Below are 57,671 nucleotides of genomic sequence, written 5' to 3' on the forward strand. Positions count from 1 at the left end.
AAGGCAGCTCAGATACCCGATAATCGGGTATCTGAGGAGAATAAAGGGAATATTGGAATAGAAAACAGCCGAAATCCGGTGTTTGGGCATCAACTGTTAGGTAAAGAGTTATTTTGCAAAGGTCTCAGCACTTAAAATATTTGATTTCCACAGCAATATATGCACCAGCTTAATTTTATTTAATAACAATGATAATAAAAAATAAGAGCTGAACTATATAGCAAAAGTTAAATTGAATGCCTATGGAACACAAAATGCCTGTCTGAAATCTTTTTCAGACAGGCATTGCTCTACGTAATAACAAGTATTCACTTCATATTATCAAGGATCTAATCATAAAGCTTGGCGTATATTCACAGCATTATCCGCCATTGCCTTTACCACTTTAAATCCATTCAATTATAAAAAATGCCCCAACTTACCGGCTTTCGTACTCAAATAAAGCTCATTTTCCTCATTCTCGCCCACACGCAGCGGCACGCGTTCCACAACCCGGATGCCGGCATTTTCCAACACGGCCACTTTCTGAGGATTATTGGTCAGCAAACGGATACTCTTCACGCCCAAATGCCTGAATATGTCCCTGGCCAAAGTAAAGTCCCGCGCATCCACAGGCAAGCCTAGGGCCACATTTGCTTCAACCGTATCCATTCCTTGATCCTGAAGCTGATACGCGCGGATTTTATTAATCAAACCGATACCCCGCCCTTCCTGCCTCAAATACACAATCACGCCCCGCCCTTCTTGCTGTACAGCCTGCATAGCTGCCTGCAATTGCGGTCCGCAATCACATTTTTGCGAAAACAACGCATCTCCGGTCAAACATTCAGAATGCACCCTCGACAACACCGCTTCCCCATCGCCCACGTCCCCCATTACTAAGGCCACATGCTCTTGACCGCCGGCCTCTTCAAAGCCATGCATCATAAACACCCCCCATTCCGTAGGCAGGCGGCAAGAGGCTACAAATTTTAATCCCTGCATCACATATCCCCGTTATCTTCTATTTCATTATCCATATTAAGTAAAACACTCAAAGGTTCAACCAATGCCAAAGCAAGGCCCACCCACTCTGCTTGAGCTGCATCATCAAATGCAGATTTCTGCTCAGCCTCCACATGCAGCACACCCAACACCCGGCCGCTCGGCAAACAAATCGGTAACGACATCTGGCTCGGGCCGCGCATATTATGCAGGCCTTTCAGCTCCCCTTGCTCCAGCCAATGCTCGACATTATCCACCACATTCAGCCAACCCGTCTGCGCCGAACGGGCAAACAAATAATGCCAGCCGTTTTCCTCATCGACAGACACCTTCTGCTCGATCACTTCACCTTGTTGCGCCAAGCGTACAAGATAAGTTAACTCATCCGGAGCCAGAGCATACACGACCGCACTTTTCACCACTGTACGCTCAAACACAGAATCCAGAGCCATGAAAACCTGTTTCAGAGCCACTTCATTCTGCTCATTTTCCAAAATATGCTCCGCAAGCACCACATCATCGTTCGCATACCATAAAAGCGCCCGTTCAATCGCCGCATTACCCGAAGCCATGACAAGCCGAACCGCAACCTGTGCCACACACACATCATCCTCAGGCAGCTTCAAACCTTGCGTTTGCAGATAATCCCGAACCGATAAATCAGACATAACATTCCTTCCTAAAGCGGACAACCAACCAGCGGGAATCTGTCAACACATCCCAATCATTCCAAAAAATGCTTGAAACATCGAAAATAATTTGGCCTATCCACCATTAAAAAAGCCGCCCGCATCAGCACAGACGGCAATACTGCTCCGATAAATCAGTGCTGATTATAACTTTTTCAATGCCTGTCTGAAAAATTTTTCAGACAGGCATTTCCATTTTCTTAACTTATGCGTATAATCAGCACTTCACTTTTTTTTGCGGACGTGGCGAAATTGGTAGACGCACCAGATTTAGGTTCTGGCGCCGAGAGGTGTGAGAGTTCGAGTCTCTCCGTCCGCACCAAACAAATAGCGCAAGCCTTTAATTTATAAGGCTTGCGCTTTTTAATTCCACAATTCTGTGACAATCTCACAAACCCATATCTTTTTCCAAATTATGCATAATTATGCATTGGGTGCATAATTATGCATAATTCAATATTCAGATAAACAGCCGGGCAATTAACATGAATGATCCCCTATACTTCCACCGCCCCGATTATGCCGCCAAACTCGTTAACAGCCTCAAAGATGGAATCATGCATGCTTTTACCTTGTTTGCGCCACGCCGCATGGGGAAAACCAAATTTCTATTAAATGATATTGCACCGGCTGCAGAGGAAGCCGGTTTCAATGTTTTCTATTTCTCCTTTATGGACGATAACCGTGACAACTTAACCCAGCGCTTTCAGGCAGCCTTATACCACTTCGCACAAAATATCAACAAAATCAGTAGCGCCAAAACTTTTATCAGCAGTGTAAGTAAAATTGATATTTTAGGCGTAGGAATTGAGCGTGATACCGAAACCAAAGCCATCCCGCCCATTAGTGACATTATCAGCGCAATCGCTGCGGTAGGCCGCCCTTCATTATTATTACTTGACGAAGTGCAGGAGCTGGCGCGCATTAAGGGCACGGAAGGTATTATTCGCGCTTTACGCACAGGCTTGGATATCAACCAAAACCAGGTCAAAACCATTTTCACAGGCAGCAGCACTCATGATTTAAAAGCGATGTTCAACAACAGCAGAGCACCGTTTTTCCACTTTGCCCATGCGCTGGATTTCCCTTTGCTCAGCCGCGCTTTTACTGATTTCCTGGCTGACATTTATCATGAGCGGACAGGGAATGCTGCCGACAAAAATGCTTTTTATGAAATATTTGAAAAACTAAACCACACCCCAATGTACATGAGGGCAATTGTGCAAGACATGATTGTGAACCCTGATTTAAGTCTGCACACCGCCGCTGTAGAGCGGTTGGAACAGCTTAACAGCCAAGACGGGCAAATCAAAGAATGGCAGCAAATGAGGCCGCTGGAGCAAATCATACTTGCAGACATTGCCCAAAACAACAATGTAAGCCCATACAGCAACCAACGGCGCAAAGAATATGCTTTGATGCTGGGTGTAACCAACATAAGCAGCAGCAGCGTACAAAGCGCACTGAAGCGTATGGAACGCCACAACTGGATAAGCCGCGATATGTCCGGTTCATTGCAGATAAACAGCCCTTTATTGCAGATTTGGATAATGGCACAAGATAAGCGTTAAAGGTTATTACCAAGCAACTGACACGATGGATGCCTGTCTGAAAACCACTTTTTCAGACAGGCATCTTTATTATTTCAAACACTTAGATTTGATCCAAGCATCGCCCAATGTTACTGAATCTAAACTCAAGTCAAGCCCGGGTATGGCGGGCGCACTATTTTTAAGTTAATTCACCATATATGGTCTAATTTCATCACTCCTAAAAAAATGCCTGTCTGAAAACTTTCAGACAGGCATTTTTACCTAACAAAGCGATACGGGTTATTTATCCAACACTTCACCTTGTGCACGTTGCTTCTCAATGGATTTATTAATGTACCATTGTTGGGCGATACTTAAAATATTGTTCACCACCCAGTAAAGCACCAAGCCGGATGGGAAGAAGAAGAACATCACTGAGAAAATAATCGGCATCATCTTCATCATTTTCGCCTGCATCGGATCGGTTGGCGGCGGATTGAGTGTGGTTTGGAACCACATAGTCGCAGCCATCAGTAACGGCAGGATAAAATAAGGATCCGTGCGGCTAAGATCGGTAATCCAACCAATCCAAGGCGCTTGACGCAACTCAACCGATGCAAACACTGCCCAATACAATCCAATAAATACAGGGATTTGCAGAAGCATAGGCAAACAACCACCGAGCGGATTGATTTTTTCATCGCGATACATCTGCATCATGGCTTGTTGCAAAGCCATACGGTCGTCACCGTATTTCTGTTTCAAGGCTTCCAGCTTAGGCGCAACAGCACGCATTTTTGCCATTGAGCGGTAAGAAGCATTGGTCAACGGATACAAAGCAGCTTTCACAATCACGGTTAGCAATACAATCGCCCAGCCCCAGTTACCCACCAAGCCGTGCAATTTTTCCAGTAACCAGAATAAACCGGTAGCAGGGTAATAAACGCGGCCATAGTCTTTTGCTAGCTCAAGTTTATCGGCAATCTTACTAATGGTTGATGTCGTTTGCGGGCCGGCATACAGGCTCATCGGGAAGCTGTATTTCATGCCGTTCTGCATTTCAGGCAAGTTGACCACCACACCCGAAGAATAAAGGTTATCATTGCGGCGCTTGATATCAAGCTGGCAGCCTGCGGTACACACAGACGCACCATCTTTAGGCTGCAAAATCCAAGTAGCCATAAAATAGTGTTGGATCATGCCCACCCAGCCGGTGTTGGTGCGGCGGACATATTCGGCTTTATCGGTGCCCGAATTGAAATCGTCATCCAAATCGCTGAAATCAACTTTTTCAAAGTCACCCTGCGGCGTGTACACAACCGGACCGGTATAAGTATGGGTAAAGAAGCCCGAGCCTTCAGGGGCTTTGTTGTCACGCACCACTTTATAAACCGCATGAGCTTTAAAAGGCTTACCGCTCAAATTGGTTACATCAAAACGTACGTCAACTAAATAGCTGTCTTTTTTAAACGTATAAACTTTATCAATCCGCAAACCGTCACGAGCCGGCGCACTCAAACGCACTTCTGCTTTGTCGCCGTTTAACGTGTATTGTTTCTGCGCCGCGGTAAAAGCCAACCCCTTCAATAAGCTTTGACCACTAGCATCTTGCAGATCAGATTGTGCAATGTAAGTATTTTCTTTATTGTCACTAAACAATACGAAATCTTTATTTTCATTGCCGGTAGCGTTGTATTTCAAGAGAGTAAGACCGCGCAAATCGCCACTTTTCTCATCAATAACAGCCTTAACCGTGTCTGTTGTTACGGTAATCGGCTGCACAGGAGAAAGCGTAAGCTCTGTTGACGGCGCTTTTTGCTGTTGTTGCTGCTGCACCACAGCCTGAGGCTGTTTGGGCGTAGGGAAAAGCTGCTCCCACCCAAGTAAAATCAGCAAAGCAATCGCAAAAAACATGGTTAGTCTTTTGGCGTCCATCGTGTGTTAAGTCCTAAAAATTATTTAAGGGTTATGATTAATTCAAACTTGAAAGGATAACAGATAAATGAATTTCGCGCGTGATTGTTTAACAAAATGCAGCTGAATGTTAACTAAAGGATTGGCAAAATATTTAAGGAACAGGGTCATGCCCGTGCCCGCCCCAAGGATGACAGCGCGCTACTCGCTTTAAAGCCAGCCATCCGCCCTTTAATGCGCCGTATTTGTTAATAGCCTCCACAGCATATTGCGAGCAAGTCGGCGTATAGCGGCAACGCGGCGAGATCATAGGGCTGATGCAATATTGGTAAAACTTAATCAACCCCAAAAACAGTTTAGCCAACATCGTCTTTATGACTTTCTGGGGAGCATCAATTGCGCTAACTCTTTGCGCACTTCCACTGCATGGCTTCTATCAAACCGCTGGCGAACCCGCACCACAAAATCATAAGGTGCCAATTCGCTTTTATGGCAACGGAACCACTCCCTAATCACACGCTTCATATAATTGCGCTCGTTTGCACGCTTGGCAGCTTTCTTACCTACCACCAAGCCTAAGCGAGCGTACCCATAAACGTTTGTATCCGATTGCAACACTTGCAAGAATGCCCTACTGCGTTGCTTTCTTAAAGCAAAAACGGAAGAAAATTCTTCCGTTTTCAATAAGCGGTATCGCTTTCCAAAGCGCTGTTCCACAGCGGCACCAAGCTTAAACAGCCAAGCGTTTGCGGCCTTTGGCACGACGCGCAGCCAACACAGCGCGACCACCGCGGGTTTTAGAACGAACCAGGAAACCGTGGGTGCGTTTACGCTTGGTAACTGAAGGTTGATAAGTGCGTTTCATGTCGATTCCTAAAATTAATCTGAAATATTAAACGAAAGATTACACACCAAATCAATTTTTTTGTCAATATATATCGGCATATACCTCACCATGCTTGTCTGAAAATTTATATAGCCTGCCCATGCAAATCCCCCATACGCTGATAGCAGTTATCCACAAAATTCGGTATAATCTTGCGAATCTTTAACAAACGCACAAACTGCCGCCCCGCCCGCAGCCACTCTGGATTAGCCGATGACTCTTGCCGAATTCTGGCCCCTGTGCCTCGACCGTCTTCACCATACTTTAACGCCGCAACAATTCGATACTTGGATTGCGCCGTTAACCGTGGGCGAAGAAAAAGGCCAATGGGTGGTTTATGGTAAAAATCAATTTTCGGTCAATATGCTGAAAAAGCAATTTGCCCAATCTATCGAGCGCGTTCGTGCAGAAATTGCACCCGGTTCACCCAGCCTGCTTTTTAAAACCGGCAAAGGGCAAAGCTTTACACGCGCCGGCCGGGCTGTTAGCTCTGATATTCAATCCTGCCTGTCGGAAAACACCCGAAAAACCGAAGCTTCTCCGCTCGCCTCGCAAAAAAGCCTGTCTGAAAATGCCGCTAAGCCTCAAACAAGTCAAAAAAATACAGCCAAAACCAGCGCGGCCGAAATTTTGGCCGAGCGTATAAAAAATTTGCCCACAACAAACAAAAAAGCCAAAACGGAAGAGTCCAAAAAAACCAAAGCAAAAACAGAAGCCGAAAAAGAAAAAGCCGAGCAATTTTACGCCCAAACCAATTTATCCCATGATTACACGTTCGACACCTTGGTTGAAGGCAAAGGTAACCGAATTGCTGCTGCCGCTGCACAATCTATCGTTGAAAATCCCGGCAAGAGCTATAACCCTTTTTTCCTCTACGGCAGCACAGGCTTGGGCAAGACCCACTTGGTTCAAGCCATTGGCAACGAATTATTGAAAAACAAACCGGATGCAAAAGTGCGCTACATGCATTCCGACGACTACATCCGCAGCTTTATGAATGCCGTGCGCAGCAACAGCTACGAAACATTCAAACAGCAATACAAACAATACGACCTCTTAATAATTGACGACATCCAGTTCATCAAAGGCAAAGAGCGCACGATGGAAGAGTTTTTTTATCTTTACAACCACTTCCACAACGAAAAGAAACAACTTATCCTCACCTGCGATGTGCTGCCCACCAAAATCGAGGATATGGACGACCGCCTAAAGTCGCGTTTTTCATGGGGCTTAACTTTAGAGCTTGAACCACCCGAATTAGAAATGCGAGTGGCCATTTTGCAGAAAAAAGCAGAAACCGCCGGCGTAGAGCTGGATGAACAAGCTGCTTTTTTCATTGCCAAACATATCCGCTCCAATGTGCGCGAATTGGAAGGCGCTTTCAAGCGTGTCGAAGCCCGCAGCCGCTTCTTGAAGAAAAAAATCGACATTGATCTGGCAGCGGAAGCTTTGCAAGACATCGTAGCCAGCGCCTACAAAATTATTACCGCCGATCTGATTATGGATACCGTAGCCAAACACTACCGCATCAAAATCAGCGACCTGCTCGGCGCCAAGCGCACGCGCAACATCGCACGCCCGCGCCAAGTTGCCATGAGCCTCACCAAAGAATTAACCAACCTCAGCCTGCCCGCCATCGGCGATGCATTCGGCGGCCGCGACCACACCACAGTGATGCATGCCGTTAAAACCGTAGCCAAATTGCGCAACGAAGACCCCGAGCTGGCACAAGACTATGAAAAATTATTGATTTTAATCCAGAATTGATTATTCAAAAGGTATAAACCATGTTGATTTTACAAGCCGAACGCGACGCCCTGCTCAAACCGCTCCAAGCCGTAACCGGCATCGTAGAGCGCCGCCACACCCTGCCGATTTTGTCTAATGTATTGTTAGAAAACGTACACGGGCAAACCAATATTCTGGCAACCGACTTAGAAATCCAAATCAACACCACCGGCCCGCAAAGCGACGCCGGTGAATTCCGCATCACCACCAACGCAAAAAAACTGCAAGACATTCTGCGCGCCTTGCCCGAAGGCTCATTGGTTGCACTGGATTGGGCGCAAAACCGCCTCACCCTAAAAGCAGGCAAATCGCGCTTCAACCTGCAAACCCTGCCGGCCGAAGATTTCCCGCTGATGAGCGTGGGTGAAGATGTGAACACCGCATTCAGCCTGCCGCAGGAAGCCTTGAAAAACATGCTTTCGCAAGTGCAATACAGCATGGCCGTGCAAGACATCCGCTATTATCTCAACGGCTTGCTAATGCAAACCGAAGGCGACCAATTGCGCCTGGTTGCTACCGACGGCCACCGCCTCGCTTACTCCAGCACCACCATTGATGCCGACTTGCCGAGTGCCGAAGTGATTCTGCCACGCAAAACCGTGCTCGAATTATTCAAATTGCTCAACAACCCGAGCGAACCCGTGAGCATTGAATTGCTCAACAACCAAGTGCGCTTCCGCTGCAATGACACCGTAATCGTCAGCAAAGTGGTCGATGGCAAATTCCCCGATTTCAACCGCGTTATCCCGCTTGATAACGACAAAATCTTCCTCGTAGGCCGCACCCAGCTTTTAGGCGCACTGGAGCGCGCCGCCATTCTGGCAAATGAAAAATTCCGTGGCGCCCGCCTACACCTGAAGCCCGGTTTGCTGAGCGTAGTATGCAGCAACAATGAGCAAGAAGAAGCACGCGAAGAACTTGAAATCGCTTATCAAGGCGGCGAATTGGAAGTTGGCTTCAACATCGGCTACTTAATGGACGTATTGCGCAATGTGCATGCCGAAGATATGCAGCTGGCCTTCGGCGATGCCAACCGCTCCACCCTATTCACCATCCCCAACAATCCGAATTTCAAATACATCGTAATGCCGATGCGGATTTAATCAAGCACACAAATGCCTGTCTGAAAATGTTTTCAGACAGGCATTTTCATAAGCCTTAACCAACATACTCCGGCTTACCCTAAATATCCTTTATTTCCCAAGCCAACTCATTCTACATAACACATCCAATCCGCAGATGCCTGTCTGAAAACTTTTCAGACAGGCATCTGCATTTCAAACCTTTCTCCACCAAGCAACACCCCTGCGAAATATGCTACAATCGCGCGTTAACTTCTACGAAATTTTCAGGAATAAACATGAGCTTAAAATGCGGCATCGTCGGCCTGCCCAACGTCGGCAAATCCACCTTGTTCAACGCCTTAACCCAGTCCGGCATCGAAGCGGCAAACTATCCTTTCTGCACCATCGAACCGAATGTCGGCATTGTTGAAGTGCCCGATCCGCGCATGGCCGAGCTGGCTAAAATTGTGAACCCGCAAAAAATGCAGCCCGCCATTGTTGAGTTTGTCGACATCGCAGGTTTGGTAGCAGGCGCGAGCAAAGGCGAAGGCTTGGGCAACCAGTTTCTTGCCAACATCCGCGAAACCGATGCCATTGTGAACGTAGTACGCTGCTTCGACGACGACAATATCGTACACGTTTCAGGCAAAGTCGATCCGATTGCCGACATCGAAACCATCGGCACCGAGCTGGCACTGGCCGACCTTGCCAGCGTAGAAAAAGCCATCACCCGCGAAGGCAAACGCGCCAAATCAGGCGATAAAGACGCGCAAAAACTCGTTGCCCTGTGCGAAAAACTGCTGCCCCATCTCAATGAAGGCAAACCCGTGCGCTCATTCGGCCTCGATGCCGAAGAACTCGCTATGCTTCGCCCCCTGTTCCTGCTCACCGCCAAACCTGCCATGTATGTGGGCAACGTTGCAGAAGACGGTTTTGAAAACAACCCGCACTTAGACCGCCTGAAAGAATTGGCAGCCAAAGAGAATGCGCCTGTAGTTGCCGTCTGCGCCGCATTAGAAAGCGAAATTGCCGAACTCGAAGACGAAGAAAAAGCCGAATTCCTCGCCGAAATGGGCTTGGAAGAACCCGGCCTCAACCGCCTGATCCGTGTCGGCTACGACTTGCTCGGCCTGCAAACCTACTTCACCGCCGGCGTAAAAGAAGTCCGCGCTTGGACCATCCACAAAGGCGACACCGCCCCGCAAGCTGCCGGCGTGATCCACACCGATTTCGAACGCGGCTTCATCCGCGCCCAAGTGATTTCTTATGACGATTTCGTTACCTTGAGCGGCGAAGCCAAAGCCAAAGAAGCCGGCAAAATGCGGGTGGAAGGAAAAGAATACGTGGTTCAAGATGGCGACGTGATGCACTTCTTGTTTAATGTTTAATGCCTGTCTGAAAATATAGAAAATGTGAATTTCGTAGGCTGGGCTTTAGCCCAGCCTACATAAATAACGGAAATAAAATGAGCTCAGTTATCCAAGACCTCCAATCCCGCGGCTTAATCGCGCAAACCACTGATGCCGAAGCCTTAGACGCTTTATTAAACAAACAAAAAATCGCTTTATATTGCGGTTTCGACCCCACTGCCGACAGCCTGCATATCGGCCATTTGCTGCCGGTGCTAGCTTTGCGCCGTTTCCAACTGGCCGGGCATACGCCGGTGGCTTTGGTGGGCGGTGCGACGGGCATGATCGGCGATCCGAGCTTCAAGGCGGTTGAGCGCAGTTTGAATACGGCTGAAACCGTGGCGGGCTGGGTAGAGAAAATCCGCAACCAGCTCAAGCCGTTTTTGAGTTTTGAGGGCGACAATGCCGCGGTTATGGCGAACAATTACGATTGGTTCGGCGGCATGAACTGCTTGGATTTCCTGCGCGACATCGGCAAGCATTTCTCTGTTAATGCGATGTTGAACAAGGAATCGGTGAAGCAGCGTATCGAGCGCGACGATGTAGGCATTTCGTTTACCGAATTTGCCTACGCGCTACTGCAAGGCTATGACTTTGCCGAGTTGAACAAACGCTACGGTACGGTGCTGCAAATCGGCGGTTCCGACCAATGGGGCAATATCACCGGCGGTATCGACTTGTGCCGCCGCCTCAACAAGGTAACGGCTTACGGCCTGACTTTGCCGCTGGTAACCAAATCGGACGGCACGAAATTCGGAAAAACCGAAGGCGGTGCGGTATGGCTGGATGCGCAAAAAACCTCGCCTTACCAGTTTTACCAATTCTGGCTGAAAGTGGCCGATGCGGATGTGTATAAATTCCTGAAATACTTTACGTTCTTGTCGGTTGAAGAAATTGATGCCATCGAAGCGAAAGACAAAGCCAGCGGCGTGAAGCCGGAAGCGCAACGTATTCTGGCGGAAGAAATGACCCGCTTGATTCACGGAGAAGAAGCTTTGGAAGCTGCGCAACGCATTTCCGCCAGCCTGTTTTCCGGCGACGAAAGCAGCCTGACCGAGAGCGACTACGCCCAGCTCGCTTTAGACGGCCTGCCTGCGTTTGAGGTATCAGGCCGTCTGAATGTGGTGGATGCGTTGGTTCTGGCAGGTTTGGCAAAGTCCAATAAAGAAGCGCGCGGTTTTCTAAACAGCGGCGCGGTGTTGCTGAACGGCATGGCAGCGGAATTGAATAATCCCGAACATGCGCCGGAAAAACCGGATGATGCTTATCTGATTGATGATAAGTTCAAACGTTTCGGCAAATATACGATTCTCCGCCGCGGCAAGCGAAACCATGCTTTGCTGGTTTGGAAGTGATTGATTGCACGTTTTGTTTTTCAGACAGGCATGGAAATGTAGCGATAAAACCGCTGCAAATCGATACAGCTATAATTTGAATGGTTAACCATAATTTACCCGATTTTAATATGACGTAAAAATATGCAACAACCCTTCTAATGCCAACTTGCCGTGTTACTATGTTTCTTCATTTTCAATACAATAAAACAAGGATACGCTATGAGCCAAAATCAAAACGACAGCACTTTCGACGTTACCCCTGCCGCAGAAATGGAAGCCGAAGAGCGTGAATTGGTGATTGAAAACTCAGTAGAAGAATTGCAAGAACATGCCGACCATCCTCTAACTGATGCGGAAATCGAAGCAAAACGTTTGCATCTTAATGACATCAAACCTAAACCCGAACAATAAGATAATGAAAGCGACCTTTTATAGGTCGCTTTGTTTTTCTTTATTTCTGCGCTGGTTGCCGTATTCTGCAAAGCGGCGAAACTTGTCTGTTTCAAGACACAGGCGCCTGAAGGCGGCTGACGGTGGCGGCGGTAAAACTTCCTTGGCCGTTTGCGTTTCAACACACAGCCGCCTAAAGGCGGCTGACGGCGCGGGTAGCTAATCCGCGCCGAATTGCATTGTTTCAACACACAGCCGCCTAAAGGCGGCTGAATCCAATTGTGCGGGTGTGCCGTTAATTTCAGATGTTTCAACACACAGCCGCCTAAAGGCGGCTGATTTCAGACAAAGAGTACATGTACGTATTAAGCCGTGTTTCAACACACAGCCGCCTAAAGGCGACTGATCGCGAAAAGCGTGGCACTGCGAAAAAAACAAAAGTTTCAACACACAGCCGCCTAAAGGCGGCTGACAAATTACGGCGACATAACAAAACTAGTCGGAAGTTTCAACACACAGCCGCCTAAAGGCGGCTGACGCTGATCTATATTTCCCTGAATATCCGGATCTGCGTTTCAACACACAGCCGCCTAAAGGCGGCTGACGAGTACGGCACTGGGAAAGGGTTCGATTTCAGTGTTTCAACACACAGCCGCCTAAAGGCGGCTGACTTCAACACTCGGCGGATTTTTTTTGATGCTGGCTGGTTTCAACACACAGCCGCCTAAAGGCGGCTGATTGGCTTGCCCTGTTTTCCCTCGGGCTTGGCGGTTGTTTCAACACACAGCCGCCTAAAGGCGGCTGACGAAGCAAAACACAGACACCGACGACCGCAGCATGTTTCAACACACAGCCGCCTAAAGGCGGCTGATTCCGCAAGAGGAGCTTACCGGCGCTTATTTGATGTTTCAACACACAGCCGCCTAAAGGCGGCTGATAGGCGGCGTATCTTCCCAAAGCTGGGAATCTTTTGTTTCAACACACAGCCGCCTAAAGGCGGCTGATTATAAAACGTGCAATACACGTTTGCCGCATCGTAGTTTCAACACACAGCCGCCTAAAGGCGGCTGATGCCCCCAACCAATTTATTCACGCGCTCACTGCGGTTTCAACACACAGCCGCCTAAAGGCGGCTGACGTTTGCATCAACGCCCATGTTGATGCTTTCGATTGTTTCAACACACAGCCGCCTAAAGGCGGCTGACTCATCTTCATCGCATGGCGCACCATCCTCAATCATGTTTCAACACACAGCCGCCTAAAGGCGGCTGATTGATTGCTGTTTAATATTTTTGATGTTGGTTGTAGTTTCAACACACAGCCGCCTAAAGGCGGCTGAGCATTCTTGCTTGTGACAAAATGGGCGAAGTTCAGGTTTCAACACACAGCCGCCTAAAGGCGGCTGAGGTAGTAAGGATGGGTAAAAAATATTCGGGTGAAGTTTCAACACACAGCCGCCTAAAGGCGGCTGACAGTTTGTAGCCTATGCTGGATTAAGTCCCCAAAAGTTTCAACACACAGCCGCCTAAAGGCGGCTGAGCGTATAACCGCCGTGCCTTAATTCTGCAAGCTTTTGTTTCAACACACAGCCGCCTAAAGGCGGCTGAGAAAAGTGGGTAGCAAAATCACAAGAGGCAAGCCGTTTCAACACACAGCCGCCTAAAGGCGGCTGAAGCCTTCTCGGAAACCTTTATCCATCAAGGCTTGCTTAGCCCTGATTCGCTAAAGCTCCCCGAAAATGCGAAAAGCGAGTATAACACAGCCTGATTCCGCCACACCCGCTTTCCTAATTTCCTGATTGTTAAAGAACAATCCCGCATCGCCAACCTCCCCGCATTTTCATGAGAACCATACGTTAGCGATTCACACGATCAGCGTATCCTGAAACACATCTACCGCCTCCTTCGCACCATGATGCTCCACCTTGCGCCGCCATTTGCTGCCCAGATGGTAAAAACGCAGGCTGTCTGTTTCAGGCTGGTAAGTGTCCAATAGCTTGGCTTTCAGTTTTACCCACTGATCAGGCGTAACGTCGCACTCGAATACCGAATATTGCACGCGCACGCCGTAATCCAAACAATGTTTGGCGATGCGCCGCAGCCTCGCCTGCCCTGCCGCGTCTTCCAGCGAAATATCATAAGTAATCAACATCAACACACTATTTCCCCTTATCCATTTTTCAGACAGGCATTTTCAGACGGCCTCAAAGATTACCCGAAAGGCCGTCTGAAAATGCCTGTCTGAAAAACTCAACGCATCAAAAACGGCGGATATTCCGCCAAATCCCCGCGCAGATGCCGCGCCAGCAGCATCGCCTGAATATGCGGCAGCAGGCCGATTTCCACTTCCTCCTGCAAAAACGGATGCACAATCTTTTCCTGCTTTTTGCTTTGCAGCGTTTGAAACAGCAACTTGCGCACTTCCGGCTTAATATTCACCGCACCGCCCGCCTCCGTTACAAAATCCTGCGGCTTGATTTGCCCGCGGTTAATCAGGCTCAACACCATCCTGTCCACCCACCACGCGCGGAACTCTTCCAAAATATCCTGCGCCAAACTGTCGCGCCCCGGCCGATCAGCATGCAGAAAACCCACCTGCGGATCCAAGCCCACGCCCTGCAACGCCCCGCTGATGTCCTTGCCCAGCACCGCATACAGAAAAGACAGCAGCGCATTCACCCCATCACGCGGCGGGCGACGGTTGCGGCCGTCAAAATCAAAACCGCTTTTCTCCGCAAGCAAATGCCGGAACACCCCGAAATAACGCGCCGCCGCATCGCCCTCAATCCCGCGAACCTTGTCCAAACACTCCGCCCGCTTCAACTGCTGCAAAGAAAAATTCAACGCCGTTACCGCCGCCAGCACCTCCGCATGCTCGCCATGATTGCGCAAACGCCGCTGCAACACCCGCTTGGCCGACTGAATCTTCGCCGCAATAATATGCCGCGCAATCGGCACAGGATTCTGCTCCGACAGCCGATACTGCGCCCGCCGCAACAACACATTACCACTCTGACGCCCCTGCAAACGCCCCAAAAACCGTCCGTTTTCGGTAAAAAACGCCAAATTCACATTGTTTTCACCGCAAAACCCCATCAAAAAAGGCGACACCAACACGTTACCGAAACAAAAAATATGCCCAATCGCATGCACCGGCAACTGCGCCACCTTCTTGCGCTCCTGCTCCACCACCAGCGTTTCCCGCTCCTTATGCAGATAACTGCCTTGAGTGGTGATATAGAGCGTGTTTTGCAGTTTGCGCATGGTTTGAAAAACTCCTTGAATTTTGACCGCGCTTTAAAGTGCCATCTAAATGATGATTTAGGCTTCAGACGGTATCGTAGTAATCATAGGTTGAGTTGGAAATCCAGTACTTTTATTAATTTAATGATTTTAATAGGTTTTTATCCAACCAACTAACAATCCATTTAATTTATTTTTAATCAATTTTTATATTGCAATTTTTCGCAATACATTTCCCAAATGGAGTTAATGGCTTAATTAATTCATCAAGATTAGAAACATCTATTTTCATAAACTCAATAAACTCAATAAAATTTGGGAAATCAATTTTTATATTTTCTTCTTTATAATCATTTATTCCTAAACCCTTTCCAAAAACTTGTAATGTACTAATTCTATAAGACTTATCAGAAAAAATCATATTATTCAAAGCAAGTAAATCAATATCCACAGGAGAAGAAATATTATTCATAAAGAATTTTGATATATTATTTATATATCCTTTATAAATATCTTCTGCCTTTTTCCGTAAATCAACCTGCAAATCTAGTGAGGCAACTTTACTATCAATTAATTGGTAAACATCGAAAATATTACTAGAAAATTGACCCTCACTATAGTTAACCAAAACATATGGGACATCTCTAAGATATCTAATGAAACACAAGAAAAATATCTGATCCTTGTTTAAGTATTTTACATATGAGATAGCCTGATTAATCAAATAGTCATTGCTATTACTATTTAGCTTATCCATTAATAAATTTGCCAATAAATCATTTAATGAAATATCATTTTTTGTTCCAACTTGGTTAACTATCTCACTAATTAAACTTTGTACTTCAGAAGAAGCAAATCTTTTCTCCATTTCTTCATCAATACGACCACTTAAAGCCTCATCGACAGTTGAACTTAGCTTTTCATGGAATTGAAATGCGAAATCTGCAATGGCTTTATATGATTCAGATTTTGCATCTGCTATCAAGCTAGGTAACTTAGCAGAAAATAGTGTCTCAAATAGATTTTTAATTTCAGAAAATGAAAGCCCAATATTTACACTACCAGTAATCTCCCCTTGGTTTTGCAAAGATACAGAATTTTCACCCTGAAATAATGTTAAATTTTTTCCCAAAACCATTTTTCAATCCTTTTTGTTTATTTGATTAATGTTTATATTGCCGTTAATTTTTCCAGAATTCTGAATACTTTGTATATTATCTCCATTTAAATTAGCACTTATGTTATTTTTCACAAATCTATCTCTAATGTAACTAGCTCCAAATAATAACGACAAAGCACCAAATATCATGGACCAGCTACTAGGATTCAATCCCAGAAAAGACTTATCAAAAATATTTGTAATAAAAGCCAAAAGCAACCAAACAATAACGAAAAATATTTTCACATACTCTCCTAAAAATACCAATAAATCAAAAGCATTTGCCAAACAACCCTTCCACATACCCCACCGACCGATCCCTCTCCATCAACTTCGGCTGACAAACCTCAATCAACGAACAGGCTTTACAGCGTTTGCCGTATTCCGGCGGCGGGGTGATACCGCTTTCCAAAAGCCCGCGCACTTGTGCGATGGTATCCAGCGTTTCTGCCCTGAGGCCGTCTGAAAACACAATCGATACGCGGTGGCGGGTTTGCATGTACCACAATGCGCCTTCTGCCACCGTTTGCCCGGTCATTTCTTCCAAACACAGCGCTTGAGCACAAAGCTGGATTTCGTCGAACGGTTCGGGCTTGGGTTTGCCACGCTTGTATTCGACAGGTTTCAGACGGCCTGTCTGAATATCGCGCTCGACCATATCCAACACGCCGTGCACGCCTAAGTTTTCTGCCGACACATGCACGCTGCGCTCGAAGCGCACGCCCTTGCGCATTTCCGGCTCGCCGCCATCCACCCGCTCATGCAACGCACGACCTTGTGCGGTCAAAAAATTCTCCGCCCATACTTGTTCGTTATGAATCAAAGCACACTGGCGCGGACAAAAGGCGTAGTGTTGCAGGGCGGAGAGTGGGATGCTTGTCATGGTATTTTTCTCACCAATCAGCGCTTATTGTGGTAAAAAATACTCATTCTAAGCGCTTTATATAGATTATTTTCATCATTTTTTAACCTCTAATAATAACTTTTCTCCATCAGCAATTCGTGCCAAGGTTTGGGCAAATGGAAATGAACGGTTCAAAATCCTTTTAACTTCACTGGCCTTAATAGCTTTTGATAAACGGGTAAAGCCCTCCAAACGCTGATAATAGGTTTTATCTTCCCTTCCATAATGCGGTGCTTTTTCCAGCTTGCCTGATGCTTGCCCGAATGCCACGATTCCTTGCCCTGATTCGTAGAGAAATACCCAGTCGCCTTTTTTGAATTTAGCAATTTTCTCTTTATAGCCATCTTCAAATGCCGCCGCCACTTGTTTTTCCAACATAAAATCATGATCATCGATATCATTAACTTTATTGGTATTGAGCAAAAAATATTGGGTTGATTGCTCGGCATCCACCTCCTCCAGTTCCTCATTTGCCTGCTCCTCGAACCGCTTTTTCCACGGAACAATAATTTGCTCTGTAATCAGGCGGTGCAACAGTTCTTGTCGCGACATGTCAAAACTTTCAGCGATTTCCTGCAAGATCAAGTCTTCTTTTACGGAAAGGCGAATACTGAATGTTGTTTTTTCCTGGTTTTTTTCAACAAATTCATTTTCCAAGCTTTGGATGAAATTTTTCATTTGATGCTCCTTTTTTCACAGAGCAAAGATTATACCAATAAAAACATAAAACGTGAACACAATTTCAATTTTAAATGTGTTCATATTTATAATGAACTGAATTTAAATAATTTATTTACAGAATTTCCACTACTCCCACACCCTTGAGGCCGTCTGAATCCACGCTGATGGCGTAATCGCTGAATGCGGCTGCGGGCGTGCCGCTTTCGCCGTGGATGCGCTCGACTTTGACGGCTTCAAACAGTTTATGCGCCGGTTCGTTGCCGAGTGTGCTGTCGTGTTTGAAGACGATGAGTTTACGGGCGGCCATTTCGCCGCGGGCGGCGGAACGGTCGTGCTCAAACATGAGCTTCAAGGCGTTCCACAGTTGTTGCAGGTCTTCATCAGAAAAGCCGGTTTTGGCGGCAAGATTGACGGAAACGAAGCCGTGCACGCGGTAGAGTGCGTAGGGGACGATGTATTTGCGCCCCATAGTGCGCTCTTTTTCGAGGTCTTTTTCGTTGGTAACGGCCATGCGGGTAATAGAGACTTCCAGCGGCACGATGGGGTCGATGGATTGGGCGAAGGCAAGCTGCACGGGGCCGCGCACTTGGCCGCTGTTGACTTCTGTGGTCATCACTGCGCCGAAAGTGCGGATATCGAAGAAGTTTTTGCACATCCATGCAGTGATATCGCGGGCTTTGGCTTCGTCTTTAGGCAGTTTTTTGGCTTCGGGTTCGATGCCGAGGGCTTCATAAGCGCGCTTGTTTTGCAGGTTGAGCACGCTTTTTTCTTTGACATAAATTTCATAGCCGGGTCGGTTTTCATTTGCCATTTCTACAAAGTTGCGGATTTTGCGCTTCAGGCACACATCGGTTACCAAACCTTTGCTGGATTCAGGATCGAGGCGCGGCATATTGCCTGCGTCGGGGTCGCCGTTGGGGTTGCCGTTGCTTACGTCGAAGAAAAACACGAATTCATAGCGGTTTTGGATAGACATTTTCATTCTCCTTCATGTGATTGGGTTTCTGCGGGGTCTTTTTTGGCGAAATAGCTTTGTTTTTGATGGTAATAGCCGATGGCGAAGCGGCCTTGCTCTTCCATGCTCAAATGGCGCGGGAAGGTTTCAGGCAGGCCTGCAATCACGGCGCTCAAATCTTTATCGAGATTTACTGCCATGCCTGCTTTGTCTTTACGCAGGCGGGACAAATGGTGTTTTGCGCCGCTCAATAAACGCGGGAACACGGAAAACGGCACCGCGGAAGCGGAGCCGTAATAGCGGTCGGCAATGCCCGCATTCAATTCACCCAGCGCCTGATATTGAATGCGCTCCAACACGGCGAACAATCTGCCGAGCAAATAAGCCGTGTTGCGGCTTTCGGTATCCAAACTCATGGGAATCTCCTCTTTAATCAAACCTTTTCTGAAACGCCGCTGCAATACGGCTTTAATCATGGCAATGCGCAGGCCGTTGGCATCGCCGTCGGCACGGATACGCGCGATTAATTGCGACAGCAAACTCATGGGATAGGGCGTGCCGCCGATCACGGCGCGGGTCATTTCACCGGCCAACACGGGCGAAATGGTTTCCGCCTTTGGTTTTTCGTAGCGTCCCTCGCTATTTTTAAACTTAATCGCTGTTTCCAGTAACAATTTGAAAATTGAAGGCGGCGTTTTCCACGCACACGGTTCAAGCGCCAAATCTTTCCAATGTTGCGCCAAATGTTCCGCCAGCTTGCCAAACGTGGTATCCAGCCAAAAGCGGATGGAAATCCGTGAAGCATTCGGCGCCAAGCCCAAAATATAAAAGCGGGTGTCGGGCGACAATTCGGGCGCAGCTTCCTGCAAAGGGCGGCCTTTAGCGATTTGCTCCAAAATATTGAATACTTTTTTGCTTTCCTGCTCGTCATCGGGCGGGGTGAAAGCAGCGGCAAAAAACCCTTCCGCCGCCGCGGCTTGCTCAGGCGTAGCGGCTTCCGCCCAAAAAACGGTGCTGGCATCGCCGATGGTCAGGCAATGGTCATCATTTCTTAGCAAATAATTTAATGCTGTCGTATAAGCAAATGCAGCTTGTTCAGAAACTGGTGCATTTGTCCCCTTTTCTTTTCCATACGATTTAAATGAATCTTGATTGAATGCAACAATAGAACAACCAGAACTTTGTCCCCCAGCTAAAGTCAGTGTCCTCCCCTTAATCGCCGGATGCAGCCGCGCAATCGGTGCTTGTTCGCCACTTACCAAACACAAGCCCTGCTCCGCTTCATCGTTTTTCAGACGGCCTGCCCACAATGCCTGCGCCGCTTCACGCTGGTGGATATAGCCGCGCGTACCGTCCAACCTAAACGCCACATTCGCATCGAGCATGTCAGGCCGGCAGGGCGGATGGGCAAATTGTTCGGGCTGCCAGCGCTCCAAATAACGGCGCAAGGCCAGCAAACCCTCGTCTTGCGTGTCTTTCAGGGCTTCCAAATGCAGCTCGCGGAAAGCGGCAAAGGTTTTTTCAGACGGCCTAAACGGCTGCTCCTTGGCAGCGGTTTTGTCTTTATTGGCTTCCACGCCCAGCGCATAAGCAGTTTTGTCCCACAAAAAATTGGGCTTCACGCCCGACGTGCGCTTTTCAGGGCGCGGCACACTCATCAGGCGGGGTTGCGGTTTTTTGTCATCCGTCAGATGCGGCACCACATCCACCAACAGGCCGCCTGAATCCAACACCAGCACCCAGCCGATTTTTTCCTCACTAAAACCATACGACGGCACTTTCGGCTCGCCTGTTCGGTCATCATTCTCCGCTGCCAAACGGCGGTAATAGCGTGCAAGAGAGGCCAAAATCATCTTTTCACCTCCTCTGCATCAAACGGCGGCACCTCAATCACCCCGTTTATCATTTCCGCACGAAAAAAATACGGCGTATTGCCGTGGTCGAAATCAATATCGTGCAGCATCCAGCCCAAATCGCGGTTCAACTCGTTTTCAGACAGGCATGAAACCGGCAAAGGCTCGCCCTCATCCACCCAAGCAAAATGTGCCGGAAACTCACGCACACCCATGCAAGGCTGCTGGAAACACTGCCCTTTTGTGGCACGGCGTTTGAACATCTCGATATGCTTGGCAATGGTTTCGCCCTCGCCCGCCCGCGCAGTCAACACGGCATGCGCTTCAATCACATAAGCCACATCTTTCAACACCGTCGCCGCGCGCTGCTGACGGTCATCCTCAATCAACGCATACAAATCTTCCACACTCTTGCGCCGCATCGCCCCGCTGACCTTGCTCGCCGAAATCTTGCTGCCCAATTCATTACGCCGCACCGACTCAAAGCGAATCGGCTTCAACACATGAATACGGTCAATCACCCAGCGAATAGCCGGCTTCCAATGCACCGCCGCCAAAATCCCCCGCGCCGCCGACGGTGTGATCACATCGTAAGACACCCGCTCCACTTTCATCTCGGGGCGGGTAAAGCAGGCGTAGTCACCCCAGATGTGTAAGCGTATTTTGTTTGCCATACCGGCTCCTTTTACACACAGCCGCCCGAAGGCGGCTGACTTTCACTTTAAACTATCAACTTTAGTTTCAACCCACGCAGCCCGAAGGCTGCGATACATCGGCTATTTTCAGACGGCCTTTTTCTCAAACCGCAAAAAATCCGCCAATTTTTTGGCTTCACTCACTTCATCATGAGGAATCAACAGATAACGCCACGCTTTCGTGCCGTGTTGGCTGGCGTAATTGGATGCGTGTTTGCACCATGTGCTTGCCGCTTGGGCCTTGGCTTGCACTTCAGCACTATCCAAATCAGCATGCGCCTTGGTTTCCGCCATCAAAATACAATCCTCCGTTTCTGCCACAAAATCGGGCAAATATTCTTTTTGCTCCATACCCAGTTTGTAATCTATTTGGAACTGCCCCTTGGCGGGTTTGAACCATTTTTGTGCATCACGCTCCAAAATCACGGCAAAGCGGCGTTCGGTGTCGGAATCAAATTTTTGCAACGGATACAGACATTTTGCGAAATGGCCGAACAACATATTTTTGATGCGCGTTTTGTCGGTCACGGTATCGCGCACCGAATGCACGGCTTCGTTGGCGGCCACTGTATAGACACAAGGTTTGAGCGTGCTAAACCCTTGACTGACTTTGGCTTCGTAGCCAGCGGCCTTTTCCCAAAAGTGTGCGACCATTTGCGCATGAATTTCACGGGCAATCAGGCGGCGTTCTTTGTCCAGCACATTCAAGGCTTCTTCCTCACTTAAATAGCTGTGCAAATGCGCCACCATTTGTCCTGCCAAATCATACAAAAGCTCGGACTGGGTGAAGTAATCAATATCGTCAAAATCAATCAGCGCATGAACGATATAGTCTTCGGGACGTTTTTCAGTCAGCCCCATTTCCCGTGCCAAGCTGGTTTGCTCGTTGGTATGCAGATTGTGAATGGTGATTTCCCGTTCGCTCGGCTGCAGATGCAACCGGCTGACATCCAAAGTGAACGGATGAAAACCCGTGCTCACCTCGCCGCTCGGCACAACGGTAATGCGCGGAATATCGATGGTGCTGTCCACCATCACCTTTGTGGTTTTGGCAACAATACCAGCCACATCCGGCGTATCTGCCATTGGCAATTCAGCCTGTGCCGGCTGCAGGCGTTTTTGCACCTCGGCGGTAATTTGTGCCTGTATATCTGACTGCAATAATGCTTGCGAAGTCGGTGCATCATCAGGCCTGCGGCCATATTGTGCCGCCACCTCCATCACCACACGGGCAATGCGTTTTTCATGTTCGTTGGTAAAAACGGGTTGATAAGATTGTGGTTCTTGTGCCGACATATTTTCAGACGGCCTCTCAGCCAACCCCAAACACACCTCCATACTGCTGGCTACCTGAACGCTGACTTTTTCATCATCTTGGCAGGGTGCTTCCAAAATCACCTGCTGCAAACGCAGCACCGAATCGCCTTGATTGGCTTCATCAATAATTTCCTGAAAACGGTCATGGGCAATGATATTGAGCCTGTCCACCGCCGCCACGCCGGTACGCTTGCCATAGGGCAAACGCAAACCGCGTCCGATGGATTGCTCAATCAAGGTACGGGCATTGGCAGCACGCAGCGGCACGATGGTATAAAGATTGGTCACATCCCAACCTTCTTTCAACATATTAACGTGAATCACAATCTCGGTCGGCTCATCCACGCTTTCCACCGCCAGCAAACGGGCAATCATTTCTTCTTCGTCTTTGCCCGATTTGCTCGAATCCACCTGAATCACCTTGCCGCGATAACGCCCGCCGTGAAAGTTTTCCGACTCCATCAAAGCCAGCAAAGCCGTTGCATGCGTAGTATCGCGGGCAATCACCAGCATAAAGGGCTTAACCGGCTTGACGCCGTTTTCGCGCGCATAGGTAAGCAACTCTACCTTGGTGTTTTCATGCAAACGCACGCCGTCTTCCAATTTGATTTTCTCGATTTCTTCAAGCGTATAGTCTTTGGCATTGAAATTACGCTGAGTGACGACGGCCGGCACTTTCACAAAACCGTCCTCCAGCGCCCGCGCAAGAGGATAATCGACAATCACATTTTTAAACGGCTGCGGTGCTTTTCCCGTTTCTACAAAAGGCGTGGCGGTCAATTCCAAACCCAATAACGGTTTCAATTCATTAATCGCCCGCATACCGGCTTGTGCACGATAGCGGTGCGATTCGTCCATTAACAGCACCAAATCGGGCAAATTCGCCAAATAATTGAAATAACTGTCGCCCAGCACCTCGCGCATCCGCTTGATACGCGGTTCTTTGCCGCCGCGCACTTCAGAATTGATTTTGGCGATATTGAAAATGTTGATGCGTACCTCCGTTATCCAGTCGCCGGAAGCAATATCCTGCCGCTCGTAATCTTCGCCGGTAATCACCCGTGGCGGATGAAGGGCAAATTCACTAATCCCCTTAAACACATATTTAGGGGTATTAGGCGAAAAGTCGGCAATCAGCTTGTTGTAAATGGTGAGGTTGGGCGCAAGCACAAAAAAATTGTTGATGCCGTGCGCCAAATGCAGATAAGCAATAAACGCACCCATTAAGCGGGTTTTGCCCACGCCCGTTGCCAGCGCAAAACACAAAGACGGAAACTCGCGCTCAAAATCCTGTAAAGTGGCGAATTTGCCTTTCAAAATCTCCAAAACCGCCGCCACATCACGCTCGTGCTTGAGCATCTGTGGCGCGGCATCCAAAGCCTGTTTTAACTTCGCCAAACTCTCCGCCTGCGGCGTGCGTAGCGACAGGCGGCCGTTGATATGGTGTTGTACCCGTGTGGTCATTCTAATAATCCTTTGTTATATATATTATTTTGAACTATCCGGAGAAACCGGAAAGTTGCTGATCGTTTTGCCAATCCAACAACTCATTTTCCAATTGCTCAACCGTCGGCAAATTTGTCAGCAACTGATCCGGCAAAGCCCGCACCAGCTCGTATTCAGCCACACCAATCGGCTTATCAATACCCGATAGCGCATATTCGGCAACCAAACGGTTTTGCGTTTTACACAGCAACAGTCCGATGGTTGGATTATCCTCCTCGGCTTTAATTTGCGCATCTACTGCTGCCAAATAAAAATTCAGCTGCCCGGCATGTTCGGGCTTGAATGCCGTAGCCTTAAGCTCCACCACCACATAGCATTTCAGACGGATATGGTAAAACAGTAAATCAATAAAAAACTCATCGCCATTCACTTCCAAACGATATTGCCGCCCGACAAAAGCAAAGCCGCTGCCCAACTCCAACAAAAAACGGGTAATGTGTTACACCAAAGCATTTTCAATATCCCGTTCATGTGCCTCATCCCCTAAGCCCAAAAAATCAAACAGATAGGGATCTTTAAGCGTTTCTTGCGCCAATTGTGAATGAGGCTTGGGCAGGCGGGTTTCAAAATTGGTAACGGCTTGCCCTTGCCGCTCGTGCAAACGGTTTTTGATTTGCTTTTCCAAGGTAGCACGCGACCAATTTTCAGCCATCACCTTTCGCACATAAAACAAGCGGACATCTTGCTCTTTAATACGATTTAATAACAGAACATTATGCCCCCACGGCAATTGTCCAACAGCCTGTTGGACAATTTCAAAATCAGGCCATGCTTCGGCAAAAGCCCGCATATACAGCAGGTTGGCACGGGAAAACCCTTTCATTTCAGGAAAAGATTCGCGCAAATCACGCCCCAAGCGCTCAATCACTTTACTGCCCCAGCCCTGTGCCGCCTGCCGCTGCAAAATATCCCGCCCGATATGCCAATAAAGAGAAATCAGCTCGGCATTCACAGCTAAAACCGCTCTTTGCCGTGCCACCAGTACCCGATCTTTGATTTCTATCAGCCACTGCCCGTAATCATTTGGCAATGATGAATTTTCCTTACCCATCACCATATTCCCCATCAAACAGCCCCTCTTGCTTTTCAGGTAGCCTTTTGCCCTTTTTCGCTTTCACAGGCGGTTTCTGGTCATCCGTTTTTTCAGACAGGGGTTCGACTTCGGCAAAGGGCAGATTGGCGACATTCAAACTGTAATCGTCATGCCCCCATTCACAGCGTGCCAAAATCATTTTCGGGATTTTCTTTAAGGTGAGATTGGGAAAACGCTCCGCCGCCTGCGCTGCCGTGATGCCGCGCCATGCCGAACAGCAAATCAGCAAACTGCGTCCTTCGCCCACCTCATCCGACAACGCCTGCAACTGCTCGGCGGATAAGGTTTGCGTGGTCACATAAATAAAATCCTGCTCACTGGAAAAACCATGCTGCCACCAATGGGTTTCAGACGGTCGGTAAGTAAAGCCCTCCAACTTGGCAAGCGCTTCGGCAAGCATTTCAGGGTTGTAGTCGGGGTTGATGATCGGATTACCCCATTTGTCGTTCACAATCAAAGTCGGCGCCAAACGGTAATAACGAAAACCGCCGCCGCCCTGCCAATTCACCGCTTTGGAAATCCCGCCCTGATCGCTGCCGTCAATCACCTTTTGCAGACGTGGAATAATATGCGTGTGGCAATGCTCGCCCAGTTCCACCATAACCCAGCGCCGTCCCATCTTATGCGCCACAGCGCCTGTGGTGCCGGAACCGGCGAAGGAATCGAGCACCAGATCGCCAGGGTTGGTGGCTAGATGGATAATTCGTTGTAAAAGCTTTTCAGGTTTTGGTGTATCAAAAACATCTTCTGAATTAAATTGCTTGACTTCTTTTTTAGCATCTTGATTATCACCAACTTCTTCTCTTAACCATATTGTTTTTGCAACAATCCCACTTTGAACCTCATTCAGAAAACGCTTTATTCTTGGAACACCATCACCTTTTTTACCGAACCAAATTCTATTTTCACGGATTAACTGATCTAGCTTTTCCTTAGTATATGCCCAACAGCGGCTTGCTGGCGGATGAACAACTCTACCTGACGGAGTAACTATTGGATAATCCGTTGTAGAAGAATATGTTTTTACTGACATGTTGTCAGACATCCACACTCCTCTCGAATCATTATCAGGATTTTTATATAAGCTATTCGCTTCTTCTGTCCTCGCAAGTAAATGTGGTCTCCAAATTATTTTATTCTTGGCGTAAACCAAAATATGGTCATGAGAGTCAGACAACCACTTTGCGTCATTCTGTGGAGCATATTTTTTCTGCCAAACCGCATTTGTTACAAAATTCCCCCGCCCAAAAATCTCATCACATAACACTTTCAAATAATGGGCTTCATTGTCATCAATGGTAATCCACAACGAACCGTCATCAGAAAGCAAACGCTTGATAATCTCCAAACGGTCGCGCATCAATCCCAGCCAAATCGAATGCTCCAGCCCATCATCGTAATGCGTAAACGCACTGCCCGTGTTATACGGCGGATCAATAAACACACATTTCACCTTGCCGGTAAATTCCTGCTCCAACGTTTTGAGCGCAAGCAAGTTGTCGCCAAAAATCAGACGGTTATCAAACACATCCTTTTCCGACCGCACCTTGGCATGATAAGACTTATCCGCCTCTTCCAATAAAATACGGGCTTCTAACTTAGGACGTTTATGCTTGCCTATCCAAGTGAGTTCTAGTTTTTGGTTTTTCATTACGACACATCCGCTTTTAAATCATTAATTACAACAGGCACGATACAGATACTAACAGACACGCCCATTAATTGAAGGCGGTTATAGCAACTGCGCAAATTTATTTTGCTAAAAAGAGGTAAATCAAGTGCAGTCGTTTTCTTATCATTGCTTGCTATGACATATACAACTTCAAACTCACTTGCTTTTGGTTTTTCATTTTTAGCGGGTAATTTATGAGTCTTCGGTAATTTTTTATTCACCAAAGCGCGAAAATTTCCATCTGACAAGATCAATTGAGTGGAAACCAAACCTTGAGAAAATAGATGACTTAATACGCTTGAGCCGCCATATCTTTTTACATGAATGAGCTTCTTATCATTTGTGTAAATATCGCAAAGCTCAATTCTGCTACTCCCACCACCATAAGATATATTTCTTTTATCCATTAACACAAATCTGCTGCCATCACTATTTACAACTTTTTCATTATATTTATCTTCAGATTTTTCAGAATATTCAGGTAACGATATTTTTGACAAAGGAATATCTTGAATATTCTTATCTAAATTTTCCAAAAAATCACCATCAATTTTGTACCATTTTCCATTTGTTAAAGAGTACGCTCCCCCATTCAGTTCAAGCTCACAATAAATACATTGATAAACTTTCCATGTATATGTGGGCTGTTCATTTGCAACATTAATGCAATGAATATACTGCTCCCTCATCTTTTTAATAGAGAGTTCTTCGCTATCATTCCTTGTATAAGCCAAATAGCCTTCCCAACTTATATCATCATGAAGCTCTCCCCTTTTGGCTTTTTGGTATCTGAAGCCTGAAATATTTTCCCAGTTAATAACTTCAGGAATGGAAAGCCATGTTTTTGAAAAGTCATTTTGAGCAATTTTCTCAATCAGCTTTGCGTCTAATTCATTTTTAATGGATAAATTTCTAACTTCTGATAATCTATCTATCCAAGGAAAACTTTGTTTGTAAGATTCAGAATCAAACAAAGTTATCGCTTTATTCAAAAGCAAAGGAAGATCTTTCAACTCAAAAGGTAGCGAGACCTTGAGTGCATCTTTTCCAGAAAGTGTTTTACAAAAATTTTTATCTTTTGGAGAACCTGTAGCTGCATACATTAAATCTTGTTCAACATCCAAGCCAAAATCAGCAAAGCTTGTTGAAACACTGGCTTGGTTTTTCTTATGAACAGGTATAGATTCCAAAGTATGCACATCTACACTTCTTAACTTTCCCGGATCCACTGCATTCACAACAACTCGTAGCCCAAAATTTTCCTCAAAGCAATCTGGATTAAGAAGATGACGACCATATCCAAAAGTTAAAGCAAAATATCTGTCACTATGTTTCATCAAGAGGACTGCTGCACAACCAGAACTAAATAAATGACTTAAATCATCATCTATATGAGGCTTAAACAAATTTACCCATGAAGGTGGACGAGGGGGATTTTGCTTGGAATACAAAACTAATTCTTGCCCACCCTCTATTTCCAGGACTGTTTTCTTTAAACCACCTATGCCTTGAATAGCTTGATCTTCCTGTGTTATAGATTCTTTTAACAGAAAAACTGAAAGGCTATGTGTTTTCTTTTTCATCACACCATCTCCCACTTAATAAAAAACATCTCTTCCTCCTCCACTTGCTGCTGCAAACTTCTCTCCAACTCTTCAATCAGTGCATTCCGCTGATTTTCAATGTCGTCCTGCCTGTCGAACAGCTCGCGTCGCTGTTTGCTGCGTTTGCTTTCCAACTCCCGCTGTTTTTTCTGCCAGGCGAGTTTTTCTTCCAATGTGGCGGCGGTAGCGGCGGTGCGGCGGATTTCTTTGATTTGCCGGTCGGTTTCTTTGATTTCTTGTTCCAGTCCGTGTTTGAGGTCGTCTGCCCAATCGTCCAGTTTTTGTACTTCTTGTTCAAAGTAATCAAGGTTGCGTTGTTGGGCTTCATTCAGCAGGGCTTGACGGCGGGCGGTGATGTCTTGGCTTAAGGCCGTCTGAATCTGTGGCGGCTGCATGATGGGTGTTTGGTTGGCGGGCAGACCGAGCAGTTTTTCGGGGTCGGTTTCTTGCAGGATTTCGCCGCTGTCGGTAATGGCGGCTACCAGCAAATGCTGTTCTTGATTGTTAAAGGCACGAATGATAACAAGCTTGGCAATCAATTGCCCGCTTTGTCCGATATAAGGCGCCAAGGTGCTGATTTTGCCGTGCTGTTTCTGATATTCGCCGTAATCGAATATCAGTTTGGCAGGCGGGCAATGGCAGGATTTGGCTTGGGCAAGCAGGGCTTGTGCCAACGGGTGGCTGATGCGGTAGAGGTGGGCATTTCCGTTTTGGCGGGGCAGTTCGTAACGGCCTGCCGGGATATGGCTGAGGCCGTCTGAAAGGTTTTCAGGTAGGCTGTGCAGGGTAAAGCCGTGTGCATCAAAGGTTGCGTGTTTGCCCAATGCGCTGCGGGTGAAGTTGAGTAGCAGTTTTTCGTATTTGCTGCGGGTGCGCTCGCTGTCGTCAGCACGGATTTTGAGTTTCGCTTGCACTGCTTCGTCGAAGTTTTCCAGCAGGGTTTGGCGGGTTTGGGTCATGGCCGCGTTGATTTCGCCGGAAAGTTCTTGTTGCAGTGCGTCAAAACCGGTTTTGATTTCATTGGGCAGGCGGCAGCGGCGGTAGATATCGGCAATGCGGCGTTCGATATCCACACCTGAACCGATAGCACCGAGCACTTCGTCGCTGGCACCGAATACGCCTTCAAAAAGCCGGAACTTTTCTGACAGCAGTTCGTAAACGCGGGCATCGGCTTCGTTGCTTTTATCCAAAAAGTTCACCACGACCACATCGTGTTTTTGCCCGTAGCGGTGGCAGCGTCCGATACGCTGTTCGATGCGTTGCGGGTTCCACGGCAAATCATAGTTGATGACCAACGAGCAAAATTGCAGGTTGATGCCTTCGGCACCGGCTTCGGTGGCGATCATGATGGTGGCGTGTTCTTTAAAATGCTCAACAAGGGCGGCGCGGGTATCGGCGGTTTTGGAGCCGGTGATTTTGTCGCTGCCTTCGTGTTTTTTGAGCCAGTTTTTGTAGATGGTTTGGGCTTGCGGGCCGCTGTTGGTGCCGTTAAACAATACGATACCATCGCCGTTTTCACCCGCATAGGTACTTTTGGATAAGCATTCAAGCAGGTATTCCTGGGTGCGTTTGGATTCGGTAAAGATAATGGCTTTTTGTGCCGCACCCAAGCGTTTAAGCTCGGCAAAGGCTTTTTCTAACGCACCAAACAATGCTTTGCCTTTAGCATCTTCGCGGATATTTTGTGCCAAGTTTTTAAAATGATTGAGCTCTTCGATTTCGTTGGCGATGGCTTGGTATTCGTCGCAGGTTAGGCTGGGTGTTTCGCCGTTTTCGTTTTCCCATTCTTCTGCGGTTTCGTCCAAGCTTTCATAATCTTCATCCAGCGTTTCAACGAGATCCGTGATGTTTGCCTCATTCAATACGCCTTGCAGGCGTTTGCTCATGGTATCCAAGGCACCGGCAATCGCCCGGCTGCTCGAAGCCAAAAGTTTCCATAATACCAGTGAAATCAGCTGCCTTTGCCCCTCAGGCATGGCTTGCAGATTGGAGCGGCGCAAGTAGTCTGCCACCAATGCGGAAAGTGCTTTTTCTTCGTCTGATGGTGTGAATTCCTGAACAATGGCAAGGCGTGCGGTATAAGGCACATAGGCTTGCACTTGACGGCGCAGCGTGCGTTTGCACACCGTTTGCAATCGCTGGCGTAGGTTGTGCAGGCTTTGCTCCGAAGGTTTTGTACCGAACTGGCTGCGGAAACTGTCCAAATCGCCAAATACATGCTGATCAATGATGCTGACCAGGCCGTACAACTCTAAAAGCGAGTTTTGCAGCGGTGTGGCAGTCAATAGCACTTTGGAAGGTACGTGGTCAAGCGCTTGTTGCAGGGTTTTGGCAATTACGTTGCCTTTTTTATAGACATTGCGCAGGCGGTGCGCCTCGTCGAGCACCACCAAATTCCAATCAACCGTTTTTAAGTCATCCGCTTTAGACTTGGCAAACTGGTAGGAACAAATAACCGGAGCGTCTTGGCGAAAGGGATTTTTACCCTGTTTTTTAATGGCGTTATAACTTTTGGCTTCCAAAATCACGCCCTGCAAACCGAATTTTTCCTGCAATTCCTGATGCCATTGTTTGCGCAGATTAGCAGGGGTAATGATTAAAATCTTGCGTTTACGCTCTGCCCAACGCTGCAAAATCACCAAGCCAGCTTCAATGGTTTTGCCCAAGCCCACCTCATCCGCCAGAATCACGCCTTTGGACAATGGATTTTGGCAGGCAAACAAGGCGGCATCGACCTGATGCGGGTTTAAGTCTACTTGCGAGTCCACTAAAGTGGAGGCAAGAGATTCCATGCTGCCGTTTTGTGCTTGACGGGTCAGTTGCCAGGCAAAATATTTAGACTGATGGGGGGTAAGTTTGCTTTGCTGCATAAGTTTTTCCAAAATTTTATTTTTAAAATTAGCCTTATAGTAAAATTCAGTTCATCTTATTATTAATATTTATATTTTATAGGTGATAATTTCAAAAAACTAGCATTTCTGCTTTCAAAAATTCCATATCTCCCCAAGAGAATCCCGCCGCTTCATCATACAAATCCAACCCAATCAGGCTGTAAAACTGTTTCCCAAACTGCTTTTCGTTAACCGTTTCTACCCGCCCTGCTTCAAACAAGGCTTTCAAGGCGTTTTCGGGTATTTGCACGGTGTAGGGCTGAAGCTTGCGCAGCAGGCCGCCGATTTGGTCGGCGTGGCGCAGGCTGTCGATCAGGGCTTCGGCCTCGGCATTGAAGGGGATGATCAGCGGCTGCATATGGGTTTCGATCATGCGGAATTCGCGAGCGATGGTTTGGAAGGGGAAATCCATTGTTCTGCCCGCATCGTGGTGCTTGGCAAGGATTTGCTTGCCATCCAGCGCCTTGCCCTTCTCTTCATAGACACGCTGGAAATAGCGGCGGATGGCATGCGGCGACAGCAGGTCGTCGGCGTGGTGGCGCACGACTTCGCGCATGGCGGCGGCCAGCAGGCCGAGTTCGGGCGGGGCCTTCCATTGTTGTTCGGGTTTGAATACCCAGACGAAGCTGTTTTCAGACGGACTTTTGCCTTCGCGGTTGCAGCGTCCTGCGGCTTGGGCGATGCTGTCCAATCCGGCTTCGGCGCGCATGACCAAGGGTAAGTCCACATCGACACCGGCTTCAATTAAAGAAGTCGAAATCACGCGGCAGGGTTCGCAGTTTTTCAGACGGCCTCGGATGAATTCCAGCACTTGGGCGCGGTGTTTGGCGCACATCAGAGTGGTGAGGTGGAAAACGCCGTCGAGGCATTTGGCGCTGTCGTACAGGCTGCGGGCGTGGCGGCGATTGTTGACGATGATGAGGATTTGCCTGTACTGCGCGAGCTTTTCTAACAGCTCGGCATCGGTTTGTGCGCCGATGTGTTGCACGGTGGTGCGGCTCAGCTTGTCGAACAATTCAGGGGGATTGGGCGCGAGTTCGCGGATATTCTCCAGACCGCGGTAAAAGCCGTGTTCGGCCTGTATGGCAGGCTGGGTGGCGGTGCACATGACGATAGAGCAGTGGTAATTGCACGCCAGCTCCTTGATGGCCTGCACGATGGGCAGCAAGAGCCCCAGCGGCAGCATTTGTGCTTCGTCGAGAATAATCACGCTGCCGGATATGTTGTGCAGCTTGCGACAACGCGAGGAGCGATCGGCAAACAGCGATTCAAAAAACTGCACGGCAGTGGTAACCACCACGGGCATATCCCAGTTTTCCGAGGCTTGGCGCAGTTTGTCTTTGCTGTTTTCGCCCTGCAGTTTGCTGTCGTCAAACGTGCTGTGGTGCTCCAGCACGGCGGCTTCGCCCAGGTTACCGAAGGCTTTGCAGAACTCGGCTGCGTTTTGCTCGATGATGCTGGTAAAGGGAATCACATAAATCACGCGACGCATGCCGTGGCGCTTGGCATGTTCGAGGGCGAAGGCCATGGAGGTGAACGTTTTGCCGCCGCCGGTGGGCACGGTCAGGGCAAACGGTCCCGGAGCTTGTGCGGCTTGGCTCACGGCATGGTCGAGAATTTCGCTGCGCAGGCGGTTCAGTGCGGCATTGCGTTTTTCTTCTTCCGTGCGCTGCGGCTTTTTTGCAGCCTTTTGTCTGAACTCATAAATAAAACGATTGAACTGCGTGCACAGCTCTGACAAATCAGGGTGGCCGCCCCGCTGAACGGGCTCCCCCTCCTGCTCCGCATAAAAAGCTTCGGTGTCGAGGTAATCGGCGTCCACCAGACAGGAATACAGCATGCGGGTAAAGAACGCATAAGAGAAAAAGGGCCGGTGCTCATCAGCCTTCAGAGCTGGAGCAGGCAAGGTTTGCGGAAGATGGATTTCCTGCTGCCACACGGCATCCAGCGCCGGAATGTCTTGACCGAATTGCAAGGCAAGCCGTTGCTTCAAGGTGCGACGGCCATCTCCTTCGCCATCGCCATTGGCCAAACCGGCGTGATGCCCGGCAATGCAAAACGCCATCAACTTGCCCGGCACTCCCCAGTGTTCGAAGGCGATTTTCGCTCCTGCGGTGGCGTGATCCACCGCAGGGCCGCCGCGCAAGCGCCGGTCAAATTCAGGCGTGTATTTGCCCAAATCATGCAGGCAGCCGGTATAGCGCGCTATTTCCTGCGCGCCAAAAAAAGCGGCAAACCTTGCAGCCATATCGCCTACGTTAGCGAGGTGGCTTTGCAAGGTCTGCCAGTGTTGTTCAGGCCGGTTTTCGGCGGAATGGGCGTAGTAAGTTTTGGTTTTCCCCACCATATTTGCTCCATGATTGTTTTTATTTTTTTAAATACTATCACAACCTTTAAAATAATGATTAATAAAAATCAAATATTCTTTATATGTGTTCTAAATTGCTTTCAGACAGGCATTCTGTTGCCTGCTTGATTCATATTCTTTGAATATGACGGTTCATCCTTATATAATGAATGAATCATTCAACCTCATGTTTACAAAGGGAAGAACTTATGGAAACCATCAATATCAAAATCGGCGGCATGACTTGCGGCGGCTGCGTGAAAAGCGTGACCAAAGTATTGGAGGCATTAGACGGCGTGGCGAAAGCCGAAGTGGATTTGGCATCGGCCTCTGCTCAAATCACGTTCGACCCGGCCGAAGTGCAAACCGCCGCATTAGTTGAAGCCATTGAAGATGCTGGGTTTGATGCTTCGCTTTAAAATTTTTCAGACAGGCATTGTTTATACTATTTAGCTCTTTCTCATTAGCTCTTTCTCATCCCTAATGCCTGTCTGAAATTTAAAGGTAATACCATGCAACAAAAAGCCCGTTTCCAAATCGACGGCATGACCTGCCAAGCCTGCGCCAGCCGTATTGAAAAAGTGTTGAACAAAAAAGACTTTGTTCAGACGGCTTCGGTGAATTTTGCCGGCGAAGAAGCGCAGGTGGTGTTTGACGACAGCCGCGCCGATGCCGACACGCTGATTCACATCATTGAAAAAGCCGGCTTTAAGGCCGCGTTGAAAGCCGATGCGCCAATGCAGCCGGAAGCGGAACCGCATATCGGCTGGCGGTTGTGGCTGCTGCTGGCGATTAACGTGCCGTTTTTGTTCGGCATGGCGGGCATGATGATCGGGCGGCACGATTGGATGATGCCGCCGATGTGGCAGTTTGTGCTGGCGAGTATCGTGCAGCTTTGGTTGGCGGTTCCCTTTTATAAAAGCGCGTGGGCGAGCATCAAGGGCGGGCTGGCAAATATGGACGTGCTGGTTACCGTCGGCACGGCGGCGATTTATCTCTACTCGGTGTTCATGCTGTTTTTCCACCCGCACGCAGCCCACGGCGATATGGCGCATGTGTATTTTGAAGCGGGCGTGATGGTGGTGGGCTTCGTGAGCTTGGGCAAATTTCTCGAACACCGCGCCAAGAAAAACAGCCTCAACAGCCTGAGCCTGCTGCTGAAACTCACGCCCCGCCAAGTGAGCGTGCAACGCGGCGGGCAATGGCAGGAAGTGCCGCTCGACGACGTACAGATCGGCGATTTGATCCGCGCCAACCACGGCGAGCGCATCGCGGCGGACGGCACGGTGGAAAGCGGCAACGGTTGGGCGGACGAAAGCCATCTCACCGGCGAATCCAACCCCGAAGCCAAAACTGCGGGCAGCAAAGTGCTGGCGGGTGCGGTGATGACCGACGGCAGCGTGGTTTACCGCGCGGAACAGCTCGGCAGCCAAACCCTGCTCGGCGACATGATGGCGGCTTTGTCTGAAGCGCAAGGCAGCAAAGCGCCGATTGCACGCATTGCCGACAAAGTGGCTGCGGTGTTTGTGCCCGCCGTGGTCGGCATTGCGGTGATGACGTTTCTGATTACTTGGTATGTCAAGGCCGATTGGGTAACGACATTGATGAATGCCGTGGCTGTGCTGGTCATCGCCTGCCCGTGCGCCCTCGGGTTGGCTACGCCCGCCGCGATTATGGTCGGCATGGGCAAGGCGGTGAAGCACGGCATTTGGTTTAAAGATGCCGCCGCCATGGAAGAAGCGGCCCATGTGAATTCGGTGGTGCTGGATAAAACCGGCACGCTCACGCAAGGCAAACCTCAGGTTGCGGCAACGCTATGCCTGTCTGAAATGGAAGAAAACGAACTCTACCGCCTTGCCGCCGCTGTCGAACAAAATGCCACCCACCCTCTGGCTACTGCCATTGTTCAGACGGCCTTATCGCGCGGCATCAACATTCCCGAAGCCAAAAACGCGCAAACCGCCGTCGGCGCAGGCATTTCCGCCGAGATTGACGGCGCGGGCGTGGTGAAAGTCGGCAAACCCGATTACTGCAATCTCGTGCTGCCCGATAATCTTGATTCCGTATGGCGCATCGCCACCATCGTGGCCGTGTCGGTCAACGACCAACCCGTCGGCGCGTTCGCCCTTGCCGACGCGCTGAAAGCCGACACGCAACAAGCCATAGGCCGTCTGAACAACCACGGCATCGACGTTTACATCATGAGCGGCGACAACCAAAACGTGGTCGGCTACATCGCCGGACAGCTCGGCATTTCCCACGCCTACGGCAACATGAGCCCGCGCGACAAAGCTGCCGAAGTGCAGAAACTGAAAAACGCCGGCAAGGTGGTTGCCATGGTCGGAGACGGCATCAACGACGCCCCCGCGCTTGCTGCCGCCAACGTGAGCTTTGCCATGAAAGACGGCGCAGACGTTGCCGAACACACCGCCTCTGCCACGCTGATGCAGCATTCCGTCAACCAAATGGTCGATGCCCTGCTGATTTCCCGCGCCACTTTGAAAAACATCAAACAAAACCTGTTTTTCGCCTTTGTCTACAACACTTTGGGCATACCGCTGGCGGCATTCGGCTTTCTGAATCCGATTATCGCGGGCGCGGCGATGGCGATGAGTTCGGTGTCGGTGCTGAGCAATGCCTTGAGGTTGAAGCGGGTGAAGATTGAATGACAAAGATTGAAATCCGCCCGGCGGCTGAAGATGCACAGGAGTATGGCCGATATAGTTAATCCTCTTACATAATAAAGAAACCGTCATACTCGGGCTTGACCCGAGTATCTTGAGTTTCGGTAACTCTAAGAGATGCTCGGGTCAAGCCCGAGCATGACGAAACCATGACAAAAATAAAGTTTATTTGTTAAATTTTCAGACAGGCATTGCTTTAGTCTTTCTTTTCAAGCATATCTTGATTAAGCGAAACCAAAAGCTGGTCGATTTTCAGATTATCGGTGTCGATAATTTCAAACTTATATTTATCAAACACCACAAAATCGGTTTTCTTGGGGATTTTGCGTAACGAATACATCATAAATCCGCTCAATGTTTCATAGTTTTCCGAATTGGGAAAAGCGGCAATATCGAGCGCGCGCATTACGTCTTCCAGCGGGGTTGCGCCGTCAACCAACCAAGATGTTTCGTTGCGGCGGATGATCTGCGGCTCTTCTTCTGTGGCCACCAAATCCCCCATCACGATGCTCATCACGTCTTTGAGCGTAATCACGCCCACCACAAGAGCATATTCGTTGATAATCACGGCAAAGTCTTCGCCGGCGTTTTTGAAGGTTTCCAACACTTCGTAAAGCGACAAAGTATCGGGAATAAACAAAGCCTTGCGCAATACGCGGCGGTCGGTCAGGTTGATATTCGGCTCTTTCAGATAATGAGTAAGAAAAGTGTGTGATTCGATATAGCCGATCACTTTCTCCAACCCGCCGTTACACACCAGAATTTTGGAGTGCGGGGTTTCATCCATTTTCGCCAACACGGTTTCGTTATTGTCGTTTTTATCCACATAAATCAGATATTCGCGTGCGCTCATGGTGGAAGTAACCGTGCGCTCCTGCATATCGAAAATGTTTTCAATCAGATAGTGCTCCTGCTGCTTCAACACACCCGCCTGTGCGCCGGCATCCACCATGGCATAAATGTCTTCCGAAGTCAGCCCGTCGCTACGCACGGTAGAAATTTTCAGCGATTTGAAAATCAGGTTGGCCATACCGTCAAACAGGAAAATCAGCGGCTTGAGCACAAAAATCAGCAGCATCACCGGCCGCACAGCGCGCACGGCCACACGTTCGGGGTTGATCATGGCAAAGCGCTTGGGCATCAGGTCGGCAAACAGAATAAACACGCTGGTTACAAACATAAACGCCAACACGGAAGCCGCCGTTTGCAAACCGGTGCCGGCCAGCAAGTTGCTTAAAAACGGGCGCACAGCCGCCTCGCCGATAATACCGCCCAACACCGCCACCGCGTTCAATCCGATTTGTACCACCGTGATAAAGCTGCCCGGATGCTCCTGCATATTCAACACATCCAACGCGCGCACATCACCCTCTTTCGCCATCACTTGTAATTTGATTTTGCGGGAAGAGGCCAAAGCCAACTCTGCAGCAGAAACAAAGCCGCTAACCAAAATCAACAGGAATAAAATAAAAACCGCTTCGAGAATGCTCATAAAAAAGAAAGATTTGTTGCCAACGGAAAGATTGTAGCATCATCGCCGCCAAACCCCACAATTATTCCAAATGCAAGGCCGCCAAACATCATGGCCGGTATGGTGCAACGTAATGCCTGTCTGAAAGCATTTAACTGCCTTAATTTAAGCTTTCAGACAGGCATGCTTAAATTTACACATCCTTAACTGCACCCTAATTTTTAGCCAAATGTTCACTCTTATAATCAAAACATCTCAACAACAACTGTTTGACTACTGAGGAAATACATCATGAAAAAAATGCTGCTTACTACAACCCTGATCGCCCTTTCTGCAGGCGCTTTTGCTGCCGATCATATCGAACGACAAGTTTATCAAGATCCCGGCTTCGAAAAAAAACGTGCCAAAGCCGTGAAAATGCTGGAAGCGCGTGGCTACAAAGTTGTGGATGTTGATGCTGACGACCACATGGGCAAACCCGCTCTTGATGTGGAAGCATTTAAAGGCAATCAGGAATACGACATCAAATTGTCTTACCCTGATTTGCAAATCTTGAAAGAGCGACCAGACCGCAACTAAACCACTTTAAAATAAAGCCGCCGGAAATGCTATGAAGCATCCGGCGGCTTGTCAATTTATAGCTATACAATTTATTAAAACAACATATTAAAACTATTATCTTTTTCCAGAAAAAGGATAAGTACTTCTTAAACCGTCGATATGCTCAAATAAATCTTCGGGAATATTCTGCCACATTGGATCTAAAATAAAATCAATACCTTCTCGTCTAGCTAACTTAGCAGCAGGAACAAAATCAGAATCACCTGAAATTAATACGATACGGTCAGCCTGTTTTTTCAAAGTTATTGATGCAATATCCAATGCAATGCGCATATCAACGCCTTTTTGTTTCACATCGATAATAACATCGTTTTCTGTTATGTCGCTACGCTCTATCTGACCCTTAAGCAGCTTGCTCATAACATCGGGTTTAAGTCGCCAGTGAGTGAGTTGATCAGATAGCTTCCCCAACCGTAAAGCCAGTTTTCTTTGCTTAATTAGCTCTTTATGAAGCTCTCGACGAAAAACAGCTTCATTAGATTTGGAAAAATCAATCAGTTTTTTAGAAACTGGATTATGCATTTTCTTTTCGAGAGGTGCGCAATCGTAAAAGAAAATCCGATAAAGGCTATCGTGTTGTTTGGTTCCATTTATTTTTTGTGAAAGATGAAGCAGAGACAAGCGAAAAGCAAGAGAAGAAATGCGCTTAGCATCATAAGCATTGTGTTTCTCAAAATATCGAATACGCTTAATAAAAAACGCACCGTCAATTAAAACAGCTGTTCGCATAATAATCCCTTAAAATAAAGAAAAAGCCCAAAGGCTCGGCACTTTCGGAATAAATTGAAAGGCTTACTGCTAAGGGCGTTATTTGTATCTAATTATAAATTCAATATTTGTTGGAAGCAAATCTTTTGATCTAGCTCTTCAATATCATGTATCCAAACGGTGTTGCAGCGGATACAAATCCAATTTTTCCATCAGCATTCTGTCGCCGTCTTCTTCCGGGTTTTCGGTGGTGAGCAGTTTGTCGCCGTAAAAAATCGAGTTCGCGCCCGCCATAAAACACATAGCCTGCATGGCTTCGGGCATATTGCTGCGGCCTGCGGACAGGCGTACATAGCTTTTCGGCATGGTAATGCGGGCAACCGCGATGGTGCGCACGAATTCCGTCCAATCCAAATCTTCGGCATCGGCCAGCGGCGTGCCTTCCACTTTTACCAACTGGTTAATCGGCACGCTTTCGGGCTGCGGGTCGAGGTTGGCGAGGCTGGCGATTAAGCCTGCGCGTTCGGGGCGGGTTTCGTTCATGCCTACGATGCCGCCGCAGCACACTTTCAAACCTGCGCCGCGCACTTTGCCGAGTGTGTCCATGCGATCTTCGTGTTGGCGGGTGTGGATGATGTCGTTGTAGCGGTCTGGGTCGGTGTCAAGGTTGTGGTTATAATAGTCCAGCCCGGCGTTTTTCAAATCTTCGGCCATGCCCTCTTCGAGCATACCGAAGGTGCCGCAGGTTTCCAAGCCCAAGCCTTTGACTGCTTTGATGATTTCGGATACGGTTTCCACGTCTTTGGGTTTGGGGCCGCGCCATGCCGCGCCCATGCAGAAACGGCTGGCGCCGCGCGATTTGGCGATTTTGGCTTTTTTCAGGATTTCTTCCACATCCATCATGCGTTCTTTTTCCAAGCCGGTGTTGTAGTGCGCCGACTGCGGGCAGTATTCGCAATCTTCGGGGCAGCCGCCGGTTTTAATGGAAAGCAAGGTGGAAAGTTGGACTTCTTGCGGATTGAAGTGTTCACGGTGGATTTGTGCGGCTTTATAGACGAGGTCTAAAAAAGGCATTTCAAACAGCTCTTCAACTTGGCATTTGCGCCAATATTGGGCGGTAGCATGCGGCTTGCGTTCGGTTTTACGGCGCAAGGCGATAGGTGATACGGTCATGTTTTTACTTTCTGAAATTTCGCAGCGGCGCAATGACGCTGACGTGCAAAGCCACAGGCGCAATGACTGGGGCTGCAGGTTGTCAATCAAGTTATCGTTTGGCAAGTTTAGCCTGTTTGGTGATAGCGGGCAAATGATAAGGCCTGTCTGAAAGTTTCAGACAGGCATCGGCATATCCGCATCCGCGCTTAAAACGCCGATTCGCCAAAATATTGTTTTTGAGCCGTTTGCACTGTTTTCATGGCCTGCTCGTAATTTTGGTTTTCTATTCGACGGATTAAAGCCGTGGTCGGGCTTTCGGGATGGTGTTTGGCAAAATCCTGCCAGGCTTTGGCCACTTCCGGCCGGGCGTGTTTGCCGTCATCATCAAACGCAAGCGTGTTTTCCATGCCGAGCAGAAATATATATTGGTAATACATCTGCTCCTCTTTCATCCGTTTAATCAAACGGCTTTGAGGATATTGCCGGATAAACGCTTCACGTGCCGCCAGCCGCTTGCCCAGCTCCGGCCAGCCCACCATCACATCCACTTCACCCTGCGTTGGATCTCTCCGCTCTTGTGCTTCAAATTCGATAAAGCGGGCAAAATCAGGGCTGACTTTATCGCCGAACAGCTTTCGGTAATAATCCGGCTCTGCGCGTATGCTGACAGGCCCGTCATACATATCGACATATTCCAAGCCGATAGCCGCCATTTCCTCCTGCTTCTTTTTCAATGCCGGCGCTGGCTTGCGCTCGTCGGTTGCCGGATTGATTATCCAATTCGCATCATCGTGATAGTGGTCGAGAAACGCTTTTCGCTCATGCGCCAGCCTGTCCAGCAGGCCGCTTTTTTCTATCTGCTCGTCGTAATGCTCGAGCATTTCTTTGTGTGTTTCATAAAGCTGATTGGCTTCTTCGGGCGTGGCTTGCTGCAATCGGCGGCGTACTTGCTCGGTATGCCACACAAATTGCTGCAATAAATCTTCGGGCACCGGTGTATCGGCTTGCGGCTGGGCCACATGCCTGTCTGAAGCGGCGCTTTGCGGCGCGGAAGCAACAGCGGCTTGTTCGATTTTTTCGGCTTGCCCGCCTTGTTCGGAACACGCGTTGAGCAAGCCTGCCGATAAAGCTAAATAAAATATGGGCTTTTTCATCGCTCCTCCCAAACCAATTGTATATTGGGCTTTCAATAAATCCTAAGCCAACAACATTTCCTGCATTAATTTCATGCCCCATTGCCAGCCGCCAAGAGTTCCGTTCAGATGCCCCTGATGCGGCGACACCAGCAAACGCGCGCCCCAAAGCGAAGCCTGTTCGGCAGCCCAATCGCGCGGGCAATGTTCGTCATCTTCGCCAATGGCTAAAGCGGCTTTGCTGCACATCAGCCGCACATGGCGCACGGCATCGTGGCGGCAGGCATTTTGTGTCGGCGCCGCCAAAATAATGCCTTTGATACGCCGCTGCACCAAAACGCCGATGGTGCCGTACCAAGCCATAAACGCAGCCGCGCCTGCACCATGAGCCACCACCATCACGTTTTCGCTGCGAATCCGCCCGAATGCTTCAGCCACATGTTTTTCCTGCTCAGCCAAAGTTTGCGAAGCGCTGCATTCGGCAATTTCCACAATCGGATAGCTGACCGCCCAACGGTCTATCCACATCGTCGGCTCATCCGCATCGCGTATCAGGAATAAGGTTAGATCTTCTAAATCGCCCGGTTTCATAGTTTCAGACAGGCATCAGTAATCGCGCAAAGGTTTTTCGGGGTCATAAGCATCACCCACTTCTTTCACCACAGCCTGCCCTACCTGCACGCCATCGGGCGTGTGCGTCATGGTCGGGCTGCCGTATAAGTCCCAGCCGTGTTGCAAAGCTTCGGTTACACGGCGGCAAAACGCGGCATCGTCCGCACCGGTAAGCATTCGGTATACTTTCATGTCGTTTCTCCAAAGAAAGATTCAGACAGGCATTATAACGAATGCCTGTCTGAAAAAATTTGCACTAAATCGAATAATCGTATTCCACTACCAACGGCGCATGGTCGGAAAATTTTTCATCCTTATACACATGCGCCTGCATCGCTTTGGCTGCCAGCCCGGGCGTTACCATATGGTAGTCGATGCGCCACCCCACATCCTTAGCATAAGCCTGCCCGCGGTTGCTCCACCAAGTGTAACCCGGAATCTCGGGATACAGGCTGCGCCACATGTCCACCCAGCCCAACTCGGCAATCACTTTACCGATCCATGCACGCTCTTCCGGCAGAAAACCTGAATTTTTCTGGTTGCCTTTCCAGTTTTTCAAGTCGATGTTTTGATGAGCAATGTTCCAGTCGCCGCACACCACAATATCACGGCCTTCGGATTTCATTTCGGCCAACATAGGGTAAAACGCATCCAGAAAGCGGTATTTCAACTCCTGCCGCTCCGGCGCGCTGGTGCCCGAGGGCAGATAAAGCGAAATCACACTCAGGTCGCCGAAATCAGCGCGCACAAAGCGCCCTTCGCGGTCGAATTCCTCAATGCCCATGCCTGTCTGAACATTATCCGGCTCCTGCCTGCTATACACCGCCACACCACTGTAACCGCGTTTCTCCGCACAATGCCACACACCGTGCATACCGTGAGGCTGTTTCATATCTTCGCTTAAATCGGCTTCCTGAGCTTTAAGCTCCTGCACACACACAATATCCGCACCCGAAGCGGCAATGTATTCATGAAAACCTTTTTTATAAGCCGAACGGATGCCGTTCACATTGGCAGAAATAATTTTTAACACGATTGTTTTTCCTACGATAAAAAATGGCACTATTCTACTGTATAGTGAAACCGCTGAACATCTGGCCTTTCCACCTTCGCACCACATAACAAAACCATGAAACACCCAACCGTGCCGTCTGCCAATAACGTCTGCCCTGCACCCGTGTAGCTTGTGTTGCAGAAAACATTCATCCAATGCCAAAACTCAAAAACATAAGAACATAAAAAATAAGAAACTTTTCTTTTTCAGACAGGCATTATTCATCCACACTCAAACCAACCACACTCCGGCACATACTGCCAACAATACCACCAGCCAAACCGGTACTTTCCAGAACATCAACGCGCAAAAAGCAAATAAAGCCAGTGCAAAATCAGCAGGATTATGCACTGCGCTTACCCACACAGGCTGATACAAAGCGGCCAGCAGCAAGCCCACCACCGCGGCGTTTATTCCGGCCAAAGCAGCGCGTGCTTTAGGTTTTCCACTCAAACTGTTCCAAAACGGCAGCAACCCAAACACCAGCAAAAACGACGGGATAAAAATCGCAATCAGTGCCGCCACACCGCTCCAAAATCCGCCTGCCGCCGTGCCGAGAAAAGCAGCGAAGGTAAACAACGAGCCGGGCACAGCTTGAGCCGCACCATAACCTGCGAGAAACGTGTCGCTATTTAACCAAACCGGCACAGTCTGCGCCTGTAACAGCGGCAACACCACATGCCCGCCGCCGAACACCGACGATCCTGTTCTGAAAAACGCCGCCGCCAAGCCCCAAAGCGAATGCTTGTCTGAAAGCAGAAACGACGACGACAATAAAACCGCAAACAGCACCAACCACAACCAACCCGCCCGATGGTTCGAAGCAACACATAATGTCTGCTGCTCCGGCTCAGAAGCTTCCCGTAACAGCACCCACCCTACCAAACCGGCAAGCATCATCACACCGATTTGCGCAATGATGTGCGGCAACAGCAACACAGCAATACAGCTTGCCGCCATCAACGCAACCGTAACCGCGTTTTTGCAAAATGTTTTGCCCATGCCCCAAACCGCCTGCGCTACAACTGCCACCGCGACGATTTCAAACCATGTACCACACCACCCAGCACCTCACCCTGCCAACGGGGCAAACCCCATGCAAATGCACCCAACAGCAAAGCCGAAGGCAAAGTGAACCCGGCCCACGCAAACAGCGCCCCCAAATAACCGCCGCGCATCAGCCCGACTGCCAAACCCACTTGGCTGCTTGCTGGGCCGGGAATAAACTGACACATTGCTACCAAAGACGCATATTGTGCTTCGCTCAACCAAGCGCGTTTTTCCACAAATGCCTGTCTGAAATAGCCCAAATGCGCCGCAGGGCCGCCGAATGATGTGCAACCCAAATAAAGAAAAATCAGAAACAGCTTGATGTTTTCCGCAAACCCGCTTGCCGCTACGGTTTGCAGACTATTTATCTGCTTGCGATTACCACTCATATTGATGCCTTTTATTTCTCCTTCCCGCATTATATAGCCTCAAATTGCATAGCGAGACCGGCAAAACCTATGCGTTTTGTGTCATGCAGCCTGTTGCTGTTTACCGCCTTCGGCTATAATCCGCTTTATTTTTCTGCTGGGAAGAACCGAAAAAATGTCCGATTTCCGTCAAGATTTCCTGAAATTCGCCCTAGAGCAAAACGTATTAAAGTTCGGCGAATTCACCACCAAAGCAGGCCGTCAGTCGCCTTATTTTTTCAACGCGGGTTTATTTAACGACGGGGCCTCCACTTTGGCGCTGGCCAAATTCTACGCACAAGCCATTATTGAAAGCAAAATCGAATTCGATATGTTATTCGGCCCGGCTTACAAAGGCATTATTCTGGCGGCGGCCACTGCCATGATGCTGGCCGAAAAAGGCGTGAACGTGCCGTTTGCCTACAATCGAAAAGAAGCCAAAGACCACGGCGAAGGCGGCGTATTGGTGGGTGCGCCGCTCAAAGGCCGCGTGTTGATTATCGACGACGTGATTTCGGCCGGCACTTCCGTGCGCGAATCGGTTAAGCTGATTGAAGCGGAAGGCGCAACCCCCGCCGCCGTCGCTATCGCACTCGACCGCATGGAAAAAGGCACGGGAGAATTGTCGGCCGTTCAGGAAGTGGAGCAACAATACGGTCTGCCCGTTGTATCTATCGCCAATCTGCGCGACCTGCTCTCCCTGCTGGAAAACGACACAGCCTTCCAGCAATATTTGGCGCCGGTTCAAGCCTACCGCGAGCGTTACGGTGTGATTTAATTGCTTCAACAATGCCTGTCTGAAACACATTTTTCAGACAGGCATCATGTTGCCATATAGTTCACGTTGGCAAACTTATTGAAATTGCTTAAAATATCCGCCATCCATAATACCAACGAAAGAAAACGTCATGCCTTTATGCGTTTGCCCGCATTGCAGCACCCAACTTTGGGTAAAAGACAGCCAGCTCAATTTGGCACAAGGCTATGTGGTCTGTCGAACCTGCCAAGGCTTGTTTCAAGCGCGCAGCCATACCCGCCCTACGCCGGAAAACTTTAATCCCGATCTGTTCCCACCCGCCGGCAGCGACACCCAATTGGTACATAAAATCGGCCCGCAAGTTCGCGCCCAGCGCCAGCTTTCCCGTCAGGAAATCGCCGAGCTGCTCGACAGCCTGCTCAACCAGCAAAACCGCGCACCCGCCGCGCTTCCTCCTCCGCCACAAGCCAAAGAAACCAACTGGACACTGCCTTGCATGGTGGCGCTTACCGTGTTGATTATCCAGATTTTTTACCTAACCATTATCCTCTAACCCTATGACCACGCCCGCTTTCGTTCGTGATTTCCGAGAAGCCGCTCCCTATATCAACTATCTGCGCGGCAAAACGCTGGTTATCGGCATCGCCAGCGATATGCTCGAAGGCCGGGTGCTGCAATCGCTGGCCGCCGACATCAATCTGCTCGCCAGCCTCGGCGTGAAGCTCGTTTTGGTACACGGTTCCCGCCGCCAAATCAACGCCCTCGACCGGGCCGCCGGCATTACCCCCGAATACCACGACGGCAGAAGAATCACCGATCAAGCCACACTGGAGCGCACCAAACAAGCCTGCGGCATTGTGCGTTTCGACATCGAAGCCGCACTTTCAGTCGGTATGGCCCACTCATTGCAGCGCGGCAAACGCTTGCGTATCGCTTCCGGCAATTTCGTTTCCGCCCGCCCCTACGGCATCATCAACGGCATCAACATGGGCTACACCGGCCGCGTGCGTAAAATCGACACCGAAGCCATCCGCCAGCAGCTGGACAGCGGCGCAGTCGTGCTCATCAGCCCGCTCGGTGCCTCGCTCAGCGGCAAAACCTACAACCTCAGCATGGCCGACATCGCCGAAGCCGCAGCCATCGCCCTGAGCGCCGAAAAGCTGATTTTCATCATCGAACCGGAAGGCATACTGGACGACAGCGGCAACCTGATCACCAACCTCTCCTCGCAAGAAGCACAAGTTTTAATCAAACAAAACAAAATCCGCACCGACCAATGCCGCCTGCTGCAATCTTCCGTTAACGCCGTCGAAAACCAAGTAGAGCGCACCCACATCCTTTCCGGCTTGGAAGACGGCAGCCTGATCAGCGAACTCTTTACCCGCGAAGGCACCGGCACATCCATCGCACAAGCCCCTTTCATCAACATCCGCCCCGCAGCAAGCAGCGACATTGCCGACCTCATCAGCCTTATCCGCCCGTTGGAAGAGCAAGGCATACTGGTCAAACGCAGCCGAGAATACCTTGAAGATCACATCAACGAATTTTTCATATTGGAGCACGACCGCCAAATCTACGGCTGCGTCTCCCTCAAGCTTTACAGCGAACACCTTACCGGCGAACTCGCCTGCCTGGCCGTTTCCCCCGAAGCCCGCGACAGCGGCTACGGCAAGCTGCTGCTCGAACACATTATCAATCAAAGCAAAGCCGCCGGCATGGCCAAGCTCATCGCCCTTTCCACCCACACCGGCGACTGGTTTACCGAACGCGGCTTCAGCGTGGCGCAACCCGCCGATCTCCCCGCCGAACGCCGCGAAGAATACGAAGCGGGCGGCCGAAAATCCAATATTTTCAGCCTAAACCTGACCGCCCCGGAAAATTAAAGAATGCCTGTCTGAAACCTTCTTTCAGACAGGCATTCATATACAAACCCTGCTCAATCCATTACAATTCCGAGCATGACAACCTCAAAAAGGATACCGACATGACCCGCATGGTTCACTGCATCAAGCTGGGCAAAGAAGCCCCCGGCATGAAATTCGCCCCCCTGCCCAATGCACTGGGCAAACGCATTTTTGAAAACGTATCTCAAGAAGCATGGGACGCTTGGACGCGCCACCAAACCATGCTGATTAACGAAAACCGCCTCAGCCTCGCCGACCCGCGCGCGCGCGAATATCTGGCACAACAAATGGAAAACTACTTCTTCGGCGAAGGCGCCGACAGCGTTCAAGGCTACACGCCGCCCAGCGAATAATCTGCCGGCCTTCCCGGAAACGGAAGGCCGCTTCAATTTTTACCATTCACAACACCATCCACATCATTATGTCTGCTCGCAATAAATTCAACACAACCGGCCCGAAAATCGGACTCAGCGTTCGCCTCGCCGAAACACCGCAGGAAATCGAAGCCGCCCAGCGGCTGCGCTATCAAGTATTCGGCATAGAAATGGGAGCGGGCATCAAAGCCGTAGACGGCCGCGATATTGATCAATACGACGAACATTGCCACCATCTTCTGGCATTCAACGACGCCACCGGCGAAGTGATCGGCTGCTACCGCATGCTTACCGAAGAAGGTGCCAAAGCCGTAGGTTCATGGTATAGCGCCGGCGAATTCGATCTTACCCCGCTGAAGGACATCCTGCCGCAAACCGTAGAACTCGGCCGCGCCTGCATCCATCCCGACTACCGCCACGGCGGCCTGATTATGCTTTTGTGGACCGGCCTCGTAAAATTTATGAAAGACTACAACCTGCGCTTTATGACGGGCTGCGGCAGCATCAGCACTCTCGACGGCGGCCACCAAGCCGCAGGGCTTTACTACGCTTTAAAAGAGAAACACCTCGCGCCCGAACAATGGCGCGTGCGCCCGCTCAACCCGCTCAAATGGGATAAACTCACACCGGTTGAAAACCCGGAATGCCCTGCCCTGATTAAAGGCTATCTGAAAGCAGGCGCATGGTTTTGCGGCGAACCTTGCGTAGATGAGGCGTTCAACTGCGCCGACATCCTGATTCTAATGGATATCACGCAATTAAATGACCGATACTTACAGCGCTTCGCGCCCCAGCCATAACAAACTGCCTCCAAATATAACAAAACAAGGCTAACCAGCCCTCATCACGCATATATAAATCCGCAGCTAAAATCAACACACACCAACATGAACTCAATCCGCTTTATCTTCCGCCTGTCCGGCATTGCCTTCTGCCTGATTTACGGCATGCTCGAAATGTTTTTCCTGTTTCCCTTTTACAGTAAACAACGCAAACTGCGCGCCATCCAAATCTGGTCGCACTGCGTGCTCGCCTCTTGCGGCATGAAACTAAAAACTTACGGCACGCTGCCCCTGCAGGAGCGCGGTCAGATGATGATTTGCAACCACATCTCCTGGCTCGACATCATGGCCATCAACGCCGCATTTCCCGGCCGCTTCGTTGCCAAAGACGATGTTGCCAAATGGCCGGTTATCGGCTATCTCGCCACGCAGGCGCAAACCGTTTATGTAGCCCGCCGCAAAGGCACGGGAAGCAACGGCGAAAAAATATCCCACGTTACCGAAGCATTGAAAAACGGCGATACCATTACCCTCTTTCCCGAAGGCACCAGCACCGAAGGCCATGAAATCCTGCCTTTCAAAACCAGCTTTTTTCAAGCACCCTATGATGCCGGCGTGCCCCTGATTCCCGTACTCTGCCGCTACCCCAACCCCGACGGCAGCAGCCCCAATCCCCATATGGCCTATTATGGCGACATCAGCTTGTGGTCATCCATCCGCTCCGTAATCAGCCAACCCCAAAGCACTGTAGAACTGCATTTCCTCGAAGCTTTAACACCCGGCCCCGAACGTCAGGAAATTGCCCGCGAGATACACCGCAGATTAAGCGAAAAGCAAAAAGCGCTCGGTTAAACAGTTTCATGTCACCTATCCCAATGCCTGTCTGAAAACAAACAACGCGGGTTTCTGCGAAGCTAAAAAACATTTCAGACAGGCATGTTCGATTAATACCCGGGTTTAACCTGAGCACCTCCCTGCAATCCCATCTTTTTCCCTGCAACAAAATATGGTTAAAATACCCTTTCCTTTCAACGACTCAGGAGAAATCAAATAAAGCCCGCTCTGATTGTAGTTGATGTACAAAACGAATATTTTGCAAACGGCGGCTTTCCGCAATGGAATATTGATAAAACTTCAGCAAACATCGCCGAAAAAATCAAACAGGCAAAAGCAGACGGCTGGCTGGTTGTGGTCGTGCAGCATTTTATTCCGGGTGACGATGCGCCGCTTTTCCGAAAAGGCTCATCCGGCGCAAACATCCACACTTCCGTAGCCGGATTGCTCGCAGACGCACCTTTGGTAGAAAAGGTTCACGCCGACTCTTTTCTCAATACCAATATGGGCGAAATCCTGAAAAAAGAAGGCATTACCGACCTCTACATTTGCGGCATGATGACTCAAAACTGCATTACCCACACCGCCATTTCACCGCAGGCTTCCGGCTTCAACGTGCATGTTATCGCAAGCTGCTGCACCGCGCCCTCCGAGCTGGTACACATCCTCGCTCTCGAAGCGCTGGCCGACCGAGGGGTTAAAATCATTTAAACCTATCAGTTGAATATTCGGCACATTCCATATGCCTGTCTGAAAACAAACTTTCAGACAGGCATTCCTTATCCAACCATCACCAAGAGAATCGGCTGTAACAGGTTTACGACCTTTCAGACAGGCATAAGGTTAAGTTTTCTTAACCTTATGTTAGAATGCCAAACATGTTTCTTCACTATTAAATGCAAAGGAAAAAAGATGGCAAGCATCGCCAGAGATATTTTCAAAGCTTACGACATTCGCGGCATCGTCGGCAAAACGCTCACCAATGAAGCGGCTTATTTAATCGGCAAAGCCATCGCTGCCAAAGCAGCAGAAAAAGGCATTAAAAAAATTGCCATCGGGCGCGACGGCCGTTTAAGCGGCCCCGACTTGATGGCCAACCTCTCCCGCGGCTTTACCGAAAGCGGCATCAACGTGTTAAACGTCGGCATGGTTGCCACGCCCATGCTCTATTTCGCGGCCATCCAAGAATGCGGCGGCAGCGGCGTGATGATTACCGGCAGCCACAACCCGCCCGACTACAACGGCTTCAAAATGATGCTCGGCGGCGACACACTGGCCGGCGATGCCATCCAAGAGCTGCTCGCCGTGATCGAGCAAGACCGTTTCGTTAAAGGCGCAGCCGAAGGCACCGTTACCGAACAAGACATCTCCGCCGAATACCGCAACCATATCGTTAACCACATCACGCTCAAACGCCCGATGAAAATCGTGGCCGACGCGGGCAACGGCGTGGCCGGCGCGTTTGCCGGCGATTTATACCGCGCGCTCGGCTGCGAAGTTACCGAACTGTTCTGCGATGTCGACGGCAATTTCCCTAACCACCATCCCGATCCGGCCAAACCGAAAAACCTGCAAGACGTCATTAACGAACTGAAAAACGGCGATGCGGAAATCGGCATCGCGTTCGACGGTGACGGCGACCGCTTGGGCGTGGTTACCAAAGAAGGCAACATCATTTATCCCGACCGCCAACTGATGCTGTTTGCGCAAGACGTGTTGAGCCGCAACCCCGGCGCAAAAGTGATTTTCGACGTAAAATCCACCCGTCTGCTCACCCCCTGGGTAAAAGAACACGGCGGCGAACCGATTATGGAAAAAACCGGCCACAGCTTCATCAAATCATCCATGAAGAAAAACGGTGCCCTGCTGGCGGGCGAAATGAGCGGCCACACATTCTTCAAAGAGCGCTGGTTCGGCTTCGACGACGGCCTCTACGCCGGCTGCCGTCTGCTGGAAATCCTTTCTGCCAGCGACAACCCCTCCGCCGTGCTCAACGGCTTGCCCCAGAGTATTTCTACGCCCGAAATCAATATCGACCTGCCCGAAGGCAGCAACGGCCATAAAGTGATTGAAGAGCTGGCACAAAACGCTAAATTCGACGGTGCCACGGAAATCATCACCATCGACGGCCTGCGCGTGGAATTCCCCGACGGCTTCGGCCTGATGCGCGCTTCCAACACCACGCCTGTTTTGGTGTTGCGTTTCGAGGCCGACAGCGAGGAAGCCATCGCACGGATTCAGAACCAATTCAAAACCGTGATTGAAAGTAATCCGGCATTGCATTGGCCGCTATAGTTAAACTACTTACATAGTAACAGTTCCGTCATACTCGGGCTTGACCCGAGTATCCCAAAATTTACTAAAACCCAAGATACTCGGATCAAGCCCGAGTATGACGTATGTACTTTTTCTTAAGTTGATTGACTATATAAAGCCGCATTTATCGGCTGGCTTTGATATAAAGAATGCCTGTCTGAAATGTTTTCAGACAGGCATTCTTTCATACTAATCAAATACTAAGGCTTAACCACGCGGGCAATCAACGCATTGTCCTTACCCTCCATATGCGGGATTTTCACCTGAATACCGTTGCCCGGCGCAACGTCTATGGTTTTGCCTTTGCGCGTCATTGCCTCCAGCACCAGTGTTTGATTACCCTGCGGGTGAATAATTTCAATCGTATCACCCACGGCAAAGCGGTTTTTCACATCCACGGTCGCCCAACCTTCTTCATCAATGTCAATCACTTGACCGACAAACTGGCTTTGCTTGGCCAGCGAATGGCCGCTGAGGTAGTTTTGATAATCCTGCGTTTGATGGCGCTCCAGAAAGCCGGAGGTATAGCCGCGGTTGGCCAGCCCTTCCAGCTCGGCCAACAGGCTGTAATCAAACGGTTTTCCGGCCACTGCATCATCAATCGCTTTACGGTAGGCCTGCGCTACGCGGGCAACGTAGTAAACCGACTTGGTACGCCCTTCCACTTTCAGGCTGTCCACGCCGATTTCGGCCAGCTTGGCCACTTGCTCGATGGCGCGTAAGTCTTTGGAGTTCATGATGTAAGTGCCGTGTTCGTCCTCCATGATCGGCAGCAGGCTGCCCGGGCGGTTGGCTTCTTCAATCAGAAACACTTTGTCGGCAAGCGGATGGCGCTGCTGGCCGTTGATGCCTTCAAAAGCCGCATTGGCTTCTTCTTGCGCGCGGTTGAAATCGAAACCTTGCAGCAGTTTGCTGTCGCCCATTTCATCGGTTTCTGCTGCGTGCACTTTGTAATCCCAGCGACAGGCATTGGTGCAGGTGCCTTGGTTGGGATCGCGGTGGTTGAAATAGCCGGAAAGCAGGCAGCGGCCGGAATAGGCAATGCACAATGCGCCGTGCACAAACACTTCCAATTCGATATCGGGGCATTCTTGGCGGATTTCGGCAATTTCTTCCATGCTCAATTCGCGCGACAGAATAATGCGCTCCACGCCGATTTTCTGCCAAAATTGCACGCCCCAATAGTTGGTAGTGTTGGCCTGCACGGAAAGATGTATCGGCATTTCAGGCCATTTTTCGCGCACCTGCATAATCAGGCCGGGGTCGGCCATAATCAACGCATCGGGGCGCATGGCGATTAGGGGTTCCATATCGGCGATAAAGGTTTTGAGCTTGGAGTTGTGCGGCAAGGTGTTCACGGTTAAGAAAAATTTCTTGCCGCGCGCATGTGCTTCGCTGATGCCCTGCTCCAACACGGGCAATTTGGCAAACTCGTTATTTCGTGCACGCAGGGAATAGCGCGGGCTGCCCGCATACACGGCATCGGCGCCGTAATCAAACGCGGCGCGCATACGCTCCAAGCCGCCGGCGGGAAGTAGTAATTCTGGTGATTTCATATGTTTCTGCTGAGTAAAATAGTTTTAGGCAGCCGGATCGGGCTGCCTTAAATGTTTGAATTGCTGCGGATTATGCGCTTTTTTTTGTAAGCGGTCAAATGGCTTGGAATGCCTGTCTGAAAACCATGCCGGCTGTTTACAGGATTGCTTTTTCAGACAGGCATCAGCCTTTGTTTGCCGCAGACAAGTTATTGGTATGCAAACGATTCTGTTGCCGCTTTAGCGGCTTATTCAATCGTTCTCTTCCAACCGGAGCAAAGCGGCACTGCATGAAAGATTCAGTTTCACAGCGATAAAGGCTTATGGCATTGCGTTTGCAGCTTAATGGCTCAGTTACCACCACCAATAAGGCCGCGGGCCCCAATACCAATCATCGCAACAGCCGCGCCAGCGTTCAACCTGCTCCAAACGGCGCTGGTTGATGTGGTTTTCCCAAGCCAAGCGGTAGCAAGATTGAAATAGTTTATCGCTGGTTTTATCAATGTATTTCAGGCGGAAATCTTTGCGCTCTTTTTCGGTGGCACCGATATCGCCCCGAAACTGGCGCGCCATCATTTCTGCCGTTTCCTTATCGCATTGCGCCGCTAAAGCAACTTGCAGTTGCTGCTCATAGCGCTCTTGCTCGGCGGCACGGCGCGCTTTCTGTTCCGGTGTGACGGCGCAGCCCGCCAAGAGGCATATTGCAACCAAAGATAATAGATGTTTCATGACTCTTCTCCCAATTTTATTTTCAGAATAATAACAAAATGTCAAAAAAATCAATTAGATGCAAGCTTATTTATTTTCCGGCTTTCAGACAGGCATTCTGCTCAATCTCCCGCTTGCGCCAGCTCCACCATGGCATCACGCAAATCGTCCAGCCCCCAGCCTTCTTTCACCGAAATATACACTGCCACCGGCATACCGCACGCATTGCGCAGAATGCCTTCGTGCCGTTTCTCTGCGGGCAGCAAGTCGGTTTTGTTATACACCATCAACTGAGGCACATCGCCTGCGCCGATTTCTTCCAATACCAGATTCACATCGTCTTCCTGCCGCTCCACCTGCGGATGCGACACATCGGCCACATGCAAGAGCACATCGGCCAATGCCGTTTCTTCTAACGTGGCGGAAAACGCAGCCACCAGGCTGTGCGGCAAATCGCGTACGAAGCCCACCGTATCCGTAATGATCACGCTGCATTCAGACGAGAGATACAGGCGGCGGGCGGTGGTATCGAGCGTGGCGAATAATTGGTCTTTCGCCAACACGTCGGCTTTGGTTAGGCGGTTGAACAGGCTGGATTTTCCCGTGTTGGTGTAGCCCACCAGCGCAAAGGTTTTCAGGCTGCCGCGCAAGCGTGCTTTGCGGCGGGTAGCGCGTTGCTTTTCCACATTTTTCAGCTGGCGTTTGAGCGCAGCGATTTTCTGGTTAATCAGGCGGCGGTCGGTTTCCAGCTGCGTTTCACCCGGCCCTTTGAGGCCGATGCCGCCGCGCTGGCTTTGCAAATGGCCGTAGCCGCGCACCAAACGGCCGGAAAGATGCGTGAGCTGCGCCAGCTCTACTTGCAGCCGCCCTTCCTGACTTTGCGCGCGCTGGGCAAAAATCGCCAGAATCAGCCCCACACGGTCAAGCACCCGACATTGCAGCGCTTTTTCAAGGTTGCGCTCCTGCGTGGGCGTTAATTCATGGTTGAACACAACCAGCTCGATTTCATTTAGGCGCACGGCTTCTGCCAGCTCCTGGGCCTTGCCTGTACCGACAAACAGCGCGCTATGCGCCCTATCGCGCTTGGCGCTTTCCACCTGTACCAACTCGCCGCCCGTCGCCCTCACCAATTCTGCGGCTTCTTCCAAAGCCGCCTGAAAATCACGCTCGCGGATTTCGTTGGCACCGGAATAATCGGCAGCCAGCATCACGCCGACCAGCATCACACGCTCGGGTTTGCTCAAGGATTTATCGGGTTGGTGTTTGCTCAAAACCGCTTCCTTATCAAGTGTTGGTGAATCAACTTAAAATAATACGTTCGCCATACTCGGTGCAAGCCCAAGTATGACGATGCTATAAAATAAATGTGAAAAATAAAAACGGCTTTCAGAATGCCTGTCTGAAAGCCGTTGGCGCTTTTATTCTTGCGGAGCCTCGCGTTCGGCAGCCGCTCTCACTTTCTCGGCAGCCGCTTCAATCATCTGCTGCTCGTCTTGTTGGGCGCTCTCCGCTGCGCTTTCCACTACTTGCCGCTTACTTGCAGCGGGCTGAATTTCTTTCGGCTCATCATTGTAAACCGGTGCTTTCAGCGGCAAACGTGCCAATATAGTGGAACTGGCTTTCACTTTGTCGCCAATCGACACCTGCGCCACCGCATCGGTCGGCAGGTAAACGTCAACACGCGAACCGAAACGGATAAAGCCGTAGCGCTCGCCGCGCACCACTTTTTGACCTGAATCGACATAACACAAAATGCGGCGCGCCACCAAACCGGCCACTTGCACGAAAGTCAGCTCGCGGCCTGTGCGCGTGGTGGCAAATACGGCATTGCGCTCGTTTTCAGTGCTGGCTTTATCCAGCGCCGCATTCAGGAATTTGCCTTTATTGTATTCCACGCGGGTAACTGTGCCGTCAATCGGCGAGCGTTGCGAATGCACGTTAAACACGTTCATAAACACGCTGATTTTCAGGGCCTCGGTATTTCGGTAGGGGTCGATGGCGCGTTCCACCACCACGATGCGGCCGTCTGCCGGACACAACACGGCATCTTCTTCTTGCGGAATCGGGCGCGAAGGATCGCGGAAAAACTGAATGGCAAACAGGGTAAACAGCCAAAACGGCAACGACCACCATTCCAGCCAGCAGGCAAATACAATGCTGAAGAACAAGCCGGCCAGAATAAACGGCCAGCCTTCGCGGGCAATAATCGGATGCGGGTAAAAACGCGGCATAAGGTTTCCTCTATCAACCAATGGGCAGAATAACGAACCGATTATACCCGATTTGCCCGCCCGCATGGCAATGCCTGTCTGAAAGCGTTTTCAGACAGGCATTTTATAAAGTCTGGCGGTAAAGAGTAGATCACAGGCCATTTTCAAGATTGCCCGGGCATAATCATTCGGCTCACATGCTAAATGTATATAAAAACCAGTTTTATTCGCTATAATCAGCTCTAACTCATTTCAGGATTTATGTGTTATGGAAACAAAAAAACTCTCTGCCGCCGCTGCCGGCTTAATCTGGTTCGGCGCGGCTGTGTCGGTGGTGGAAATCATCACCGGCACGCTCTTCGCCCCACTGGGCTGGGAAAAAGGGCTGACAGCCATTATTCTCGGCCACATCATCGGCTGCGCGCTCTTTTATTTCGCCGGCTTGATTGGTGCCCAAACCGGCCGCAGCGCCATGCAGACGGTGCAGCTTTCTTTCGGCGAACGCGGCTCCGTGCTTTTCTCCGGCGCCAACGTATTGCAGCTGATCGGCTGGACATCCATCATGATTTTCACCGGCGCGCAGATTGCCGCCGCACTCACCCAGCATTTATGGGACGGTGTTTCCCAATTGACGTGGAGCCTGATTATCGGGGGCTTGATTGTGTTGTGGCTGCTGAGCGGCGTGCGGCATTTCAACCGCGTGCAAGTGATTGTGTTGGGCGCACTGTTTCTGATTACGCTTTGGCTGAGCACCAAAGTATTCGGCGGCAGCGCAGCGGTTCAAACCGACGCACAAGCCATGGGCTTCGGCTTGGCGGTTGAGCTGGCAGCCATTATGCCGCTTTCATGGCTGCCGCTGGTTTCCGATTACACGCGCAATGCCCAATCACCGAAAAAAGTAACCGTTGCCGCCGCTTCGGCCTATTTTGTAACCAGCTCGTGGATGTATACGCTCGGCTTGGCCGCCGCGCTCTTTACCGGACAATCCGACATCGCCCAAATCCTGCTTTATTCAGGGCTGGGCATTGCGGGCATTCTGATTGTAGTGCTCTCTACCGTAACCACCACTTTTCTCGATGCCTATTCCGCAGGCGTCAGCTACTATGCCATCAGCCAGCGTTTCAGTGAAAACGCCGTAGCCATTACCGTTACTGTGATCGGCACCGTACTCGCCGCCACACTGCCGGTTAACCGCTTCGAGCACTTTCTGCTCTTTATCGGCTCCGTGTTCGCACCTATGATTGCCGTGCAGATGGCCGATTATTTCGTGCTCAAACGCCGCGCCGCCGCTGCAATCGACTGGATCAGCCTTGCTCTGTGGCTGGCCGGTTTCTTCCTCTACCGCATTCTGATTGAATGGCAAACCCCGCTGGGCAGCACCCTGCCCGTGATGCTGGCCACGTTCGCGCTCACATTGTTGGTGCGCAAGGCTTTACCGGGGAAA

At 49.7% G+C, this 57,671-nt stretch carries 53 protein-coding genes, 1 tRNA gene and 1 CRISPR repeat array (1 of these 55 running past the window's edge); of the genes, 19 read left to right on the forward strand and 35 right to left on the reverse strand.

What is annotated here, in order from left to right:
• Nucleotides 1–399: 399 nt before the first annotated feature.
• A complete protein-coding gene (gene ribA / locus AKG09_RS05910; RefSeq protein WP_369814085.1) occupies nucleotides 400–984 on the reverse strand; it encodes a GTP cyclohydrolase II in 585 nt (194 codons plus the stop codon).
• Nucleotides 984–1,652 (reverse strand): GAF domain-containing protein, encoded by a 669-nt coding sequence (locus AKG09_RS05915; RefSeq protein ID WP_054618544.1) that lies wholly within the window; start codon nucleotides 1,650–1,652, stop codon nucleotides 984–986. The genes ribA and AKG09_RS05915 overlap by 1 nt, the downstream gene beginning before the upstream one ends.
• A gap of 258 nt (nucleotides 1,653–1,910) precedes the next feature.
• On the opposite strand from AKG09_RS05915, the gene AKG09_RS05920 reads away from it, so the two are divergent.
• Both AKG09_RS05920 and AKG09_RS05925 read left to right on the forward strand, forming a co-directional pair.
• Nucleotides 1,911–1,995 (forward strand) — tRNA-Leu (locus AKG09_RS05920).
• A gap of 163 nt (nucleotides 1,996–2,158) precedes the next feature.
• Nucleotides 2,159–3,244 carry a selenocysteine synthase gene (locus AKG09_RS05925; RefSeq protein WP_054618545.1) on the forward strand — a complete coding sequence of 362 codons (1,086 nt, stop codon included), beginning with the start codon at nucleotides 2,159–2,161 and terminating at the stop codon, nucleotides 3,242–3,244.
• Between the two features lie 261 nt (nucleotides 3,245–3,505).
• On the opposite strand, the gene yidC is transcribed toward AKG09_RS05925, so the two are convergent.
• From yidC to rpmH, 4 genes are all read right to left on the reverse strand, one after another.
• On the reverse strand, nucleotides 3,506–5,140 hold the full coding sequence (gene yidC / locus AKG09_RS05930; protein WP_054618546.1) for a membrane protein insertase YidC: 1,635 nt from the start codon (nucleotides 5,138–5,140) through the stop codon (nucleotides 3,506–3,508).
• Between the two features lie 133 nt (nucleotides 5,141–5,273).
• Nucleotides 5,274–5,486 carry a membrane protein insertion efficiency factor YidD gene (gene yidD, locus AKG09_RS11635; RefSeq protein WP_369814086.1) on the reverse strand — a complete coding sequence of 71 codons (213 nt, stop codon included), beginning with the start codon at nucleotides 5,484–5,486 and terminating at the stop codon, nucleotides 5,274–5,276.
• Nucleotides 5,487–5,491: 5 nt separating this feature from the next.
• Nucleotides 5,492–5,836, reverse strand: coding sequence for a ribonuclease P protein component (rnpA, locus tag AKG09_RS05935; RefSeq protein WP_054618547.1), 345 nt, complete (start codon nucleotides 5,834–5,836; stop codon nucleotides 5,492–5,494).
• Nucleotides 5,837–5,849: 13 nt separating this feature from the next.
• Nucleotides 5,850–5,984 (reverse strand): 50S ribosomal protein L34, encoded by a 135-nt coding sequence (rpmH, locus tag AKG09_RS05940; protein ID WP_002214728.1) that lies wholly within the window; start codon nucleotides 5,982–5,984, stop codon nucleotides 5,850–5,852.
• Nucleotides 5,985–6,218: 234 nt separating this feature from the next.
• On the opposite strand from rpmH, the gene dnaA reads away from it, so the two are divergent.
• From dnaA to AKG09_RS05965, 5 genes are all read left to right on the forward strand, one after another.
• Nucleotides 6,219–7,772 (forward strand): chromosomal replication initiator protein DnaA, encoded by a 1,554-nt coding sequence (gene dnaA, locus AKG09_RS05945; protein WP_054618548.1) that lies wholly within the window; start codon nucleotides 6,219–6,221, stop codon nucleotides 7,770–7,772.
• 20 nt (nucleotides 7,773–7,792) lie between these two features.
• A complete protein-coding gene (gene dnaN / locus AKG09_RS05950; protein ID WP_054618549.1) occupies nucleotides 7,793–8,896 on the forward strand; it encodes a DNA polymerase III subunit beta in 1,104 nt (367 codons plus the stop codon).
• Between the two features lie 257 nt (nucleotides 8,897–9,153).
• Entirely contained in the window at nucleotides 9,154–10,245 is a 1,092-nt protein-coding gene (ychF, locus tag AKG09_RS05955; RefSeq protein WP_054618550.1) for a redox-regulated ATPase YchF, read from the forward strand.
• A 77-nt stretch (nucleotides 10,246–10,322) separates the two neighbouring features.
• Nucleotides 10,323–11,621: a tyrosine--tRNA ligase gene (tyrS, locus tag AKG09_RS05960; protein ID WP_054618551.1), complete on the forward strand. Its 1,299-nt coding sequence runs from the start codon at nucleotides 10,323–10,325 to the stop codon at nucleotides 11,619–11,621.
• A gap of 201 nt (nucleotides 11,622–11,822) precedes the next feature.
• A complete protein-coding gene (locus tag AKG09_RS05965) occupies nucleotides 11,823–12,014 on the forward strand; it encodes a hypothetical protein (protein WP_009117228.1) in 192 nt (63 codons plus the stop codon).
• 88 nt (nucleotides 12,015–12,102) lie between these two features.
• A CRISPR array of direct repeats spans nucleotides 12,103–13,666; the repeat unit is 32 nt; unit sequence GTTTCAACACACAGCCGCCTAAAGGCGGCTGA.
• Between the two features lie 190 nt (nucleotides 13,667–13,856).
• Here the strand turns inward: AKG09_RS05965 and cas2 are convergent.
• The 16 genes from cas2 to AKG09_RS06040 form a co-directional block, all read right to left on the reverse strand.
• Nucleotides 13,857–14,150, reverse strand: coding sequence for a CRISPR-associated endonuclease Cas2 (cas2, locus tag AKG09_RS05970; RefSeq protein WP_054618552.1), 294 nt, complete (start codon nucleotides 14,148–14,150; stop codon nucleotides 13,857–13,859).
• Nucleotides 14,151–14,242: 92 nt separating this feature from the next.
• On the reverse strand, nucleotides 14,243–15,256 hold the full coding sequence (gene cas1c, locus AKG09_RS05975) for a type I-C CRISPR-associated endonuclease Cas1c (protein ID WP_054618553.1): 1,014 nt from the start codon (nucleotides 15,254–15,256) through the stop codon (nucleotides 14,243–14,245).
• 175 nt (nucleotides 15,257–15,431) lie between these two features.
• On the reverse strand, nucleotides 15,432–16,373 hold the full coding sequence (locus AKG09_RS05980; protein ID WP_054618554.1) for an LPO_1073/Vpar_1526 family protein: 942 nt from the start codon (nucleotides 16,371–16,373) through the stop codon (nucleotides 15,432–15,434).
• Between the two features lie 3 nt (nucleotides 16,374–16,376).
• The gene (locus tag AKG09_RS05985) at nucleotides 16,377–16,682 is read right to left on the reverse strand and encodes a hypothetical protein (RefSeq protein ID WP_156320808.1); all 306 of its coding nucleotides are present in this window, start codon (nucleotides 16,680–16,682) and stop codon (nucleotides 16,377–16,379) included.
• Nucleotides 16,666–17,277, reverse strand: a complete 612-nt coding sequence (gene cas4, locus AKG09_RS05990; protein ID WP_054618556.1) for a CRISPR-associated protein Cas4 — start codon at nucleotides 17,275–17,277, stop codon at nucleotides 16,666–16,668. The genes AKG09_RS05985 and cas4 overlap by 17 nt, the downstream gene beginning before the upstream one ends.
• 75 nt (nucleotides 17,278–17,352) lie before the next feature.
• Nucleotides 17,353–17,976: a hypothetical protein gene (locus tag AKG09_RS05995; RefSeq protein WP_054618557.1), complete on the reverse strand. Its 624-nt coding sequence runs from the start codon at nucleotides 17,974–17,976 to the stop codon at nucleotides 17,353–17,355.
• Nucleotides 17,977–18,091: 115 nt separating this feature from the next.
• Nucleotides 18,092–18,955 carry a type I-C CRISPR-associated protein Cas7/Csd2 gene (cas7c, locus tag AKG09_RS06000; protein WP_054618558.1) on the reverse strand — a complete coding sequence of 288 codons (864 nt, stop codon included), beginning with the start codon at nucleotides 18,953–18,955 and terminating at the stop codon, nucleotides 18,092–18,094.
• Nucleotides 18,956–18,957: 2 nt separating this feature from the next.
• On the reverse strand, nucleotides 18,958–20,787 hold the full coding sequence (gene cas8c / locus AKG09_RS06005; RefSeq protein ID WP_054618559.1) for a type I-C CRISPR-associated protein Cas8c/Csd1: 1,830 nt from the start codon (nucleotides 20,785–20,787) through the stop codon (nucleotides 18,958–18,960).
• Complete coding sequence (gene cas5c / locus AKG09_RS06010; RefSeq protein WP_054618560.1) at nucleotides 20,784–21,461, reverse strand: type I-C CRISPR-associated protein Cas5c; 678 nt, start codon at nucleotides 21,459–21,461, stop codon at nucleotides 20,784–20,786. Before cas5c ends, cas8c begins: the two co-directional genes overlap by 4 nt.
• A 108-nt stretch (nucleotides 21,462–21,569) precedes the next feature.
• On the reverse strand, nucleotides 21,570–24,263 hold the full coding sequence (locus tag AKG09_RS06015) for a DEAD/DEAH box helicase family protein (protein ID WP_054618561.1): 2,694 nt from the start codon (nucleotides 24,261–24,263) through the stop codon (nucleotides 21,570–21,572).
• A 34-nt stretch (nucleotides 24,264–24,297) separates the two neighbouring features.
• Entirely contained in the window at nucleotides 24,298–24,741 is a 444-nt protein-coding gene (locus AKG09_RS12060; protein ID WP_304437585.1) for a PDDEXK nuclease domain-containing protein, read from the reverse strand.
• Between the two features lie 3 nt (nucleotides 24,742–24,744).
• Nucleotides 24,745–25,371 (reverse strand): DUF1016 N-terminal domain-containing protein, encoded by a 627-nt coding sequence (locus AKG09_RS12065; protein ID WP_231623912.1) that lies wholly within the window; start codon nucleotides 25,369–25,371, stop codon nucleotides 24,745–24,747.
• On the reverse strand, nucleotides 25,349–27,049 hold the full coding sequence (locus AKG09_RS06025) for a site-specific DNA-methyltransferase (protein WP_054618562.1): 1,701 nt from the start codon (nucleotides 27,047–27,049) through the stop codon (nucleotides 25,349–25,351). Before AKG09_RS06025 ends, AKG09_RS12065 begins: the two co-directional genes overlap by 23 nt.
• Complete coding sequence (locus tag AKG09_RS06030; protein ID WP_054618563.1) at nucleotides 27,049–28,653, reverse strand: DUF6119 family protein; 1,605 nt, start codon at nucleotides 28,651–28,653, stop codon at nucleotides 27,049–27,051. Before AKG09_RS06030 ends, AKG09_RS06025 begins: the two co-directional genes overlap by 1 nt.
• Complete coding sequence (locus tag AKG09_RS06035; RefSeq protein ID WP_054618564.1) at nucleotides 28,653–31,544, reverse strand: SNF2-related protein; 2,892 nt, start codon at nucleotides 31,542–31,544, stop codon at nucleotides 28,653–28,655. The genes AKG09_RS06030 and AKG09_RS06035 overlap by 1 nt, the downstream gene beginning before the upstream one ends.
• 91 nt (nucleotides 31,545–31,635) lie before the next feature.
• On the reverse strand, nucleotides 31,636–33,912 hold the full coding sequence (locus tag AKG09_RS06040; protein ID WP_054618565.1) for a CRISPR-associated helicase/endonuclease Cas3: 2,277 nt from the start codon (nucleotides 33,910–33,912) through the stop codon (nucleotides 31,636–31,638).
• A 209-nt stretch (nucleotides 33,913–34,121) separates the two neighbouring features.
• On the opposite strand from AKG09_RS06040, the gene AKG09_RS06045 reads away from it, so the two are divergent.
• Together AKG09_RS06045 and AKG09_RS06050 are read left to right on the forward strand one after the other, a co-directional pair.
• Nucleotides 34,122–34,331 carry a heavy-metal-associated domain-containing protein gene (locus tag AKG09_RS06045; RefSeq protein WP_054618566.1) on the forward strand — a complete coding sequence of 70 codons (210 nt, stop codon included), beginning with the start codon at nucleotides 34,122–34,124 and terminating at the stop codon, nucleotides 34,329–34,331.
• 93 nt (nucleotides 34,332–34,424) lie between these two features.
• The gene (locus AKG09_RS06050; RefSeq protein ID WP_054618567.1) at nucleotides 34,425–36,581 is read left to right on the forward strand and encodes a cation-translocating P-type ATPase; all 2,157 of its coding nucleotides are present in this window, start codon (nucleotides 34,425–34,427) and stop codon (nucleotides 36,579–36,581) included.
• 211 nt (nucleotides 36,582–36,792) lie between these two features.
• Here AKG09_RS06050 and AKG09_RS06055 read toward each other — a convergent pair whose 3' ends face one another.
• Entirely contained in the window at nucleotides 36,793–38,088 is a 1,296-nt protein-coding gene (locus tag AKG09_RS06055; RefSeq protein WP_054618568.1) for a hemolysin family protein, read from the reverse strand.
• Between the two features lie 270 nt (nucleotides 38,089–38,358).
• On the opposite strand from AKG09_RS06055, the gene AKG09_RS06060 reads away from it, so the two are divergent.
• Complete coding sequence (locus AKG09_RS06060) at nucleotides 38,359–38,646, forward strand: PepSY domain-containing protein (protein ID WP_054618569.1); 288 nt, start codon at nucleotides 38,359–38,361, stop codon at nucleotides 38,644–38,646.
• A gap of 96 nt (nucleotides 38,647–38,742) precedes the next feature.
• Here the strand turns inward: AKG09_RS06060 and AKG09_RS06065 are convergent, their stop codons facing one another.
• The 8 genes from AKG09_RS06065 to AKG09_RS12190 all read right to left on the reverse strand — a co-directional run bounded on the left by AKG09_RS06065 (nucleotide 38,743) and on the right by AKG09_RS12190 (nucleotide 44,789).
• On the reverse strand, nucleotides 38,743–39,417 hold the full coding sequence (locus AKG09_RS06065) for an NYN domain-containing protein (protein ID WP_054618570.1): 675 nt from the start codon (nucleotides 39,415–39,417) through the stop codon (nucleotides 38,743–38,745).
• 144 nt (nucleotides 39,418–39,561) lie between these two features.
• Entirely contained in the window at nucleotides 39,562–40,569 is a 1,008-nt protein-coding gene (bioB, locus tag AKG09_RS06070) for a biotin synthase BioB (protein WP_054618737.1), read from the reverse strand.
• 188 nt (nucleotides 40,570–40,757) lie between these two features.
• Nucleotides 40,758–41,705, reverse strand: a complete 948-nt coding sequence (locus AKG09_RS06075) for a hypothetical protein (RefSeq protein WP_054618571.1) — start codon at nucleotides 41,703–41,705, stop codon at nucleotides 40,758–40,760.
• Nucleotides 41,706–41,747: 42 nt separating this feature from the next.
• On the reverse strand, nucleotides 41,748–42,275 hold the full coding sequence (locus AKG09_RS06080; protein WP_054618572.1) for an alpha/beta hydrolase: 528 nt from the start codon (nucleotides 42,273–42,275) through the stop codon (nucleotides 41,748–41,750).
• A 15-nt stretch (nucleotides 42,276–42,290) separates the two neighbouring features.
• Nucleotides 42,291–42,488, reverse strand: coding sequence for a DUF1737 domain-containing protein (locus AKG09_RS06085; RefSeq protein ID WP_009117250.1), 198 nt, complete (start codon nucleotides 42,486–42,488; stop codon nucleotides 42,291–42,293).
• 64 nt (nucleotides 42,489–42,552) lie between these two features.
• Nucleotides 42,553–43,329 (reverse strand): exodeoxyribonuclease III, encoded by a 777-nt coding sequence (locus AKG09_RS06090; RefSeq protein ID WP_054618573.1) that lies wholly within the window; start codon nucleotides 43,327–43,329, stop codon nucleotides 42,553–42,555.
• A gap of 252 nt (nucleotides 43,330–43,581) precedes the next feature.
• Nucleotides 43,582–44,352, reverse strand: coding sequence for a chromate transporter (locus AKG09_RS12185; RefSeq protein WP_231623907.1), 771 nt, complete (start codon nucleotides 44,350–44,352; stop codon nucleotides 43,582–43,584).
• Between the two features lie 17 nt (nucleotides 44,353–44,369).
• Nucleotides 44,370–44,789 (reverse strand): chromate transporter, encoded by a 420-nt coding sequence (locus AKG09_RS12190; protein WP_231623908.1) that lies wholly within the window; start codon nucleotides 44,787–44,789, stop codon nucleotides 44,370–44,372.
• Nucleotides 44,790–44,943: 154 nt separating this feature from the next.
• Between AKG09_RS12190 and pyrE the strand changes: the two genes are divergently transcribed.
• The 8 genes from pyrE to AKG09_RS06135 all read left to right on the forward strand — a co-directional run bounded on the left by pyrE (nucleotide 44,944) and on the right by AKG09_RS06135 (nucleotide 51,753).
• Nucleotides 44,944–45,585, forward strand: coding sequence for an orotate phosphoribosyltransferase (gene pyrE, locus AKG09_RS06100; RefSeq protein WP_054618574.1), 642 nt, complete (start codon nucleotides 44,944–44,946; stop codon nucleotides 45,583–45,585).
• A 130-nt stretch (nucleotides 45,586–45,715) separates the two neighbouring features.
• Nucleotides 45,716–46,117: an MJ0042-type zinc finger domain-containing protein gene (locus AKG09_RS06105; RefSeq protein WP_054618575.1), complete on the forward strand. Its 402-nt coding sequence runs from the start codon at nucleotides 45,716–45,718 to the stop codon at nucleotides 46,115–46,117.
• Nucleotides 46,118–46,121: 4 nt separating this feature from the next.
• A complete protein-coding gene (gene argA, locus AKG09_RS06110; RefSeq protein WP_054618576.1) occupies nucleotides 46,122–47,447 on the forward strand; it encodes an amino-acid N-acetyltransferase in 1,326 nt (441 codons plus the stop codon).
• A gap of 101 nt (nucleotides 47,448–47,548) precedes the next feature.
• Entirely contained in the window at nucleotides 47,549–47,821 is a 273-nt protein-coding gene (locus tag AKG09_RS06115; RefSeq protein ID WP_009117256.1) for an oxidative damage protection protein, read from the forward strand.
• 68 nt (nucleotides 47,822–47,889) lie between these two features.
• Nucleotides 47,890–48,642: a GNAT family N-acetyltransferase gene (locus tag AKG09_RS06120; RefSeq protein WP_054618577.1), complete on the forward strand. Its 753-nt coding sequence runs from the start codon at nucleotides 47,890–47,892 to the stop codon at nucleotides 48,640–48,642.
• Between the two features lie 87 nt (nucleotides 48,643–48,729).
• Nucleotides 48,730–49,476, forward strand: a complete 747-nt coding sequence (locus tag AKG09_RS06125; RefSeq protein ID WP_054618578.1) for a 1-acyl-sn-glycerol-3-phosphate acyltransferase — start codon at nucleotides 48,730–48,732, stop codon at nucleotides 49,474–49,476.
• 213 nt (nucleotides 49,477–49,689) lie between these two features.
• Complete coding sequence (locus AKG09_RS06130; protein WP_231623913.1) at nucleotides 49,690–50,169, forward strand: isochorismatase family protein; 480 nt, start codon at nucleotides 49,690–49,692, stop codon at nucleotides 50,167–50,169.
• Nucleotides 50,170–50,370: 201 nt separating this feature from the next.
• Nucleotides 50,371–51,753 (forward strand): phosphomannomutase/phosphoglucomutase, encoded by a 1,383-nt coding sequence (locus AKG09_RS06135; protein ID WP_054618580.1) that lies wholly within the window; start codon nucleotides 50,371–50,373, stop codon nucleotides 51,751–51,753.
• A 221-nt stretch (nucleotides 51,754–51,974) separates the two neighbouring features.
• Here AKG09_RS06135 and yegQ read toward each other — a convergent pair whose 3' ends face one another.
• The 4 genes from yegQ to AKG09_RS06155 form a co-directional block, all read right to left on the reverse strand.
• Nucleotides 51,975–53,330, reverse strand: coding sequence for a tRNA 5-hydroxyuridine modification protein YegQ (gene yegQ, locus AKG09_RS06140; RefSeq protein WP_054618581.1), 1,356 nt, complete (start codon nucleotides 53,328–53,330; stop codon nucleotides 51,975–51,977).
• Nucleotides 53,331–53,663: 333 nt separating this feature from the next.
• The gene (locus tag AKG09_RS06145; RefSeq protein ID WP_054618582.1) at nucleotides 53,664–54,038 is read right to left on the reverse strand and encodes a hypothetical protein; all 375 of its coding nucleotides are present in this window, start codon (nucleotides 54,036–54,038) and stop codon (nucleotides 53,664–53,666) included.
• A 101-nt stretch (nucleotides 54,039–54,139) separates the two neighbouring features.
• Complete coding sequence (gene hflX, locus AKG09_RS06150; protein WP_054618738.1) at nucleotides 54,140–55,240, reverse strand: GTPase HflX; 1,101 nt, start codon at nucleotides 55,238–55,240, stop codon at nucleotides 54,140–54,142.
• 195 nt (nucleotides 55,241–55,435) lie between these two features.
• Nucleotides 55,436–56,248: a phosphatidylserine decarboxylase gene (locus AKG09_RS06155; RefSeq protein WP_054618583.1), complete on the reverse strand. Its 813-nt coding sequence runs from the start codon at nucleotides 56,246–56,248 to the stop codon at nucleotides 55,436–55,438.
• Between the two features lie 247 nt (nucleotides 56,249–56,495).
• Here AKG09_RS06155 and cytX point away from each other — a divergent pair, with 247 nt between their 5' ends.
• Nucleotides 56,496–57,671, forward strand: partial view of a putative hydroxymethylpyrimidine transporter CytX gene (gene cytX, locus AKG09_RS06160; RefSeq protein ID WP_054618584.1) — the 5' portion only. Its footprint extends 15 nt past the window's final position; 1,176 of the gene's 1,191 nt are visible here — the first part of the coding sequence; its start codon is at nucleotides 56,496–56,498; its stop codon lies beyond the right edge, outside the window.

It is taken from the genome of Neisseria sp. 83E34 (assembly GCF_001308015.1).
GTDB lineage: Bacteria > Pseudomonadota > Gammaproteobacteria > Burkholderiales > Neisseriaceae > Neisseria.

Bases quoted from the DNA above. Each gene is read 5' to 3' on its own strand.
- AKG09_RS12065 (WP_231623912.1), bottom strand. From the start codon at position 25,371: ATGGGGAATATGGTGATGGGTAAGGAAAATTCATCATTGCCAAATGAT.
- bioB (WP_054618737.1), bottom strand. From the start codon at position 40,569: ATGACCGTATCACCTATCGCCTTGCGCCGTAAAACCGAACGCAAGCCG.
- yegQ (WP_054618581.1), bottom strand. From the start codon at position 53,330: ATGAAATCACCAGAATTACTACTTCCCGCCGGCGGCTTGGAGCGTATG.
- AKG09_RS06115 (WP_009117256.1), top strand. From the start codon at position 47,549: ATGACCCGCATGGTTCACTGCATCAAGCTGGGCAAAGAAGCCCCCGGC.
- argA (WP_054618576.1), top strand. From the start codon at position 46,122: ATGACCACGCCCGCTTTCGTTCGTGATTTCCGAGAAGCCGCTCCCTAT.
- AKG09_RS06155 (WP_054618583.1), bottom strand. From the start codon at position 56,248: ATGCCGCGTTTTTACCCGCATCCGATTATTGCCCGCGAAGGCTGGCCG.
- AKG09_RS06045 (WP_054618566.1), top strand. From the start codon at position 34,122: ATGGAAACCATCAATATCAAAATCGGCGGCATGACTTGCGGCGGCTGC.
- AKG09_RS12185 (WP_231623907.1), bottom strand. From the start codon at position 44,352: ATGGGCAAAACATTTTGCAAAAACGCGGTTACGGTTGCGTTGATGGCG.
- dnaA (WP_054618548.1), top strand. From the start codon at position 6,219: ATGACTCTTGCCGAATTCTGGCCCCTGTGCCTCGACCGTCTTCACCAT.
- ychF (WP_054618550.1), top strand. From the start codon at position 9,154: ATGAGCTTAAAATGCGGCATCGTCGGCCTGCCCAACGTCGGCAAATCC.
- AKG09_RS06125 (WP_054618578.1), top strand. From the start codon at position 48,730: ATGAACTCAATCCGCTTTATCTTCCGCCTGTCCGGCATTGCCTTCTGC.
- AKG09_RS06075 (WP_054618571.1), bottom strand. From the start codon at position 41,705: ATGAAAAAGCCCATATTTTATTTAGCTTTATCGGCAGGCTTGCTCAAC.
- AKG09_RS05980 (WP_054618554.1), bottom strand. From the start codon at position 16,373: ATGGTTTTGGGAAAAAATTTAACATTATTTCAGGGTGAAAATTCTGTA.
- AKG09_RS06050 (WP_054618567.1), top strand. From the start codon at position 34,425: ATGCAACAAAAAGCCCGTTTCCAAATCGACGGCATGACCTGCCAAGCC.
- AKG09_RS06145 (WP_054618582.1), bottom strand. From the start codon at position 54,038: ATGAAACATCTATTATCTTTGGTTGCAATATGCCTCTTGGCGGGCTGC.
- AKG09_RS06025 (WP_054618562.1), bottom strand. From the start codon at position 27,049: ATGAAAAACCAAAAACTAGAACTCACTTGGATAGGCAAGCATAAACGT.
- tyrS (WP_054618551.1), top strand. From the start codon at position 10,323: ATGAGCTCAGTTATCCAAGACCTCCAATCCCGCGGCTTAATCGCGCAA.
- AKG09_RS06120 (WP_054618577.1), top strand. From the start codon at position 47,890: ATGTCTGCTCGCAATAAATTCAACACAACCGGCCCGAAAATCGGACTC.
- AKG09_RS12190 (WP_231623908.1), bottom strand. From the start codon at position 44,789: ATGAGTGGTAATCGCAAGCAGATAAATAGTCTGCAAACCGTAGCGGCA.
- AKG09_RS06105 (WP_054618575.1), top strand. From the start codon at position 45,716: ATGCCTTTATGCGTTTGCCCGCATTGCAGCACCCAACTTTGGGTAAAA.
- AKG09_RS06030 (WP_054618563.1), bottom strand. From the start codon at position 28,653: ATGAAAAAGAAAACACATAGCCTTTCAGTTTTTCTGTTAAAAGAATCT.
- cas1c (WP_054618553.1), bottom strand. From the start codon at position 15,256: ATGCGCAAACTGCAAAACACGCTCTATATCACCACTCAAGGCAGTTAT.
- rpmH (WP_002214728.1), bottom strand. From the start codon at position 5,984: ATGAAACGCACTTATCAACCTTCAGTTACCAAGCGTAAACGCACCCAC.
- pyrE (WP_054618574.1), top strand. From the start codon at position 44,944: ATGTCCGATTTCCGTCAAGATTTCCTGAAATTCGCCCTAGAGCAAAAC.
- cas8c (WP_054618559.1), bottom strand. From the start codon at position 20,787: ATGATTTTGGCCTCTCTTGCACGCTATTACCGCCGTTTGGCAGCGGAG.
- yidC (WP_054618546.1), bottom strand. From the start codon at position 5,140: ATGGACGCCAAAAGACTAACCATGTTTTTTGCGATTGCTTTGCTGATT.
- AKG09_RS05925 (WP_054618545.1), top strand. From the start codon at position 2,159: ATGAATGATCCCCTATACTTCCACCGCCCCGATTATGCCGCCAAACTC.
- dnaN (WP_054618549.1), top strand. From the start codon at position 7,793: ATGTTGATTTTACAAGCCGAACGCGACGCCCTGCTCAAACCGCTCCAA.
- cas4 (WP_054618556.1), bottom strand. From the start codon at position 17,277: ATGACAAGCATCCCACTCTCCGCCCTGCAACACTACGCCTTTTGTCCG.
- yidD (WP_369814086.1), bottom strand. From the start codon at position 5,486: ATGTTGGCTAAACTGTTTTTGGGGTTGATTAAGTTTTACCAATATTGC.
- AKG09_RS06135 (WP_054618580.1), top strand. From the start codon at position 50,371: ATGGCAAGCATCGCCAGAGATATTTTCAAAGCTTACGACATTCGCGGC.
- AKG09_RS05965 (WP_009117228.1), top strand. From the start codon at position 11,823: ATGAGCCAAAATCAAAACGACAGCACTTTCGACGTTACCCCTGCCGCA.
- AKG09_RS06015 (WP_054618561.1), bottom strand. From the start codon at position 24,263: ATGACCACACGGGTACAACACCATATCAACGGCCGCCTGTCGCTACGC.
- AKG09_RS06080 (WP_054618572.1), bottom strand. From the start codon at position 42,275: ATGAAACCGGGCGATTTAGAAGATCTAACCTTATTCCTGATACGCGAT.
- AKG09_RS06055 (WP_054618568.1), bottom strand. From the start codon at position 38,088: ATGAGCATTCTCGAAGCGGTTTTTATTTTATTCCTGTTGATTTTGGTT.
- AKG09_RS06040 (WP_054618565.1), bottom strand. From the start codon at position 33,912: ATGGTGGGGAAAACCAAAACTTACTACGCCCATTCCGCCGAAAACCGG.
- cas5c (WP_054618560.1), bottom strand. From the start codon at position 21,461: ATGGCAAACAAAATACGCTTACACATCTGGGGTGACTACGCCTGCTTT.
- AKG09_RS06035 (WP_054618564.1), bottom strand. From the start codon at position 31,544: ATGCAGCAAAGCAAACTTACCCCCCATCAGTCTAAATATTTTGCCTGG.
- AKG09_RS06060 (WP_054618569.1), top strand. From the start codon at position 38,359: ATGAAAAAAATGCTGCTTACTACAACCCTGATCGCCCTTTCTGCAGGC.
- AKG09_RS05915 (WP_054618544.1), bottom strand. From the start codon at position 1,652: ATGTCTGATTTATCGGTTCGGGATTATCTGCAAACGCAAGGTTTGAAG.
- AKG09_RS06065 (WP_054618570.1), bottom strand. From the start codon at position 39,417: ATGCGAACAGCTGTTTTAATTGACGGTGCGTTTTTTATTAAGCGTATT.
- AKG09_RS05995 (WP_054618557.1), bottom strand. From the start codon at position 17,976: ATGAAAAATTTCATCCAAAGCTTGGAAAATGAATTTGTTGAAAAAAAC.
- ribA (WP_369814085.1), bottom strand. From the start codon at position 984: ATGCAGGGATTAAAATTTGTAGCCTCTTGCCGCCTGCCTACGGAATGG.
- AKG09_RS06085 (WP_009117250.1), bottom strand. From the start codon at position 42,488: ATGAAAGTATACCGAATGCTTACCGGTGCGGACGATGCCGCGTTTTGC.
- hflX (WP_054618738.1), bottom strand. From the start codon at position 55,240: ATGCTGGTCGGCGTGATGCTGGCTGCCGATTATTCCGGTGCCAACGAA.
- cas7c (WP_054618558.1), bottom strand. From the start codon at position 18,955: ATGTCTATCCAAAACCGCTATGAATTCGTGTTTTTCTTCGACGTAAGC.